The sequence below is a fragment of the Duganella sp. CY15W genome (assembly GCF_009857555.1).
In the GTDB taxonomy this organism is placed as follows: domain Bacteria; phylum Pseudomonadota; class Gammaproteobacteria; order Burkholderiales; family Burkholderiaceae_D; genus Rugamonas; species Rugamonas sacchari.
The window spans coordinates 1,209,654-1,251,660 of sequence record NZ_WWCQ01000002.1; the positions used below are offsets into that span (position 1 = coordinate 1,209,654).

Consider the following 42,007-nt stretch of genomic DNA (forward strand, 5'->3'; position numbering starts at 1 on the left):
GAGCAGGTCGAATACAGCGAACCGCGCCGCTTTCTGGAACAGGAAGGCGCGCGCGTGACGCTGGTCTCGCCCAAGACCCGCGGCGAGCACGTGCAAGGATTCCAGCATCTGCAGACCAGCACCCGCTTCATCGTGGAAATGGACGTGCGCGACGCCCGCCCGGCCGACTTCGACGCGCTGGTCTTGCCGGGCGGCGTGGCCAATCCCGACCAGCTGCGGCTGCACCCGGAAGCCATCACCTTCATCCGCGAATTCGGCCGCGAGAACAAGCCGATCGCCGCCATCTGCCACGGCCCGTGGACGCTCATCGACGCCGGCCTTGTCAAAGGCAAGCAGATCACCAGCTGGCCCAGCCTGCAGGTGGACCTGCGCAACGCCGGCGCCGAATGGCGCGACGAGGAAGTGGTGGTGGACGGCAAGCTCATCACCAGCCGCAAGCCGGACGACATCCCGGCCTTCAATCAGGCGCTGAAACAGGCGCTGGTCGACGCGTGAATTTCCAGTCGGCAAACGGGCGCTAGTCTGCACGCGTAAACCGTAGACTGAAACCGATACTCGAACCCATCTGTCGTCAACCAGGAGACCATCATGACCCACACTCTGGCAGCTGTTTTTGAAACCCGGGCCGAGGCCAATCTGGCACGGGACGAACTGGTGCACAACGGCTATGACGCCGACAGCATCGCCATCCACGATTCCGGCAGCGTGGCCGGCACCGCGCGCATCAACGACGACGAATCGATCCTCGGCAACGTGCGCCGTATGTTCAGCGACCTGGTGGGCCGCGAGCATGCCGACCGCCACGTCTACGCCGAAGCGCTGAACCGCGGCCACACCGTGCTGGCGCTGGACACCCATACGCTGGAAGCAGCCGAACGCGCGGCCGACATCATCGAAGACTTCAGCCCGATCGACATTGACGAGCACGAAACCATGTGGCGTGCCAGCGGCTGGGGCGCGGAAGTGCTGCACAGCGGCGCCGGCACGCTGCAAACTGGCATCGGTGCGCAGCAGAGCGCGCCCGAGCAGCACGGCATCCGCCCGCGCGAAGACGCGGTGGTGTTTGCGCGCGCCGAACAGGTGGCCACGCCAGGTTCGCTGCAGCGCGGCGAACTGCAGGCCGTGCCGCCGGCCGCCAAGGAAGCCGTGTCCGACATCCAGAACACTGTGCAGCGCAGCGGCATGCGTATCTATCCACGCGACGACCGCGCCGCGCAAGCCAGCCTGGATATCCTGAAGGGCAACGAAGAGGCCGAGGACGGCCACTTCCGTTCACACTGGGAGAAAACCTACACCGGCGGCACCTATCAGGAATACGACCCGGCCTACCGTTATGGCGAGTCGATGGCCGGCAATCCAGGCTACAAGGACAAGGAGTGGAACGACGTCGAGCCCGAGCTGCGCGCCACGTGGGAAAGCAAGCAGCCGCAGTCGAGCTGGGAGAAGTTCAAGGAGGCGGTCAAAGAGGGCTGGGACCGCATCACGCGCTAGTTGCGTTCCGTCAATAACTGAGCAAACCATCGTGACATCATCGGAAACTTGCGCAGCTTGCCTAGCTGCACAGTTTTCCGGGATGCTACGATGGAAAGATTGCTTCCATATTACGAACGCGAGTTAAGCCTGCTGCGGCGCGCTGGCGCCGAGTTTGCGGGCCGCTATCCCAAGCTTGCCGGGAGTCTGCAACTCCGCAGCGAAACCTGTCCCGATCCGCATGTGGAGCGCTTGATACAGGCATCAGCCTTCCTTAACGCCCGCGTGGCCAAGCTGCTGGACGATGGCTACTCGCGCTTCACCGACGCCTTGCTCGGCATGTTATATCCGCATTACCTGCGGCCCATGCCTTCCTGTTCAATTGCCCGTGTGGACTACAGCAGTGCCCGGACCAACCAGGTTACTACGACCAGTGTGCTGCCGCGTGGCGCAGCGTTGAAGGCACTGGGGCAAGGGGCAGTAATCTGCCGCTTTCGTACGGTTTATGACGTCGTGGTGGCGCCGATACAGATTAGTGCCGTACATTTTGAGCCCTATCCGCAAACCCCTCCTGCGCTTGCACTACCGCCAGATGCAGGTGCTGCAATCCACATCAGGATTGCCGGCACTGCGTCGATGCGTGATCTGTCAATGCTGGGGTTGACGACGCTGCGAGCTTATATCGATGGCGATGCCACGCTGAGTGCAGCCTTGCGCGATGCTTTCTTTATGCATACGGCTTGCGCTTGTGTGGAAGCGGATGGGCAATGGTCCATGCTGGAGAGAGTGCCTTTGTCCCCTGTCGGCTTTGCCGCTGACGAAACATTGTTGCCAGCCGCCCCTTCCGAGCATGCCGCCTACCGGCTGCTGAGCGAGTACTTCGCTTTTTCTGAGAAATTTGATTTTGTCGATATCAACTTAGCTGCCTTGCTGGCGGTATGCCCTGGTGGCTGCACGCAATTGAATTTGCGTCTTATTCTGCGCGATATACGGCCCGATATGCCAGTCGCACACATTCTGCGGCATCTCTCTTCAGACAACCTGCTCCTGGGCTGCACGCCCGTCGTAAATCTGTTTCCACAACCGGCAACCCCCATCCGTATTACCCGAGTACATAGTAGCTATCCTTTAATGGCAGATGAAATGCCAGGCAAGGCATGCGAAATCTACAGCGTCGATTCAGTGCACACGGTGCGCAAATCCGAGAAGGGAAGCTCGGTGACGGAATTCTTTCCTTACTATTCTCTGCGTCACGGTGAGGCGGACAGCCGTAAAGGCCACTATTGGCTGCTGCATCGGGAAGAATTGATGGCCGCTGGCCATGAATACACGCTCACGCTGGTAGACCGCGACCTTTCGCCGACGCAGGAAGAAATTGGCACGGCATCCGTACGTCTGACGTGTACAAACCGGAATCTGCCACATGGCCTGGAATACGGCCGCGCGAACGGCGACTTGAGTACCGATAGTGCCATTGGCAGCTTCCCCATCCGCATGTTGCGCCGTCCGTCCCTTTCATACCGCCTGGCTGATGACGGGCATCGCCAATGGGGACTGGTGGCGCATCTGGCATTGAATCACCGTTCGTTGACTCAGGAAGGCTTACCGGCGTTGACATCCACGCTACGGCTCTATGCGCAACAGGACAACCTGGTATCGCAGCGCATGATCGACGGTGTGACGGCGCTGTCTCATCGTCCCGTGTCGGCGTGGATACGGCAGGGGCAGGGCAACGCCTATCTGCGCGGGATTGAAGTGCATATTTCGTTGGACGAAGAGGCTTATGCAGGCGTGGGTATCTATGGATTTGCACAGATGCTGGATCACTTTTTTGCACTCCATGTCCACTTGAATAGTTTTACGCGGCTGGTGCTGTTCTCTCATGTCAGCGGAAAGGAGTTGCTGCGATGCCCACCTCGCAACGGCGCGCTGACGCTGGCGTAATTGGCGAGCTTCTGGCTGCGCCGCAGCGGTTCGAATTCTTTCAGGCAGTAAGTCTGCTCGATCAATGGCGGCCGGAAAGTGTTCGGTTCCGTAACCGGTTGGCGATGAGTTTTCCGCCCAATCAGATCGAGAACGTAAGTAGCGATGAGCGCGGCATACGTGTTACGCCAGCGTTCATTGGCATGCTGGGAAGCCAGGGCGTACTGCCGCTGCATTATTCAGAGCGCATAGGCCGGCATGAGCGCGATGGACATGACGGCGGCCCACGCGCCTTTCTTGATGTGCTGTCGCATCGGCCGGTGGAAATGTTTTATCGGGCCTGGGCACGAGAGCGTATGGATTGCGCCGAGGGGGAATTTCTCGCCATGCTCACTGCGCTGGCCGGTACGCATGGCGACGGCGATCGCATCGACCGCGAGACGCTGGCATGTTACGCAATGCAGATACGTAGCAGATGCGTCTGTGCACCACAAATAGCAGGGATGTATTCAGAATATTTTGGCGTGCCGTTTCTAGTGGAGCCGTTGATTGGAGAGTGGTACGAGTTTCCGCAGGCCGATCAGGCGCAGTTAGGACGAGCACATGTGAACCTGGACGATGGCGTCATGCTGGGAGCGCGAACGTATGGCTGCGATGCGCGTGTGCGTCTGCGTATCGGTCCGTTGGACAAACAGCGCTACGAACGTTTTTTACCGGGCCGCACGAGTGCATACCATCTGGCGGCGATGTTGAAACTACATTGCGGCGCAAGCTTGACGTGGGAAGTGCATTTGATACAGCAGGCGCAGGACATGCAAGGCGTGTATTTAGATGCAACTAGCAGGCTAGGCGTGAATGCACTTTTGCTGGGTCGGCAAGCGACAGAGGATCATGATGAGTTGATGTATCTGCTGCATAGCTAAGGAGCGACGATGGAAAGCGATAGCGATTTTTTCGGTTTCATGTCGATGGCCAAAGAACTGGTCACCAGCAACCGCCCATTGCGGTTGCGCCTGGAACTGGCGGGTGGATCGAACGAGGACATGCTGCTGCCACAGCGTGTATTCGGCTCGGAAGCGGTGTGCGGTGGTATTGAATATCGCGTGCTGTGCGTATCTTCCAGCGTTCACCTTCCATTGAAGCAAATGATCGCAGTGCCGGCGACGCTGGAATTTGTGACGGACCGCGGTGACCTGCGTAGCGTATGCGGCATCGTTACCGAAGCCAGTTCCGGCGACAGCGATGGCGGCTTGGCCAGCTATCAACTGGTGCTGCGCGACGCGCTGGCCATATTGGAAAAACGCATCAACACGCGCGTGTTCCGCAATATGAACGAGGTGGAAATTGTTCAGCGCATTCTGAACGAATGGCGGCAGAAAAGCGCGGTTCTCGGCACCTGCTTCAATCACGAAGTGGACGAGATCTTCAGCCAGCGCATTTATCCCCAGCGGGAATTCACCATGCAGCACAATGAATCCGATGCGGCATTCATTCGCCGTCTGCTGAAGCGGCGTGGCATTGCCTGGTACATACGCGCAGATGGGGCTGGACATACACTGGTGCTATTCAATAGCGCCGACAGTCTGCGCCAGAACGCGGCCGGAACCATACGCTACCATCGCGACAGCGCCACCGAAGAGCGCGACACGATCACCTCCTGGAGTGCCGCGCGTCGCTTACAACCAGGCATGGTGACGCAGCACAGCTGGGACTACCTCAATCCGCAAGGCCGTGATTTCATGATGACAGCGGCCAGCAGCAGTGTCGACCAAGGCGGCAGCGGCAATGAACTAGCCGCCAGTCTGGATGACTATCAAGTCTTGCCGCCCCATGTCGGCGATGATAACGAAGACCTGTGCCGCCTGGGCCAGTTGCGTATGAATCGACACGACTACGAGTCGAAGTGCTTTCACGGAGAAGGCAGCGTACGCGACTTGTGTGCAGGAGAGTATTTCACGCTGGCCGAGCATCCCGAAATAGATCTGCATGCGCTTGAAGACCGCGACTTCGTCGTCACGTCTTTGCAGGTGACCGCACAGAATAACCTCCCCCAAGCGTTGGCTTCTCGCGTAGAACAGCTATTCGACCGCAACCGCTGGATGCAAGGAGCGCCGGGTTTGCAAGCACTGTGTGGCATACACCATAAAGCCGCGACTGGCCCCATGCGCATGCACCTCCAGTTCACAGCAGTACGCCGCAGCGTAACCATCGTCCCGGCGTACAACGCACGTATCGATGTGCCCCAAGCCCAAATGCAAAGCGCCATCGTTGTCGGTCCAGAAGGAGAGGAAGTCCATTGCGACCAACTCGGCCGCGTAAAAATTCGCTTCCCCGGTACCCGCCCTACAGATCACGAAGAAGCCGCCGGCGCTGGCGCTTCAGACACTGACGCGGATTCCGCCTGGGTACGCGTCGCCTCCAACTGGGCAGGCAATGGTCCAGGCGCATTTCAGCAATGCGGAACGATCGGCTTGCCGCGAGTTGGTACAGAAGTCCTTATCAACTTCCTCGACGGCGATCCTGATAAGCCAGTGATCGTTGGGCAGCTCTACAACCAAAATGCTCAACCACCTGCACTAGGAAAGGGAGAATTGCCTGCAAACCGATACCTTTCAGGTATAAAAAGCCGTGAAATTAACGGCGAGCGTGCGAATCAACTGAGATTGGATGACACAGAAGGGCAGATTAGTGTCCAACTGGCAAGCGATCATGACGACTCGCAACTTAACTTGGGGTTTGTTACCCGGGCGAGATCAGACGGCGTGGGCCAGTCTCGCGGCGAAGGCTGGGAGTTGGCAACCAATGGGTGGGGGGTGGCGCGAGCTAACAAGGGAATGCTTATTACGACGGAGAGTCGTCATCCGGGCGTGTCTCCCATAAAGGATATGGGCGAAACTTTGCAAAGACTGAATGCCGCTCAAGGGAACCATGACATGCTGGCGAAACTCGCACAAGGTGCGAAGGTACAGGACGCGGCAGAGCAGGCAAAGGTAGCCGAGATTCTAAAAAAACAGAATCAAGAGATTCAAGGAAGCGCAAAAGGAAAATCTTCACAACTGGGCAAACCACACCTGGTACTTGCTAGTCCGCATGGGATTGAGACATCAACCGGTGGTAGTACCCATATCTCCAGTGATCAGCATACCGCAGTCACGACGGGGCAGGACCTCTCAGTTGTCAGCGCTGGCAGCTTGTTCGCCAGTGTTCGACAAGCATGCAAGATATTTGTACACAAAGCAGGAATGCGACTTGTTGCCGCAGGTGGTGACATCGATGTGCGTGCTCTGTCCGACAGCGTCAACATTCTAGCGAAACTCCAGATTACTCATACAGCTAACACCATCAACATCAGCGCAAAAGAAGAAGTTGTCATCAACGGTGGAGGAAGCTATGTCAAATTCAGCGGGGGCAGTATTGAGCTTGGTACCAGTGGAAACTTCGTCTCGAACGCAGCAATGCATCGGTTCACTGGTCCTAAGACCATGGGGATGGCGAGTATTCAGCCGTCTGAGCAGGTTCTCGATGGCGCCGGCACGTTCCATTTGAACAGTCATCCCGCAGCCGGTGGCCGCGCCAATGGCGGATTACCCTACAAGCTGTATAAGGACGGAGCTCTGGCTGAGGAGGGAAAGTTCGATGAAAACGGCAACATGACCTTCAAGCATGATGTAGACAAAGAATCTGATTATCAGCTTGAACTTCCCAACGGTAGTCGCTTTGCGATTGCCTCAAACCCTCATAAGGAACAGCATGAGATCAGTTCTGGTATTGGCTATCACGGCTATGTAAATGAGGGAGGTTCCTTGAATGAAGAATACGCCTCACTAGAACAAAGCCGGCAGTTGTCCAACCCTGCCGTAGGCGACGATGACGAAGCGTCCGATGAATAATTTCCATCTCGCTTAAGAGGACAATGCCATGGCTAGCATGAACACCAACGCGAACCTTTACACACAAACCTTATCCTATCGGAAGAACGCTACTCCGAATCAATGCCTTGCGCAGTTGTGGTTTGTCCGCGTTCCAAAGCAGGTCTATTACCCACGCTATCGCTGCTCGATTGAACCATTAATCTGTGGAGAGGAAGTCTTTGGACGCATCGCGAAGGATTTGTTAACCGCGCGTCACAGCGTGGACATCATTACATGGGGCTTCGATCCTGGCATGGTGCTTGTTCGCGGCTCCTCGGCAGAAGATGGATTACGTTACGGTGACTTGTTAAAAAGGATCGCGACGCGGAAAAAAAATCCGGTCAAAGTGCGCCTGGTGGTCTGGCATGACGATGCCGCATCCCATGCACAGATGAATAACAATCCTGGCTACTACGGGATCAGATTTCCTTTGATTAATCTTGCTTTTAAGGATTTCTATAGTGAGCATCATCAAGCCTACAACGACGACTGGTATAGGCAAGTATGTGCGAATGAAATACCGAACATCCACTTTCACGTCAGGGATGTTCCTGTGAGCTTCGTCGATCAGGCGCTATCAGACGAATCCGCTCCATCGAACATTAAAGCCATGATTGCCAAGAAATATCCTACGCATCATCAGAAAATGGTGTTAGTCGACTATGAGCTTCCCACGTTAGCCAAGGGCTACGTAATGGGACATAACTCCGTGACCGATTTTTGGGATACGAGGGAGCACAAATTCAGAGACATACGTCGCGAGCGCTTCTACGCGATGGATCATATACGACTGCAGAAGAAAGCTTGGAAAATGGGAGAGCAGTTTGACAGTGTTGGTTCCGGTATGACCGAGTCTCAACAACTAGCAAAGGAGCGCGCGGTGCAATCTTATATCGACGCGAACAGCCATGTCTCAAAGCCGTTCCAAGACGTTTCCTGCCGGGTGCGAGGTCCAATTCTCTATGACCTCAATCATAACTTTTCCCAAGCCTGGGAGGAATCCAAGCGTCCAAGCTCCTTCTTCAGAGAGCTTTGTCGGCTTGCTTGGCTCCCAAGGGGAAAGAAAATTGATGGCCAGTTGCCTGAAGAAATGGATGTGGACTTCATTGCACGGCGCCGTGCGTTGACTCTAGAAGCATTTGATCTGCCAGATGGCCGTCATAATCTACAACTGTTACGCACTCAGCCGCTGCATGGGGAAAAGTCGATAAAGGAGTGCTATGCAAACCTTACCAGACAGATGCTTCACTACATCTTCATCCAGAACCAGTACATCCAATATCAGCCTTGGGTGGAGCACTTAATCGAATGCTCAGCGCGTTTGAGAGCAGCGGGCTATCTTAACCCTATTTACGTTTTCATCTTAACGTCGACACCGGAAAGCGACGGCATGGATCGGCCAACTTACGATGTAGCCGGGAGCGTCGGATTGAGCACCCAGATGCGTGTTGAACATGAGGAAGCTGTAGCAAGTGCAATCAAGAATGGAACACAACAACCTTTGGCTGCTGAGGATCTAGCCGCTCACGGCCTGCGCGTCTTCATGGGGTCGCTTTGGACGTGTGCAGATCAAGAAGGACAATTACGCTCAACGGACTATGAGGAAATCTATATTCACGCCAAAGTGGCCATCGTAGATGATGCGGCATTCACGATCGGCTCCGCAAATCTGAACTTGCGAAGCATGGCGCTAGATAGTGAGCTCAACGTGATAAGTGACGCATTTGATGTGGCGTATAAGTTGCGTGCTGACTTGTTCACGCAATGCGTTCAAGACCCCGGAGCACAGCAGTTTGGTGACATGGCGCATACATTTAAATTATGGCGAGAGCTGGCGTTGAAAAACTTCAGAACAAAGCAATCGGGAGGCAAGCTAACGGGGCAGCTACTTCCCTTTTATGTCGATAGAAAGCCAGGGCTGCCGGTGGTCTAGTTATGATCATCTCGCGAAAACGTTGGGTAATCATTCTTCTGCTATGTGTCGGATTGGCGTCCGGAGCAGTGTTCATTCGTGGCTATTTACAGGAGAACGCCTTGCATGCTTTGCCTTATGGATTTAAGAGATTCAGCTTGTCTGATCCTCTTCCCTTATGCGGCCGATGGAAGGAGCATATGCCGTCGAAGCGTGATCCAGCTGCTTACCATCTCTATATTGAAGCGAGGAAGGTCTGGCGAAGCAAGATTGGATGGCAACTTACCCTTACGGAGACTACTCAAATACTAACTGACGTTAGAAAAGCGTCGGAGCTTGGAGATTGGGGTGCCCGCGCTTTGTTGGCGCATTTTTATCTCTATGGATTAGGAGTTCTTGAATCAAACCACGTGCTTGACGCTGCACCGGACAAGGCTGTCGAAATTGCACGAATGGCGTCTGCCGCAGGTCAGCCCTGGGGAATATTCGATCTCGGTGTCGCTTATGAACATGGCTATGGTGGAGCGGTACAAGATCGGGATCTTGCATGGGCTTACTTTTTGCGGGCAGCGGAGCTTGGTAGTCCTGATGCACAAATGACACTGGCAAGCGTTTATGGCAGCGCAGGGCGATTTGCCGACGAAGAAACCATGTTGAAATGTGCTTACCTTCAAGGACATGGCCCTGCTGCATATGATTTGGGCATTAAGGCAGAGGTTGAGAAGCGCTATATGGATGCAATCAAGCTACACCAAGAAGGGGTGAAATTTGGGAGCAAGGAAAGTGCCGCATCGCTTGAACTGCTTTTTACGGATGGACACGGTCCTGGCGCGACAGCCGAAGAAAAAGCAGAGCTGGAGCTGCTTGGTATTCGATCCGACTCCGAGAGGAAAAATCGATATGACAAGATTTATGATGCTTTGGAAATTAATCCGGACCTAAGACTCAAGCGTCTGGACAAAGTTCTTCCGCTTCCCCCGGATGCCTTGCCAAGCTGGGTTGACGTAAATGACGCTATTGAGCCTGAGACCGGTGGAACGCCATCCTATTGAAACGTGGGGATTAACTGTCGTCACGTTGCCTGTGACGAGTACAAGACTGGTTACTCCGTCAAGCTACTGACTTCGAATGGCCAGCCCTGTATCAAACATGAATGCTGAAAAGCCAGTAAAGGAGATAACACGATATAGTAAAATTGCAATAATTCCCCGAAGGTGGGCTAGGCGCATAAAGGAATTCGATGGCGAAAAGTAAGAAAAATGAGTCTCCACTGGCCTCGTTGCTGTCGGAGTTGCGTACTCTTACGGAACGAATATCCGTAGCAGAAACCGGTGACGATGCGCGCGCCATTAAGAGGATCCGAGTCGGGTTCGAGCAGGTTACTTCCCAACTGCGGAAGGTGACCACGAAGCTGGACCCAATATTGCGCCCCGAATCCATCTTTGACCCTACTGACCCGAATACCTCGGGACGGGTCGTGGCGCTCACCCTGGTGGCTCAGACCAAGCACCCGTTGGCCAAAATTCCAGAATTCTACGGTGCTGGGGTGTACGCCATCTACTACAAAGGTGACTTTACGCCTTACGCGCAGTTGAAGAACCGAGACCATCCAATTTATATAGGCAAGGCCGATCCAGACAATCAGGCGGCGAAGGACGCTGTCAGTCAAGGCACCAAGCTTTCTGCTCGCCTGAACGAACATGCGCGCAGCATCCGGAAAGCTTTTACAACGCTGGATATCAGTGACTTTGAATGCCGCTTCCTGATCGTCCAAACCGGCTTTCAAAAATCAGCCGAAGACTATTTGATCAACTTCTTCAATCCGATCTGGAATTCTGAAACGAAAATATGCTTCGGTTTGGGTAAGCATGGTGACAGTTCTGAAACCCGTGTCAACAAGCGCTCTCCATGGGATACGATGCATCCTGGTCGGGAGTGGGCGGATGCGACTGCGGAAAACCAGAAAACGTTGGAAACGATTGTCGAGCAGATTGGCGACCATTTGTCAACGCATCGGCCCTACGCCGACATTCACGAAATCTTCGAACGTTTTACCGAAGACATGCATCAGTTGACATCGGATCGTTTCTATACGCCTGCATACGGCGCTGTTGAGCTAGAGGCCGTTGATGCTGTCCCTGTTTCTAATGCTATTTCCTGAGAAGATCGCATACGCTCTTAGCGATAACAGACGCCAAATGTGCCGGCACGGCATTGCCGAGCTGACGCATGATTTCCGACCAGGTGCCTTCAAACAGGAAGGTATCAGGGAAGGTCTGAATGCGGGCGGATTCGCGTACGGTGAAATAGCGAACTGACCCATCCACTCGTCTCAGCATATTTTCGCCGCCAGGAACGCCGTGGTCGCCGGCCTTTAATGCTTTTGCCGGCTCGTCCATGGGGCTACCGGTATGACCAGGATAGGTGCGGGCGCCCGGTTGAAAACGATGCGCCTGCACTTTGCCAGGGAACCGCTCAGGGTCTGGTAGATCACAAATAGCATCTCGAACTGTTCGCCAAGCGAGCAAGTTGCTTCCATAATCTGTGTCGATAAGCGCACTAATTTTCTTCTCAACGCCGACAGGCTTAGCAGGGCGGTGTCGAGTCGCCACCTTATGCCTATCCCAATACTCGCTGGATCCCCATTGCGAGAGTAACAGCGCATCGCTACTATGCGTTTCAGCTGGGGCTTGCCACAACTTCTCCTCGTCGGCCCGGAAGCCAACGAAGAAAACGCGCATGCGCTTTTGAGGAACGCCGTAGTTCGCCGCGTTCACCAGTTTGAATGTGACGCGGTACTCGCTCGTGGTACTGGACTTCTGCTTCCATTTCCGCAAGCGAGTCAGATGATCGCCCCATTGCTCTTTTGGCTTTGCGATCAACGAAGGAAATTCCAGCTGCAACAGGATATAGTCGAAGTAGTCGGCGAAGGCTAAGCGAGTCAGACCTTGCACATTTTCGAAGACGAACGCGCGCGGACGTGCCTCGCGCACAGCACGTATCGCCTGTGGAAACATGTCGCGTTCGTCCAGAAAACCGCCATGTTTCCCCCCCATAGAGAAAGGCTGGCAAGGCGGTCCGCCCGTTATCAGATCGACTCCTTGGAACCCGTCGTACTTGAAATTTTTGACATCCTCTTCGGTCACGTCCGGCCAATGACTTATCGGATCAACCTTGTGTAGCTTATTGTGACGAATAGTGTTGCATGCATGTGAGTTCCATTCGACAACCGCGCGATGACGCACATGATTTTCGGAGAATCCTAGTGCCAAACCTCCCGCGCCAGCGAAAAGCTCGATCGACTTCAGAGCACGCGGCGTTAGCGCGATGGTTTCGGCGGTGGAGAAGATAATAGGCTGCTTATACATGATGTGTTTATCGATCAGACTTAATCTGTGAGGCTCCAACCAGACCTCATAATCTGTTAGCGCATGTTATTCGGCCAGCTGTTCGCTGATCAGAACGGCAGAAGTATAAAGCAACTACTGCCACAACCAGAAAAATCTGGCTTATCGATTTTACTGTGTTTTTATACAGTTCACAATTGAAAATGTTTGACCGTTATCAAAATGCTCCTAAGCTAGTGCTAGCTCCGATCGGATTTCGGCACCGTGTGTTTGCGTGCCGAGTTACCCTCACTGCCATTGTCTGGCGAAAGACGCCGGGCGATCGTAAGAACCTTTGAATTCCAATTCAAAAAGGGTCTTCGTGAAATCGTTTCAGGTCGCGTCGCTGTTTGCCGTAAACAAAAAAAGCCAACCGTATGGTTGGCTTTTGGATGAAGCTTGGGAATGACTGCTTAAACGTCGATGTTCCCCGCACGCAGCGCATTGTTCTCGATGAATGCACGACGTGGCTCAACGTCATCGCCCATCAGCGTGGTGAAGATCTGGTCGGCGGCGATCGCGTCTTCGATCTGCACTTTGAGCAGGCGGCGCACGGTTGGGTCCATGGTGGTTTCCCACAGCTGTTCCGGGTTCATCTCGCCCAGTCCTTTGTAGCGCTGCTTGGAGACCACGCGTTCCGATTCGTCACGTAGCCACTGCATGGCCTGGTGGAAGTCGATCACGGCGGATTCCTTGGTGCGCTCGCCTTCGCCGCGGCGCACGAAGGCGCCTGGGCCGATCAGGCCGGTGAAGGTGGCGGCCGCTTCGGCCAGCACGCGGTAGTCGGCGCTTTCGACGAAGTCGGCGTCGATCGAGCTGACTTTGACGTTACCGTGGTGCATGCGTTCGATCCACAGCTGGTGCTTTTCGTTGAGCTCGTCCGAACGTACGGTCACTTTGACGGCGATGTCGTTGATGTTCTCTTCCAGCGCGCGGGCCGAGGCTTCCGAGGCTTCCAGCGTGCTCATGTCCAGCGTGACGCCGGTCATGATGGCGGTCAGCGCGGCGCGGTCGATCACGCGGGTCAGGCGCGTCATGATGACGTTGGACAGGTTGAACTGGCGTACCAGTTCGCTCAGCGCTTCGCCCATGATCGGGTCGGCGCCTTCGCGCGGGGTCAGCACGGCGGTGTTGAGCGCTACATTCATCATGTAGGTGGCTTCTTCCGCATCGTCTTTCAGGTAGCGCTCGTCGCGGCCGGCCTTGACCTTGTACAGCGGCGGCTGGGCGATGTAGATGTGGCCGCGTTCCACCAGTTCCGGCATCTGGCGGTAGAACAGGGTCAGCAGCAGGGTGCGGATGTGGGCGCCGTCGACGTCCGCATCGGTCATGATGATGATGCGGTGGTAGCGCAGCTTTTCAACGTTGAATTCGTCCGGGCCGATCGAGGTGCCCAGCGTGGCGATCAGCGTGGTGATCTGTTCCGACGACAGCATTTTTTCAAAGCGCGCCTTTTCCACGTTCAGCACTTTACCGCGCAGCGGCAGGATGGCCTGGAATTTACGGTCGCGGCCCTGCTTGGCCGAGCCGCCTGCGGAGTCACCCTCGACGATGTACAGTTCGCACAGCGCCGGATCGCGTTCCTGGCAGTCGGCCAGTTTGGAGGACAGGCCCAGGCCGTCCATCACGCCTTTGCGGCGGGTCAGGTCGCGCGCCTTGCGGGCCGCTTCGCGCGCGCGCGCTGCTTCAACGATCTTGCCGCAGATGATTTTGGCGTCGTTGGGTTTTTCCTGCAGGTAGTCGGACAGCGTCTTGGCGACGATCTCTTCGACCGGGCCGCGCACTTCGGACGACACCAGCTTGTCCTTGGTCTGCGAGGAGAACTTCGGTTCCGGCACTTTGACGGACAGCACGCAGGTCAGGCCTTCGCGCATGTCGTCGCCGGAGATTTCGACCTTGGCTTTCTTGGCGAAGTCGTTCTCGTCGATGTATTTGTTGATCACGCGCGTCATTGCCGCGCGCAGGCCGGTCAGGTGGGTGCCGCCGTCGCGCTGCGGGATGTTGTTGGTGAAGCACAGCACCTGTTCGTTGTAGGCGTCGTTCCACTGCATGGAGACGTCCACGGTAATCGTGGTGTTCTGGTCGGACTGGCGCTCGCCGGTGGCCTGGAACACGGTCGGGTGCAGCACGGTCTTGGCCTTGTTGATGTATTCGACGAAGCCGCGGGTGCCGCCTTCAAACGCGAACAGCTCTTCCTTGCCGGTGCGCTGGTCGGTCAGCTTGATGTTGACGCCGTTATTCAGGAACGACAGTTCGCGGATGCGCTTGGCCAGGATTTCGTAGTGGAACTCGACGTGGGTGAAGATGTCTTCGTCGGCCCAGAAGTGGACGTCGGTGCCGCGCTTGTCGGTTTCGCCGATAACCTTGATGGGCGAGACGGCCACGCCGTCGCGCATTTCAATTTCACGGTTCTGGGCGACGCCGCGCACGAATTCCATCTGGTGCACCTTGCCGTCGCGGCGGATGGTCACGCGCAGCAGCTTGGACAGTGCATTCACGCAGGACACGCCGACGCCGTGCAGGCCGCCCGAGACCTTGTAGGCGTTCTGGTCGAACTTGCCGCCGGCGTGCAGCTCGGTCAGCACGATTTCGGCCGCCGAGCGTTTCGGCTCGTGCTTGTCGTCCATTTTCAGGCCGACCGGAATGCCGCGGCCGTTGTCGGTAATCGAGATCGAGTTGTCCGAGTGGATGGTGACGTGGATTTCCGAGCAGTGGCCAGCCAGTGCTTCGTCAATCGAGTTGTCCAGCACTTCAAACACCAGGTGGTGCAGGCCGGTGCCGTCCGAGGTGTCGCCGATGTACATGCCGGGACGTTTGCGGACGGCTTCCAGGCCTTCAAGAATTTGAATCGAGGAGGCGCCGTATTCTTCGTTTTTTACCACGGGTGCTGCGTTCTCTTCTGGGATGGCGGACATGTGCTGCTTTCTCTAATATCGATTACTAAGGTACTGGTACCGCTGATTAAATACGCATCGGCATGACGACGTACTTGAAGTCGGCATTGTCCGGAATGGAGATCAGGGCCGACGAGTTGGAGTCGCCCAGCGCCACGTTGACCTGGTCGCACTTGAGGTTGTTCAGCACGTCCAGCAGGTAGGTGACGTTGAAGCCGATGTCGACGCTGTCGCCGCCGTAGTCGATTTCCAGTTCTTCCACCGCCTCTTCCTGGTCGGCATTGGTGGAGCTGATCTTCATGCTGCCGGGGGTGATGATGCAGCGCACGCCCTTGAATTTATCGCTGGTCATGATGGCTGCGCGTTGCAGCGAACGCAGCAGCTCGTCGCGGCCGATCGTGAATTCGTTCTTGTAGCCCTTCGGGATCACGCGCGTGTAGTCGGGGAACTTGCCTTCCACCAGTTTCGAGATCAGCTCGATGTCGGCAAAGGTCAGCTTGACCTGGTTGGCGGCGATGTCCAGCTGCACGGTCTCGTCGTTTTCTTCCAGCAGGCGCTGCAGTTCGATGATGGTCTTGCGCGGGATGATGACTTCCTGGCGCGCGAACGACTGTTCGGTCTCGACCTGGCAGAACGCCAGACGGTGGCCGTCGGTGGCCACGGCAATCACGTTGTTACCGTCCAGCACCAGCAGCAGGCCGTTCAGGTAGTAGCGGATGTCTTGCTGGGCCATCGAGAAGTGCACCATGTTGAACAGGTGCTTCAGGGTTTTCTGTGGCAGCGTGACGGAGGCGCTGTAGCTGTCGGCCTGCTGCACGGTCGGGAATTCTTCCGCGGCCAGGGTCTGCAGCGCAAAGCGCGATTTGCCCGACTGTACGGCCAGGCGCTTGTTCTGCAGCGTGATCGTGACGTCGCCGGTTTCCGGCAGTGCGCGCAGGATGTCCAGCAGCTTGCGCGCGGCCACGGTGGTGCCGGTCACTTCCGGGCCAGAGCCGATCTCGGCCTTGGTGGTGATCTGCACTTCGGTGTCGGTCGACAGGAAGGATACGCCTTCGCCCTCTTTGCGGATGAGGATATTGGCCAGAATCGGCATAGTGTGCCGACGCTCGACAATACCGCTCACGATCTGCAGTGGCCGGAGTAGCGTATCTCGGGTGGTTTTGACCAATTGCATAGATTATCCTCAGTAAAAATTAACGATGTTTTTGATGCGTGTTGAATGCTGGTTGCCGTGGCAGGTTTGCCTGAATCATAAGGTAAACCATGCCCTCCGGCTAGCCCTTCAGGGTCTGTTCCAGGACGTGCAATTCGTGGTTGCATTCCGGGTTTTTGGTGCGGTCCAGCGCGATCTTGCGGACCGCGTGCAGCACGGTCGTGTGGTCGCGGCCGCCGAACAGCTCGCCGATTTCCGGCAGCGACTTCTGCGTCAGTTCCTTGGCCAGGTACATGGCGATCTGGCGCGGGCGGGCGATATTGGCCGGCCGGCGCTTGGAATACATGTCGGCCACCTTGATGTTGAAGAAGTCGGCCACGGTTTTCTGGATGTTTTCCACCGAAATCTGGCGGTTCTGCACCGACAGCAGGTCTTTCAGCGCTTCCTTGACGATGTCGATGGTGATGTCTTTGCCGTGGAAACGCGAGTACGCCAGGATCTTGCGCAGCGCGCCTTCCAGCTCGCGCACGTTGGAGCGCAGGTGCTTGGCCACGAAGAAGGCGACGTCGTCGGAGAAGGTCACGCCTTCCTGCTTGGCTTTCTTGAGCAGGATCGCTACGCGCATTTCCAGCTCGGGCGGCTCGATCGCCACCGTCAGGCCGGAGTCAAAGCGCGAGATCAGGCGGTCATCCATGCCGGTGATCTCTTTCGGATAGGTGTCCGAGGTAATGATGATCTGCTTCTTGGCAGCGATCAGCGCTTCAAACGCATAGAAGAATTCTTCCTGCGTGCGGCTTTTGCCACCGAAGAATTGAATATCATCGATGAGCAGCATGTCCAGCGAGTGGTAGTAATGCTTGAAGTCGTCGAAGCCCTTGCGCTGGTAGGCGGTCACCACGTCGCGCACATACTGCTCGGCGTGGATGTAGCGGATGCGTGCGCCTGGCTGGTCGGCCATCACCTGGTTGCCGATCGCGTGGATCAAGTGGGTCTTACCCAGGCCCACGCCGCCGTAGAAGAACAGCGGGTTGTACGACACGCCCGGGTTGTTGGCGACCTGGATCGCAGCGGCGCGCGCCAGCTGGTTGGCCTTACCAGTCACGAAGCTGTCAAACGTCAGGTCCGTGTTGATGCGGCTCTGCTCGCGGCGTGGCGCGGCCGAGGCCGGCATTTCCGGCACCGACGGCACGGAATCGGCCATGCGCGCATTGTTGCTCGGCGCGCCGCCGTTCGGATCGGGCACGGGCGCGGTGGTGGTGGCTGGTTTTTTCGGCGCGGACAGGCGTGGGTCGAGCACAAACTGCACTTCGGTCGGCTGCTCCCAGTACTGGCAGGCCAGTGCGGTGATGCGGCTGGCGAACTGGGTCTTGACCCAATCCAGCTTGAAGCGGTTGGGCGCGGCCATGCGCAGCTTGCCCGCCTCGTAATCGAGGGGGATAAGCGGCTTAATCCAGGCGCTGAATTGTTGCGGCGTCAGCTCCAGCTCCAGCTGGGCGGAGCAGGTCTGCCAGAAATTTTCCATGAATCTTTTGTGTATTCTTACTGTATAAGGGTGTGGGCAACTTTGAAGTTTTTCACACGTAACGCGCTATTCTACTCTCGCTCGGCTTAGTTATCCACAGGCACGGCAGGATTTTTTCGCAGTTTGGCTGCCGCCGGGGTGGCTGGAGGCGGCAGCCAGTTGTTGACAAGCGGGGCCGAAATGCTGATAATTCAGGGTTCCCCGCCCGTATTCCTTGTTTCTTCACATGGATATCAATATGGAGTAGCGAGGATTTAGCGGGCGATGAGATGGACCCAGCTTGTGCCGGATAGCGTTGGCATGGGTGCGCGAAGTGTCATTGGCACCAAAAACTGACGGGCCGTCTGACCCGATTTTGCATTTTTTTCTGCTTTAAGCGAGACCAACATGAAACGTACTTACCAACCTTCCGTTGTACGCCGTAAGCGTACCCACGGCTTCCGTGCACGTATGGCTACCCGTGGTGGCCGTCAAGTGCTGAACGCACGCCGCGCCAAAGGCCGCAAGCGTCTGGCTGTATAAGCTAGTCACTTGTTAGCTGATCGCGTGGACAGCTGCGTAAACAGCGGCTCGACAGGCGAAGGTTCACACGACTTCGCGCGCGCTCGGCGTATCGTTAAAACGGATGAATTTTCATCCGTTTTTCGTTTGCGCCCTAGCCAAAAAAGCGCGCACTTCGTGCTGTACACCCGTCTGAACCAACTGCCGCATGCGCGGCTGGGCGTCGTGGTAGCCAAGCGCTTTGCGCCGCGCGCTGTCACCCGCAATACGATCAAACGCGTCACGCGCGAACTGTTCCGCGTCAGCGGCCTGCCCGCCATCGATTGCGTGGTGCGCCTGGCCAGACCGGTCAACAGCAAAGATGGCCCTGCCACCACTGCAAAGCTGAAAGCGGCCTTGCGGGTGGAATTAGCACGTCTGTTTGCCGCGCAGGCAAAACAGTCGGCGCGGCCGGCCTTGCCTTCGGCGTCGCCGCCGCCACATAGGTCGCCATGAAAACCGTGCTCCGCTTCCTGCTGCGCTTTTATCAACTGGCGATCAGCCCGATGATGACGCCGAGCTGCCGGTTTTATCCGAGCTGTTCGAACTATGCGCTGGAAGCGCTGGACGTCCACGGCGCCGCGCGCGGCAGCTGGCTGGCGTTGCGCCGCGTGTGCCGCTGCCATCCGTGGCATCCGGGCGGGCATGATCCGGTGCCGGGCACCTCCCATTCCTCTACGACCGCTTGCGGTTGCAACCACTCCTGATTGAAATAATGGATATCAATAAACGTACCATCCTGTGGATCGTGTTTGCGGTGTCGCTGTTTGTTCTGTGGAACAACTGGCAAGTCTCGAACGGCCGTCCATCGATGTTTGCACCACCGCCAGCGCAGACGGCCAAGGCGCCTGAGGCGAAGAAATCCGACCTGCCGGCCGCTGCTGCCGTGCCGGGAGCGGCTGCCACCGCCGCCGCACCAGGCGCTGCGGAAGCCGCGCCGTTCAAGGCCGAGCGCATCACCATCACCACCGACGTGGTGCGGGCCGATATCGACACCCAGGGCGGCACCATCAAGCGCCTGGAACTGCTCAAGTACAAGGAAAACGGCCACCCTGGCTGGTTCAACGGCTGCTTCGGCCTGTTCAAATGGTGCGAACCGGGCGACAACAGCAAGAACGTGGTGCTGTTTGACGTCGATGCCGGCACCGGCAAGACCTATCTGGCCCGTACCGGCCTGATCGGCGCTGGCGTGCCCAACCATAACAGCGGCTTTGTTGCCAAACCTGGCCCGCGCATGCTCAACGACGCCAACCAGGTGCAACTGGTGCTGGAATCGGAAGAGGGCGGCGTCAAGCTGACCAAGACCTTCACCTTCAAGCGCGGCGACTACGTGATCGGCGTGCGTCATGACGTCACCAACACCGGCGCCGCGCCGGTATCGCCGCAGCTGTACCTGCAGCTGGCGCACGACGGCAACAAGCCGGCCGGCGATTCCTTCTTCAACAGCAGCTACACCGGTCCGACCCTGTACACCGATGAAAAGCACTACGAGAAGCTGAAGTTCGAAACCCTGGAAAAAGAAGCGCAGGAAGCCGCCAAGACCGGCAAGCCGATGCTGCAGGACCACGCGACCAAGGCCGACAACGGCTGGATCGCGATTTCGCAGCACTTCTTCGTCTCGGCCTTCATTCCTCAGCCTAAGCTGATGCACGATATCGAGACCACCAAGATCGACACCAACGTCTACGGCATCAGCGTCAAGCAGCCGCTGGGCACGCTGGCGCCGGGCGCGACCGTGTCGAACGACGCCAAGCTGTTCTCGGGTCCGCAGGAAAACGCGTTGCTGGAACCGGTGACGCCAGGCTTGGTGCTGGTGCGCGACTACGGTTGGCTGGCCGTGATCGCCAAGCCGATGTTCTGGGTCATCGAGCACATCCACGGCGTGCTGGGCAACTGGGGCTGGACCATTATTGCGTTCACCATCCTGATCAAGCTGCTGTTCTTCCCGCTGTCGGCCGCCGGCTACCGCAGCATGGCCAAGGTCAAGCTCGTGACGCCGAAGATGCAAGCCATCCGCGAGCGCTACAAAGGCGACCCGGCCAAGATGAACCAGGCCACCATGGAACTGTACAAGCAGGAGAAGATCAACCCGCTGGGCGGCTGCCTGCCGATCCTGGTGCAGATGCCAGTGTTCATCGCGCTGTACTACGTGCTGCAATCGGCCGTGGAAATCCGCGGTGCACCATGGGTGGGCTGGATTACCGACCTGGCGCAGCATGATCCGTACGCCATCCTGCCGGTGCTGTATGCGATTTCGATGTTCATCACCACCAAGCTCAACCCTGCACCGGCGGATCCGATGCAAGCCAAGATGATGCTGTTCATGCCGCTGGCGTTCTCGGTCATGTTCTTCTTCTTCCCGTCCGGCCTGGTGCTGTACTGGGTAGTGAACAACGTCCTGTCGATTGCCCAGCAATACGTGATCTCGAAGAAGTTCGGCGCGGTAGAACCGGCTAAAGCCTGACCAGACTGTTGCTAAAAAGCTCCATGTGCGCTTGCCGCGGCCCAGGCCGCCGCAAAGCCACATGGAGCTTTTTTTTATCTAATACAATGCCTGTATGAATATCGATTCCTCCCCCATCGCCGCTATCGCCACCGCACCGGGGCGTGGCGGCATCGGCGTCGTGCGCGCCTCCGGCAAACAGCTGCAGCCGCTGATTGCCGCGCTGTTTGGCGATAGCAGCCTCAAGCCGCGCCACGCGACCTACATCCCGTTCACGCAGGCGGACGGCAGCGTGATCGACCAGGGCATCGCCATCTGGTTCAAGGGCCCCCACTCGTACACCGGCGAAGACGTGCTGGAACTGCAAGGCCACGGCGGCCCCATCGTGCTGCAAATGCTGCTGGCGCGCGTGCTGGAAGCGGGCGAAGCACTGGGCTTGCGCCTCGCCGAGCCTGGCGAATTCACACGCCGGGCTTATCTGAACGACAAGCTGGACCTGGCGCAGGCCGAGGCAGTGGCCGATCTGATCGACGCCTCGACCGAAGCGGCGGCCAAATCGGCCTCGCAATCGCTGTCGGGCGCGTTCTCGAAAACCGTGAACAAGCTGGTGGCCAGCGTCACCAACCTGCGCATGCTGGTGGAAGCGACCCTGGACTTTCCGGAAGAAGAGATCGACTTCCTGGAAAAATCCGACGCGCGCGGCCAGCTCAAAGGCATTGTTGACGCTTTAGAGCAAGTCTTCAAACAGGCGGCGCAGGGCGCCTTGCTGCGCGAAGGCCTGAACGTGGTGCTGGTCGGCCAGCCGAATGTGGGCAAATCCTCGCTGCTGAACGCGCTGGCGGGCAACGACGTTGCCATCGTCACGCCGATCGCCGGCACCACGCGCGACAAGGTCACCGAAACCATCCAGATCGAAGGCATCCCGCTCAACATCATCGACACTGCCGGCATCCGCGCGGCGGAAGAGGCGGTGGACGTGGTGGAGCGCATCGGCATCGAACGCACCTGGGGCGAAGTGGGCAAGGCCGACGTCATCCTGCACCTGCTGGATGCCGACCACGGCCCGTCGCGCGCCGACGAAAGCATCGTAGCCGCCTTCCCGGACGGCGTACCGGTGCTGCGCATCTGGAACAAGATCGACCTGTCCGGCCACAAGCCGGCGGTGGACGTGATGGGCGACGCCACCCACATCTACCTGTCCGCGCACGAACACATCGGGATCGACCTGCTGCGCAAGGAGTTGCTGCGCATCGCCGGCTGGCAACAGACGGGCGAATCGCTGTACCTGGCGCGCGAACGCCATCTGATCGCACTGAAAAACGCCGGCGCCCACCTGGCGCGTGCGGGTGAACATGCGGCGCAGAACGACCAGTCGCTGGACCTGTTTGCCGAAGAACTGCGGCTGGCGCAAGTTCAGCTGTCCAGCATCACTGGCGCCTTCTCCTCCGACGACCTGCTGGGTGTCATCTTCAGCCGCTTCTGCATCGGCAAATAAACTCCGGGGTCAGGTCCGTCATTTCTACACGAGCTGAGCCGTAGCGCAAGCTACGGCTCAGCTCGTGTAGAAATGACGGACCTGACCCCGGATTGTTAGTAGGGCGAGCCGGTGACGTTGAGCTTGACTTGCCAGAGGGCGCCGGCGCCTGTGATATAGAGGGTCTTGCCATCGCTGCCGCCAAACGCGGCGTTGGTGACGTTGGCGTCAACCTTGATGGTGGCGATTTCTTTGCCGGCAGGCGTGAAGACGCGCAGGCGCCGGTCTTCGTGTTCGGTCACGTAGATGTTGCCGTGGCAGTCGACCGCCATGCCGTCCGGCACGCCCAGCTTGCCGACCAGCTCTTTGCCCCGCTGCGGCACGCCATTGACGATGGCGTAGGAACGCAGCACGCCGTGATCACCGACCATGCCGTTCACATACAGCACATCGCCGCGCGGCGACAGCGAAACGCCGTTCGGATTGCGCAGCGTGTCGTCTACTACGGTGACCTTGCCATCGGTGGCGACGCGGTACACGCGCGTCTTGTCCTGGCCGCCCGGCGCAGCGGTGCGCTGGAAGTCGGGATCGCTGAAGTACAAGGTGCCGTCCGCAGCCAGCGCCATGTCGTTCGGTGAGTTGAAGACCTGGCCCGCATATTCTTTGACGATGTCGCTGCGCTGGCCGTCCAGCGTGTAGCGCGACACGGATTTGTATTTGTGGGTGGCGGCGATCAGGTTGCCTTTGCCGTCGGTCGCCAGGCCGTTGCTGCCGCTGTCGTCGATGACGACGCTGACTTTGCCGTCCGCATCCAGTTTCATGATGCGCGACGGGAAGCCGGGGCCGAACGTGAAGTCGGAGAAGTACAGCGCGTCCTTGATCCACACGGGACCTTCGTACAAGCCCGGCTCGCTGCGCGTGGTGTTGGCGGCGGCGATGCGGGTGGCGCGCAGTTCGCCCGCGGGCGCGGTGCCGGTGCACGTTGCGGGCGCTGCCATGGCGGTGGCGGTGGACAGGGCGGCGGTCAGACTCAGTACGATGTGGCGTAGTTTCATGGGGTGGCGTTGTCGCGGACGTTGAATGAAATCAGGAACTCCCGCGGTATCGCCGCAGGGAAGGGCGCGCACGCGCGGATGGCGCTGATCGCCGCACTATCATAGCTGACCCTGCCTGAAGTCTGGTACACCATGATCTGGTAGATGTTGCCTTTGTCGTCCAGCACCACGTTGATGTCGGCCCGGTGCTGACCCGGTCCCAGATCCATGGCCCCGGTCGGCATGTGCGCCTTGATTTTCTGCAGCATCTCCGGCGGCAGTTGCTGGACCACGGGTGGCGCGGTTTGCGGCAGCTGCGGAAAGCGCGGCGCAGGTGTGGTGTCGGCGTGCTCGCTGTTGTAGTTATAGGCCACGCGCACCAGCTGAAGCAGCACCAGGAATAAGACCCAGCCCGCACGCGACGACAGGTTGATGTTGAATCTGGGCCACCAGGATTTCTTCGGCGGCGGCAGGGCGTCAAAGCGTGCGCGCCACTGCGCCACCATGCCGATGTTGCTGACCACTGACATCCACACGGGGAAGTAGGCGGCCATGCGTTCGGCATACGGCAGGTCGTTGCGCAGCTGGTAGTCGGATGGGGTGTCGTCCTTGCGCAGCAGGTCCAGCACGGCGCGGTTGATCATCAAATCGGCTTCGGGCAGGTGCGCGAAGATGGTGTGTTCTTCGATGGCCTTGTCGATCAGCGCGCCTGCGCGGCCCAGCTGCAGCAGGCGGCGCCGGTCGTCGCTCCACTGGAATATCTTGCAGGCGACGGTGAACAGCAGGTCGTGCCCCGGCCGCCAGCCGCTGGCCAGCTGTTGTGCAATATGGGCTTCGAAGTAGATGCGTGCGCTGATGTTGAGCAGGCGGTCGTCGTCCAGGCTGTGCTGCAACGCCTGCTGCCACGGGACAGGATTGCGCACGTGGTGGTCTTGCAGCAGCTGCTGCATGGCGGCGCGGAAGTCTTCCAGGACGGCGGCGGCCAGCCGTTGGGGATCTTCGTGCGCGATCTGCTGCGGTTCGGATGCGGCCTCGGGCTGGATGCCCAGGCTGACGGGTGTGCGCGGCATGCCGTAGTCTGGGGCGACCGGTTCTGGCCTCAGCGGCGCTGGCGCGGCGGCGGAGTCGGTGGCCTGCTGGTCGCGCCAGGCGAGCCAGCTCAGTGCGGTCTCATAGGCCTCGCGCAATTCCTGGAATGCGGCGCCATCCTGCTCCTGGTCGATGAGCTTGAGCTCGCGTGCATAGGCGCGGCGGATGGCGCGGGCGTCGGTTTCGGTATCCAGGCCCAGGCGTGCCAGGAATGGCATGGTGTCGCGCATGGTGTTCAGTTCGGGTAGTCGGGCAGGAAGCTCTGGCTCTCCAGTGCATCCAGCAGTTCGCCGAAGGCCTTGGCGGCCGGGCCAAACTGTTTCTTGTCCTGGGTTTCCAGCGCCTGCTCAAAGCGCGTGATCTGTACACCCAGGTGTTCACGCACGTTGCCGCGCAGCTGCTGGTACAGGCGTTCGCCGCGCGCCAGCAGGGTGCGGTTTTCCATCTGGTCGCGCGGGTGGATTTTCAGCGCAGACAGGGCGGCAAAGCGTTGCGCGATTTCCTGCTCGCTCAGCATGCCGGGATTCCCTTCGATCAGCAGCGTGTTCTGTTGCTGGGTCTTGACGATGGTGGCTTCCACTTGCAGCAGGCCGTTGACGTCGTAGGTGAAGCGCACATCGACGCCAGCGTCTTCCTGCGGGCCGCCCGGCAAATTCAGTTGCAGCGAGCCGAGCTTGATGTTGTCGCTGGCCATGCGCGCCTCGCCCTGGAATACATTGAGCACCAGCTGCTGCTGGTTTTCCTTGAGCGGGTAGTAGCGTTTGACGCGGCTCACCGGCACCACGCTGTTGCGCTCGATAATCGGGTCGAAGTGGCCGTGTGAATACACGTCCTGGCCCAGGCGCATGGAGGTGTCCACGCCCAGCGAGTAGGGCGCGACGTCGGTCATCACCACTTCATCAAGTGCGGCGTCGCGCGCTTTCAGGCCGGCCTGCACGGCGGCGCCGAGCGCCACCACTTCGTCCGGGTTGATGTCGCATGACGGGAAGCGGCCGAACATGCGCGCCACCAGGCGCCGCACCATGGGCATGCGCGAGGCGCCGCCGGCCAGTACGATGTTGTCCAGTTCGCTGCTGGGCAGCTGGGCGTCGCGCAGCGCGCGGTCGACCGGATCGCGCAGGCGCGACAGCAGTGGTGCGCAGATTTTTTCAAATGCGGCCTCGTCCAGTTCCATCGCGTACTCGGCGTCGTTGTCGCGGATGCGGATGGTGGTGCTGGCCGTGTCGCTGAGCGCGCGCTTGGCCAGCTCGACCTGCGCATGCAGGCGCTGCATGAAGCCGGCGTCGTTCTTGTAGCTGGTGGACAGCTTGTTGTGCTCGAAGAAGCGCTCGACCACGCAGGCGACAAAGTCTTCGCCGCCCAGGAAGTTGTCGCCGGCCGAGGCGCGCACTTCCATCACGTTGTCGAACAGGTCCAGCACCGAGACGTCAAAGGTGCCGCCGCCCAGGTCGAATACGAGGAATTTGGTTTCGCTGTCGCGCAGGTGGATGCCGTAGGCCAGCGCCGCTGCGGTCGGTTCGTTGAGCAGGCGCTCGACTTTGAGCCCGGCCAGTTGGCCAGCCGCGCGCGTGGCTTTACGCTGGGCGTCGGAAAAGTAGGCCGGTACGGTGATGATGGCTTCCGTCACCGGCTGGCCCAGTGCCGCTTCGGCATCTTCCTTCAGCGAGCGCAGGATCAGCGCCGACAGTTCTTCGGGCCGGAAGCTGCGCGTGCCGAGCTGGATCTGGCGGTCGCTGCCCATGTGGCGCTTGAATGCGGCCGTGCTCAGCAGGGGATGGGTTTGCAGCCGTTCGCGCGCGGCGCGGCCGACCAGGATGCTGCCGTCCTCATCGATGCTGACGCAGGACGGCGTCAACACGTCGCCCAGGCTGTTGGGGAGGAGACGGGCGGCGCCGTTTTCCCACACGGCGATCAGGCTGTTGGTGGTGCCCAGGTCGATGCCAACTATCATGCGCTATCCTCTGCTGAATGTTTCACTCCAGCATCTTACCTCAGATACGCAAGATAGTTGGTAAATTGATAGCCTTTGTTGCTTGCCAAGTCAGGCGGCGCTGGCTTGCTCGCCACGGTAGACGATCACGCAGTCGCGGCCTGCATGCTTGGCCGCATACAGGCAGCTGTCGGCGGCGGCCAGCAGGGCAGCGGCGTCGTTGAGCGTGTCCTTGTCAAAGGTGGCCACGCCGATGCTCATGGTGACGTGCGGCTTGGTGGCCTTGGGCGAATGGGCCAGGTTCAGCGAGGCGATCTTGGCGCGGATGGTTTCCGCGTGCAGCGCGGCCTGCTCGGCGCTGGTGTCGGGCAGCACGGCGGCAAACTCTTCGCCGCCGTAGCGCGCTGCCAGGTCGGCCGGCCGCTGCAGCATGGAGGCAAACGCTTCCGCCACCATGCTCAGGCAGGCGTCGCCCTGCTGGTGGCCGAAGTGGTCGTTATAGGCCTTGAAGGAGTCGATGTCCATTAACAGCAGCGACAGCTGGCCATCGTTGCGCATGGCGCGGCGCAGTTCGCGGTCCAGTGCGACGTCGAAGTGGCGGCGGTTGGCGATGCCGGTCAGGCCGTCCACATAGGATTGCGCGCGCAGTTGCTCGGCCTGGCTGCGCAGCTGGCGCTCGCGGCCGACGATGGTGCTGATGTCGCTCACTTCAATCAGGCAGTAGCGTTCCTTGCCTTCGTTGAACGGCGTCACCGACACCGCTTGCTCGACGCGTTCGCCGCCCCAGCTGCCGGCCGGATACAGCGGAAACGGCGACGGGTTCAGCGCCGGCGACAGGGTCTGCGGCAGATTGCTCTGCATCGCGCTCAACACCGCCTGCTCGAGGCGCTGGCCGCGCAGTTCGCCGTACAGGTCGAACAGATCCTGGCCCAGTACGCGGTGCGCCGATTTGCCGGAACGGCTGGCCATCCACTGGTTCCACATCACGATGTGCTGATTGATGTCGAGGACGATGAGTCCCAGCTGGGCCAGTCCGAGCACGCGCGCGGACAGGTGTTGCGGGGCAGGGGCGAGTTCTGACATGCGTGCTTTCCGGATGGGAATAATGTGCCGATTATAAGGGGTGCGTTGCGGCTTGCTGCACTATCGTTTCCGGCTTTTTCATTGAAAAATATTTCCTCATTCTGTAGCGGACCAAAAGTGTCGTTTGACGGCGATTTTTTGCCGATGCGGTGGATGTAGCGCTTGCGAGTAACCTGCTATTATTGATTGTCGCAAACGGTTATGCCGCTTCATGCAACCGTTGAGAATTCTCATGTTTGCGTCAATTCCGCTGAAGTAACCTTGCACAACTGACCTGCGCTTGGCCTGGAAAGGAGGGGATCGTGGAACCGATACAAGAGAGCGTCCCGGACGACGGGGCGGGCATGCCGCCACCGGCATCCGCCAGGCCCGTGCCACCAGTGCAGACGCGCCAGATGCTGCCGCCCAAAGGCACCTGCTGGTATTGCGAAAAGCCGCTGGATAATGTGCGCCGCTTTTGCGACAAGGAATGCGCTGACGCGTTTGATGAAGAGAAGGAATACACCCGCTAGATCGCAGGTCCGCCACCGTCAGGCCATCGCTGCCTGCAAGGTCGCCAGCGCCGTTTCAAAATCGAACTGGTGCGCCGCTTCCGTCACTTCCTGAAAAACTTCCACGCCAAGACTGGCCGCCAGCACGGTTGCCGATTGCTCCAGCACGTCAATTGCCGTGCCATCGCCCTCGTCCAGCAAGCGCGCCAGGTGCAGCAACAGCATGCGGGTTTCCGGCAGGTGCGAGGGCTGGGCGGCGGCTGTGTGCTCCACCAGCATGCCGTGCGGATCGCCGTCAAGCACACCATCGATAATCGTGACCAGGCTGCGCAGCGCCTGTTCCAGCTGCACCAGCAGCGATGACCAGCTGGAGGCCGGTCCCGCGCACACCGGTTCCAGCTGCGCCGCCAGCAGATACACCTGCTGCGCGCCGATCATGCCGGCCGCGCCCTTGAGCGTGTGGACGATGCGCTGGGCGTGGCCCGGTTCGCCTTCGACCAGCGCCTTGCGCGCCTCGTTGCCGCTGTTCGGGTAGCGCTGGCGGAAGCGGCGCAGGATTTGCATGTACAGCTCGCGGTCGCCCATCAGCTGCTGCAAGCCGGTTTCCACTTGCAGGATGTGGCCCCCTTCGGGCGCCGGCGGCAGGAGCTGGCTGGTAGATGTCATCGTGCTCAGTGTGATGGTTGTTACCGCTACGATAGCAGACCCCGTTCCATGGCATCGTTGAAATCGTGCAACACCCGGCGCTTTATTTGGTGGTGAACGACCAGCTGCGTGTGACTGCGGTGCCGCCCACTGTGCCGCTGAACGTGACATCGTAGGTGGTGGCGCTGCGCAGCGGCGCCAGCGGAATGATGGCCGCGGCGCTGGACACGGTGCTGGTGCCCGCGCCCTGGCTCAGCAGCCGGGTGGTCAGCGCCGTGCCGCCGCGCGGCGCCACGGTGAAGCTTTGCACCACCACAGGATTGTTGATGTCCGCATGCACGCTGATCGGGTAGCCCACTTCGTTCTGGTTGGGCACCGGGTCGGGTGACTCGTTGTCGCTGAAGAAGTTGGTCTGCACATTGACCTGGTTGTTGATCGGGTAGGTGACGATCTTGCCTGCGCCGAGGCCGTTGTAGCCATTCACCACCGCAAAGTCGGCCGTGAAGTAGGTATAGTTGCCGGTGGCTGCACCGGTGCCGATTTCTTTGAACACCGGCTCAAAAATAACGAAGCGGTGGTAAATGGCTGTAATCAGTTCTTCCGCCATGTAGAAGCCGGAATTGTTGGTGTTGGCCGCGATGACTTCGCCGGCCGCATAGGACCCGCTCAGGGTGTAGCCTGCGGCTTTCAGGCGGTCGGCCACGTCCACGCCGGTAAACCCGGCTTTGCCTTGGGTTTGCTCGTGCGTGATGGTGCTGTTGAGCCGCTGGTAGTCCGAATGCCCCTGGGCGGCCGTATCGATGCGGCTGTTGCGCGTGAGGACAGACAGCCCCAGCTGCGCGCGCCGGTAGTTGAACCAGTTGAAGCCGTCGGTCGCGGTATTGTTGACGGAGGCGGGCGCGCCCGGTTCCGGTGTCAACGGCGGTGTGGTGGTCGAGCCGCCGCCAATCGAGGTTGAACCACCGCCGCCGCAAGCGGTCAGCAGTGCCGTCGTGCATAGCGCCGCCAAGGGTAGTCGCCATTTGTTCATGATGAGCTCCTGTGCCATGTCCCGATTCTATGTCGGATTTCAAAATCAGTGCACGCATTAGACGCACCTTGGCAGCGGACCAAAGATGGTAAGCTTGCCGTTTCTTTGAAATTGCCCCTGCTTTGAAGCCATTACACCATCCGCGCATGCAGCGCGCCAAGTTTGCCTTGCCCAGCATGGTCACGCTGATGTCGATTGCCTGCGGCTTCGGCAGCATCGTCATCTCGGTCGATAATGCGCTGGTCGGTTCGGCCCATGACTACCGTCTGGCAGCCGTGCTGCTGGTGCTGGCCGGCGTGTTTGACGCGCTGGACGGCATGGTGGCGCGCGCCACCAATACCCAGTCCGACTTTGGCATGCAGCTCGATTCGATCGCCGACGTCATGAACTTCGGCTGCGCGCCGGGGCTGCTGCTGTACTGCTGGGGGTTCCAGCAACTGGGCCTGGATCATCCCACGCTGCTGCGTCTGGGCGGCATGGCGAGTTTCTTCTTTGTCGCCTGCGGCGCGTTGCGCCTGGCGCGTTTCAATGTCAACGTTGGCCGTACCGATCCGCGCTATTTTGTCGGCATGCCGATCACGGCGGGCGCCGCATGCGTGGCGTCGGTGGTGGTGGCCTGGCCGGACCCGGCCGCATCGGTGCTGCATGGCAGCCTGATCGTGCTGCTGCTGTTTGGCGTGGGCAGCCTGATGGTCTCCACCATCCGCTTCCCGAGTTCCAAGCAGAAAAAGAGCGTGGCCGCGCTGGTGCTGCTGGCGATCAATGTGGGCCTGCTGGTCTGGCTGCAGGCGCTGTACTTCGTGCTGTTCTTTGCGCTCTACATCAGCGCCACGCTGGCGCTCAACGCGGCATGGAAAACCGGCTGGACGGGCATCGCCCCGCCGGTCGTCTACACGGACGATTAAGCCACTTCGTGGCCGCGCGCGGCGCGCAGAATCTCAAACCACTGGCTGCGGCTCAGGCTGAACTGGGTCGCTTCCACCGCTTCCTTGACGGCCTGGATACGGCCCGAACCGGTCAACGGCACCGGGCGGCTCGGCAGTTGCATGATCCACGCAAACACCACGCTGCCAAACGGACGTTGCAGCTCGTCCGCCACTTTCTGGATCGCGGCACGCACGCGCACGCCGGTGGCGTCGTCGCTGCTGAACAGGCGGCCCCCGCCCAGCGGCGACCAGATCATCGGCGCCACGCCCAGGTCTTGCAGGCCGTCGAAGGTTTCGTCAAACATCGGCGCCACGTGCAGCGGCGAGAATTCGACCTGGTTGGTGGCCAGCGCGATGCGGCGGTTCAGGCTTTCGAACTGGTGACGCGTGAAGTTGGACACGCCAAAGTGCTTGACCTTGCCATCCTGGCGCAGGCGTTGGAAAGCGCTGGCGATGGCGTCAAAATTCATGAGCGGATCGGGACGGTGGATCAGCAGCAGGTCCAGATGGTCGGTGCGCAGCTGGCGCAGCGAATTCTCGGCGGAAGCAATGATGTGGCTGGCGCTGGTGTCATAGTGCTGGATGGTGTGTTCCGGGCGCGCATCGGAGATCAGCTTGATGCCGCATTTGCTGACGATCTGCATATGGTCGCGCAGCGAGGGCTGCAACGCCAGCGCCTCGCCAAACGTGGCTTCCACCCCATAGCCGCCGTAGATATCGGCGTGGTCGAAGCTGGTAACGCCCATGGCCAGCGCCTGCTCTATCCATTCAACCCGCTGCTGCGGCGTGAGCTGCCATTCATTCATGCGCCACATGCCGGCCACGATACGCGACAGCGTCAGGCCGCCTGGATAAGTGATGAGGGATGGGCAGTTCAGGTCGGACATGAGCATGCTTTCAAGGTGAGGAGGTGGACAGGAATTATAGCCACAAGTGTGTAATTTAGTTACTTCCGTTGTTGTCGATTTTCATTGTATTATCGAAACGTGCGACCGACTGAACGGAGGGGTAACGTGGGCTTTCTATCGTTTCTGAGATCTAAACCGGAGCCACAAAAGCACGCCGCCAGTGCGCCTGCCGCGCCGCCCGCTGCTGCGCCAGCGCCGCGTCCGGTGGAAGATGCCGGCGCCATGGTGACGCGCGCGGAAATTGTCGACGAACGCCACCGCCTGTGCGGCTATCGTTTCAACGCACCGCAGCTGGAACCCGCATTGATCGATACCCTGGTGGCCGCCCATGTGCCGCAGTTTGCGCAAAACCGCATGGCGCTGGTGCAACTGAGCATGGACGCCGTGGTGTTCAATCGTCACCTGCCCCTGATCGCTCCGCACACGGTTTTCCTGCTGGACCGCAAGGCTGCCAACCTGCCGGCCGACCAGATTGCCGGCCGCATGGCGGCGCTGCGCGAATCCGGCTGCAAGGTGGCGTTGCGCGGTGTCACGCTGGATGTGGAAGATGCGCCGCTGCTGACCGCCTGCGACATCGTGGTGCTGTACTTGAATGAACATACGTTGGCCGAGTTTCAGACCCTGACCAAGCAGCTGCGCCTGCGCTACCAGGAGCTCAAGCTGATTGTGGATGGCGTCGAATCCTGGGACGAGCAGCGCATGTGCGCCTCCTGGGGCTGCAATTATTTCATGGGCCATTTCCTCACCACCAGCGACAAGGTGGACCCGGACGCCAAGATCGACCAGAGCCGCATGACCTCGATCGAGCTGCTGAACCTGCTGCGCACGGATGCCGAGCTGCCGGCCATGATCGAGGTGGCCAAGCGCGATCCCGGCATGACTTACCAGGTGCTGCAATGGGCGAACGCGCCAAGCAATGGCCAGGCCACCAAGGTGACCAGCCTGCAGCAGGCATTCATGGTGCTGGGCCGGAACCAGCTCTACCGCGGCCTGACCGTGTCCATGTTCCGCCTTGGCGGCGGCGCCACCAAGGAACGCGATGAATCGCTGCTGGAAGTGGCGTTGACGCGGGCGCGCTTCCTGGAAACCTGCAGCCGGCTGCCGCAGACCAAGCGCGATGAGTTGTTCCTGGTGGGGCTGCTGTCGCTGTTCGATGTGCTGCTGGGCGTGCCAATGGCCAATCTGGTCAGCAAGATGCACCTGTCGGACGATATCCGCGACGTGCTGCTGCACAGCGAGGGCGCTTACGGCCCGTATCTGATGATGGTGCTGCTGCTGGAGCGCGACAAGGTTGACCGCGCGCTGGAGATTGCGGCCAAGTTGGAGGTGGAGATGGAGGCGCTGCCGTCCGTGGGGCAGGCGGCGTTCCAGTGGGCGCAGGAGTCCATGCACCACACCAGCGCCGACGACTGATAAAAAAAGCCCGCCGAAGCGGGCTGGTCAGATTATTTCAGCCAGAGGCGGATCGAATCCCAGGCGCGGCCGAAGATCGAGGCTTGCTCGACGGTTTCCAGCGCCACCACCGGCAGTTCCAGCATTGGCTTGCCGTCCACCATCATCTTCAGGGTGCCGACGCGGCTGTTTTCAGCCAGCGGCGCGACCAGCGGGTCTTTGCGTTCCAGCGCCGGCTTCATCTTGCCTGCCACGCCTTTCGGCACGGTGACCATGACGTCGTTGGCAAAGCCGATCTTGACCTGGCCCTTGGCGCCTTTCCAGACTTCCGGCGTGGCGATCGGCTGGCCTTTGGAGTACAGCTTCACGGTGTCGAAGTTCTGGAAGCCCCAGTTCAGCAGCTTCTGGCTTTCCTGGGTACGTACCTGGTCGGACGAGGTGCCCAGCACCACCGAGATCAGGCGGCGCTCGCCGGCGCCGTTGGGACGGTGGGCCGAGGCGATCATGCAGTAGCCGGCCGCTTCGGTGTGGCCAGTCTTCATGCCGTCCACGGTCGGGTCCAGCCACAGCAGGCGGTTACGGTTCGGCTGGGTGATCTTGTTGTAGGTGAAGGTTTTCACCGAATCAATCTTGTAGAACTCCGGGAAGTCCAGGATCACGCGCTTGGCCAGCACCGACAGGTCCTGCGCGGTGGAATAGTTTTCCGGCGACGGCAGGCCGTGCGGATTGGCAAAGTGGGTCGAGGTCAGGCCCATGCGCTGGGCTTCCTTGTTCATCATCACGACGAAAGCGGATTCATCGCCAGCCACCGCTTCGGCCAGCGCCACGGCGGCGTCGTTACCCGACTGCACCATCAGGCCGTACAGCAGGTCGTTGATGCTGACCGGGGTGGCCGGATCAATGAACATCTTGGAGCTGCTGGTGTCGACCTTCCACGCCTTGGTGGAGACATTGACCATTTGCTTGAGGTCGATCTTCTTGTCGCGCAGCGCGGTGAAGGCGACGTAGGCGGTCATGATCTTGGTCAGCGAGGCCGGCTCGATGCGGGCGTTGGGATCTTGCGAGGCGATAATCTGGCCGCTGGTCGCGTCCAGCAGCAGCCAGGACTTGGCGGCGATGGTCGGGGCCGGCAGCGTCTGCGCCACGGCCGAGGTCATCAACATCACACTGGTGGCTAGTGCCGTGATAATTTTCTTCATAAGATCTGGTGTAAAAGTTAAAAGCCCGGTGATTATAGTGGCTTAGTCGGCGCTTGAGGTGTCCTCTTCAGCCTCGGTTAAGCGTGGACGGTGCCACAGCTGCGTGACCCAGCTCTTGATGTGACCCAGTTTGCGGTGGAAGAAATGGTCGGCGCCAGGGATGACGATGACGGGAATGTCCTGCGGGCGCAGCCAGTCCAGCACGTCGATGAGGGGAATGATGTCGTCGTTTTCGCCGTGGATCAGGATGGTGTCGGCAGGCACTTCGGCCAGCTCCCATTTTTTGGCGGCGGTGCCGACCAGCACCAGACGCTCCGCCGGCGTACCGGCCGCCGCCAAACGCTGGGCCAGGTGCGACTGCACATAGGTGCCGAAGGAGAAGCCCGACAGTGCCACCGGCAGGCCGGGGAATTTTTCCACCATCCACGCATGCAGCAGGCCCATGTCGTCGGTCTCGCCCTTGCCGTGGTCGTGCACGCCTTCGGAGGCGCCGACGCCGCGGAAGTTGATGCGCGCCACCACATAGCCCAGGTTGACGAAGGTACGCATCAGCGTGACGGCCACCTTATTGTCCATGGTGCCGCCGTACAGCGGGTGCGGGTGGGCCACCAGCGCGACGCCGCGCGGTGCGATGCCCGGGTAGTCAATCACGCCTTCCATCTGGCCGGCGCCGCCAGCCAGGGTAAATTTTTCGCTTTTGTTCATAGACCTTAGATTTTGAGACGTTCCACAACCTTGCCGTTGACCAGGTGGCTGTCGATGATTTCATCGACGTCGCTGGTGTCGACGTAGGTGTACCAGGTGCCTTCCGGATAGACCACCAGCACCGGACCATCTTCGCAGCGGTCCAGGCAGCCGGCCTGGTTGATGCGGACCTTGCCGTGGCCGTTGAGGCCGAGTTCCTTGCAGCGTTTTTTCGCATGCTTTTGCGCGGTTTCGGCGCCATGGGCGCCGCAGCTGTCGCGGCCGTCGTCACGCTTGTTCATGCAGAAGAAAACGTGGTGTTTGAAGTAGGGAGTGTCGCTCATGGCTATACCTCGGTGAGTTGGTAGCCGCTATGATACCTTGGCCGCGTTCAGCTTGTGGGACGGCAGCCACAGGAACCAGACCGCAAAGAACGGCCACAGCAGCGACAGGAACTGCGCCGCCCCATTGAAATTCAGGAATTTACCCTGCACCCATGTTTGCAAAGTTGCCACGAAATACGGATTGGCCGGCGTGGTGTTGATGATGACCAGACCCAGCAGCAGCGTGGTCACGGCCAGCCGCCGCTGCGCCACGTGCGGCGCATAGGTCAGGCCGGCCAGCATGATGGCGCCGATCAGGAACCCGGCCTGGGCGCCCGGCGTGACCCAGACAAACGCATTTTCAGGCGAGAACAGCAGCGCGGTCGCCAGCGCCTTGACCACCACCGAGGCCGCCACCATGGCGCTCAGCAGCAGGCCGCGCGGCGATGGCTTGCGCAGCAGGCACAGCAGCGTCAGGCCGGCGCCCACCATGCCGCATGCGGTGATGATGGTTTCGGACAGCCAGTATTGCTCGACCGTGAGCTCGACGTCGGGGCGGATCATATTGCCAAGGTCGATTTCCATGTCCAGCAGCTGCGACAGCCATTCGGACAGGATCGGCAGCAGCTGGCCCAGGCCGTACAGGAAGTTCTGCGGATAGATCTGCGCCAGCGGCCACAGCGCCAGCAGCACCAGGCCCTGGCTGGCGTGCGGCGCGAACCAGGCGCGGCGCAGGCGCTGCAGCTGGCTCTGGTCCAGCAGGCGGCGCACGGTGAGTACGCCGATCAGCGCGCCTATGGCGCAGCCGACGGCGTTGGTGTAGAAGTCCAGGTTGGATGAGACGCGGCTGGGCAGGTAGGTCTGCACCGCCTCCATGGTGCCGGACACCAGCAGGCCGCAGGCGCCGGCCAGCAGCAATGCCCAGATGCCTTTGACGCGCGGGTAGAGCGCGTACACGATCAGTATGCCGAACGGGATGTAGCCGATGACGTTGATGATGGCGTCAAATTTGGTCCAGTAGCGCGGCATGCTGGTCGTCTCGAGGAAGATCAGCGGCGACAAGCCCTGGTTATGCCAGCCGGAGAAAGGAAACCAGCTGGCGTAAATAATCAGCAGCAGATAGGCCAGCAGCGCCGCGCGCGTGATCGGCGAGGTGCGGCTGACCGGCGCCAGGGGCGGCGTGGCCTCTGCGGGCGGCGGTGTGGCCGCAGTTGGCGAGGGAGCCGGTGCTGGCGCCGCCGGCTCCGCTGGCGTGTTTTCCGTCATTCCTTGGACGGCGGCAGCGCCGCCAGCCAGGTGATGAGATCCGCCGCCACGGCGTCGCTGGCCGCCGACAGTGCGCGCGCGCCGCCTGCCGCATCCGCGCTGGTCGCTGCGACGCTGCTGCTGAAGGTCTTCTGATCCACCAGCTTATGGCTGCGGAACACCGAGGCGCGCAAGGTCAGGGTGCCATTGCTGCTGGTGGCCGTATCGAAGTTTTGCGCAAAGTCCTCCACCTCCATGCGCAGCACGGTGGTGCTGGCGGCAGCGTCGGTGGTCGCCAGCACTTTCACGCCAGCCTGCGCGATGCGCGCCTTGATGCGCTGCGTGAGCAATTGCGCCGGCGTGGCAGTCCACTGGTTATATGCGTACGGGCGCGGCTGGTTGGCGTCGGAATACAGCAGGCGATAGTGCATGCGCTCCGTCTCCAGCGCGGCCGGACCGGCAACGTCGGCGATGATGAGCGGCGCGATCTTGCTGGCGCTGGTGGGCGTGGCAGCCGTTAGCGGGCCGAAGTCGTATTGCGCGGTGGGCTGGCCTTTGCTGGCGCAGGCGCCCAGCAGCGCAGCGGTAGCGGCAATCGCGATGGCGTTACGGATGGTGGCGGTGGTCGTCATCTCGTGGTCCTTATTTGCTTGGCGCGGTAAAGCCTTCTTCGCCGGGGCCGGGCGGAGTGCCAGGTGAGCCGAAGATCAGGCTTTGCGGACGGTCGTTAATCTTGTTCATGGTCTTGCGCAGTGCGCGCATCGAGGCCTTGGTGTCGTCGGACAGCGAATTCACCTGCGGCAGCGTGTCCAGTTCCAGGCCGCCGGCGACTGCATCCACCGAGCCGCCGATGCGCTCCACCGTGGTGGTGACGCGGTCGATCGGACCGCCTGGCGCCTGCAGGCCGGTGGTCAGCTTGTTGACGTCCGTGGCCAGTGCGGTGACGGAGTTGAGCGTCTTCTGCGTCTGGTCGGCCAGTGCCGGCAGCTTGTCGATGGTCGGCTGCAGCTTCTCCGGCAGCTCACGGTACTTCTGCGCCGTTTCACTGACGTCGGAGAACGCGCCCAGGATGGTCTTCTGGTTGTCGGGGCTCAGCAAGGTGTTCAGGCGGCGTGTAACTTCCTCGGTTTGCGTCAGGATTTCCTTGCCGCGCTTTTCCAGCTGATCGAAGAAGCCCTGGCGCAGCGGGATGCGTGCCGGATGGTCGCTACTGGATGGCATGAGCGGCGAGCCGGCCTTGTCGTCATCGAGCGCGATGAAGGCGATGCCGGTCACACCCTGATAACCCAGCGAAGCAAAGGTGGTGGTGGTGATGGGCGCATCGGTGTTGATGTTGAGCGTGACCAGGATCTGGCCGGCCACCTTGGTGTCAAACGCGATGCCGCCGACGCGGCCCACTTCCAGGCCCCGGTAGCGTATCGGCGCCTGCGGATTCAGGCCGGGGATGGACTGCGCGGTGGCGATCACGTAGGGCACGCGCTCGACGCGGTCGCGGTTGAACCAGAGGCCATACAGGATCGCCGCTATCAGCAGCGTGATCGTGAAGAAGCCGGTAGTGAGGGCATGGGATCGGTTTTCCATCAGTGCTCCGTGGGTGTTTTTTCTTCCAGCGCTTCCAGTGCGCGGCGGCCGCGGTCGCCGAGGAAGAACTCCTTGATGAACGGGTGATCGACTTTCAGCAGATCGCGCAGCGGGCCAAGCGCGATCACGTGTTTTTCCGCCAGCACGGCAATGCGGGTGGACAGGGCAAACAGCGTATCCAGGTCGTGGGTGACCATCACCACCGTCAGACCCAGCTCGCGGTGCAGCGATTTAATCAGTGCCACAAAAGCTTCCGACAGGTCGGGATCAAGGCCGGCGGTGGGCTCGTCGAGGAACAGCAGCTTGGGTTCCAGTGCCAGCGCACGCGCCAGCGCCACGCGCTTGACCATGCCGCCGGACAGGTCGGAGGGCATCTTGTTGGCGTGCTCGGGGCCCATGCCGACCATATTCATTTTCAGCAGCACGGCGTCGTGGATCAGGTCTTCCGGCAACACGTGCAGTTCGCGCATCGGCTGGGCGATGTTCTCAAATACCGTCAGCGCCGAATACAGCGCGCCCTGCTGGAACAGCATGCCCCAGTGATTGCGCAACTGCTGCAGCTGGGCAGAATCGATCTCGCTGATGTCTTCGCCGAACACGCGCACGCAGCCGCGCGCGGGGCGCTCAAGGCCCAGCATCTGGCGTACCAGCGTGGTCTTGCCGGTGCCGGAGCCGCCGACGATGGAGAGGATTTCGCCTTGCTCGATTTCGAGGTTCAAGTCCTGGTGCACCACGGTGCGGCCGTACTTGGTCCACAGGCCGGTGATCTCGACCACGGGCACGCTGCCATCGAGTGTCAGTTCGCCGGTGCCGGGGCCGCAGGTGCTTTCGTGTTCGCTCATCAGAACCCCACACCGCTGAAGACAATCGCAAACACCGCGTCGGCCAGGATCACGGCGGTAATCGCGGTGACCACCGACGTGGTGGTGCCGCGACCCAGGCTCTCGGTATTCGGCTTGATGCGCAGGCCGAAATGGCAGGACACCAGCGCAATCAGCATGCCGAACACCACGCCTTTGCCGATACCGATCATGTAGTTCGCCAGCGGCACGGCCTCCGGTAGCTTCAGCAGGAAGTATTGCGGCGACAGATTCAGCTCCATTTTGGCGGACACCATGCCGCCCAGCAGCGCGATGGTATCGGTCCAGATCACCAGCAGTGGCATGGCGATGGCCAGTGCCAGCACTTTGGGCAGGATCAGGCGGAAGCCGTGCGAGATGCCCATTACCAGCATGGCGTCCAGCTCTTCGGTCACGCGCATCACGCCCAGTTGCGCGGTGATGGAGGAGCCGGAGCGGCCCGCCACCAGAATCGCCGCCAGCAGCGGCCCCAGTTCGCGGATGATGCTCATGCCCAGCAGGTTGACCAGGAAGATGTCGCCGCCAAAGTTACGCAGCTGCTGCGCCGACAGATAAGAGAACACCACGCCAATCAGAAAGCCGACCAGCGCCGTGATGCCCAATGCCTGGAAGCCGGCGTGGTAAATATTGGCGGAGATTTCCTTCCATGGTCCGCGCAGGGGATTGCGGATAAACCGCCAGCTGTCCAGGACCACCTGGCCAATCAGGCGTATCAGCCCGGCCATGTGCTCGAAGAACAGCAGCATGGCAAAACCCAGCTTCATCACCAGCGTGAGACGGTGCTGGCGCGAGCGTGGCAGCTCCAGTGTGCCGGTGGTTTCGAGGCGCTTAAAGAATTCTTCCTGTTCCGGCGCCAGTTGCAGGCTGGCGGGCCGGGTCTTGCCCCAGGCGTTCCAGAACAGCTGGGCGCCGATGTGGTCCATGCTGTCGACCGCTGTCAGGTCCCATTTCAGGTGGTCGCCCTTGAATGATTTGAGGGCAGCGGTGATGGTGGCCATCGCCTTGCCCTGCGCCAGAGCGTGAACTTGCCAGGTGCCGCTTGCAGCGACAGCGCCAGCATTGAGGGTCAGGGTAGGCTCTTGGGCAGTAGGCATAAGCTCAAGTTTAAGGGAGTTTCGCCCCGGCCGCTACTTGTGTTCACGGCCGGGGTGCGGCCTCGCTCATAAGACATACCCGAAGGGCCGTGGGGTCTGCGGGGTACAAGCCTCAGGCGGCCAGCCTTCGGGCCTGGCGCTTGGGCGCTGGCGTCTCGGCAGCCTTAGGCTTCGCCCCCGCATAATCGCTGGCCAGCAGCGCTTCGGCATCGCCCTTGTCCATGCCCTGGGTTTGCAGATAGCGCGCCACCATGGCCACCAGCCGCTCCAGCGCAATGCGGTGGGTAGCGTCAGTATTCGCATACAGCCAGTCAGAGAAGGCCATAAAGCTCTGGAACGGCTGCTCGCCCAGCAGCACCGGCAGCGTGTGGCCGAAACGGCCGGAATTGGCCACCAGGTCCCAGTAGCGGGCAAAGCGCACCAGCCGTTGCATCGTGCTGAAGTCGATATCCTTGTTCGCCAGGATGGTATACGGCGGGTACGGATCGTAGACCATGCCGTATTCCTGCGTGTGGCGGATGATCGGCGTGCCGCGCAAACGCTTCAGGATGCCGAACTGGATCTCGTGCGGTTCCAGCGCCCACAGCTTGTTGAAGCCTTCGGCAAAGCTCTCCATCGTCTCGCCGGGCAGGCCGGCAATCAGGTCAACGTGCATGTGGGCGTGCGATTGCGTGGTTAGCCAGCGGATATTGTCGGCGGCCTTCTGGTTGTCCTGCTTGCGGCTGACCAGCGTCTGCACCGCAGGATTGAAGCTCTGGATGCCGATTTCAAACTGCAGCGCGCCGGGCGGGAACTTGGCGATGCCTTCTTTTAGTGCATCCGGCAGATGGTCGGGGACCAGCTCGAAGTGGGCGTAGACCGGATCGTCTGGATGGGCTTCCAGCTTATCCAGGAAGAACTGCATGATCTTCAGGCTGGTCTTGATATTCAGATTGAAGGTGCGGTCGACAAACTTGAACAGGCGCGCGCCGCGCTGATATAGCGACTCCATCTCGGCCAGGAAGCTGTCCAGCGCGAACGGCCAGGCCGTCTTGTCCAGCGCGGACAGGCAGAACTCGCACTTGAACGGACAGCCGCGCGAGGCTTCTACATATAAGGTACGGTTTTTGATGTCGTCATCGGTGTAGAGCGAGTAGGGCAGCTTGATCTCGGCCATGGGCGGCTGCACGCCGGCGTGCACCTTCATGAGCGGCTTGGGACCGTTGAGGATCTCGCCGCACAGCTTGGGGAAGGTGACGTCGCCCCAGCCGGTAACCACGTAGTCGGCCAGCTTCACAATCTCCTGCTCATTGGTTTCATGGGAAACCTCCGGGCCGCCCAGCACCACGGTCACCTGCGGCGCCACGCGCTTGAGCATGGCGACCACTCTGGCTGTCTCTTCGACGTTCCATATATAGATGCCGAAGCCGACGATGCGCGGCGCATGCGCCAGGATGCGTTCGACGATCTCGGTAGTCTTGGCGCCGATGACGAATTCCTGCAGACGCGTTTGCGATTGCAGCTCGCCCATATTGGCTAATAGATAGCGCAGACCCAGCGATGCGTGGGTATAGCGGGCGTTGAGGGTGGTGAGCAAAATAGACATACCGTATTTTACTTTACGAGAGGGGTTGACGACTCACATAGGCTGCGGCATAATCTCATCTCTCTGCTGCAGAACAAAACGATTCGCAGCGTTACAGAGACAAGATCTTTAAAAATTCAGAATCGATAAGTGTGGGCGTTTGATGCTGCAACAAAAAGCATTAAATGCTCCACAAGAAATAAGCAGTAGTAATACTGTCAGTATTTTGAGTGAGCGAACCATGGTCAGCAATGATCATAAAACAGAGATTAAACTAAAGAGTTTGATCCTGGCTCAGATT

36 protein-coding genes (1 of these 36 running past the window's edge) are annotated in these 42,007 nt (G+C 60.0%); 16 read left to right on the top strand and 20 right to left on the bottom strand.

Annotation, left to right across the window (positions count from 1 at the left end; all coding sequences use genetic code 11):
- The 8 genes from GTP58_RS14775 to GTP58_RS14810 form a co-directional block, all read left to right on the top strand.
- Positions 1-495, top strand: the 3' portion of a protein-coding gene (locus tag GTP58_RS14775; RefSeq protein WP_161078077.1) for a type 1 glutamine amidotransferase domain-containing protein. Its footprint begins 54 nt before the window's first position; the window shows 495 of its 549 coding nt (coding positions 55-549); the start codon falls outside the window, past its left edge; its stop codon occupies positions 493-495.
- A 93-nt stretch (positions 496-588) separates the two neighbouring features.
- Positions 589-1,491 (top strand): hypothetical protein, encoded by a 903-nt coding sequence (locus tag GTP58_RS14780; protein WP_161078078.1) that lies wholly within the window; start codon positions 589-591, stop codon positions 1,489-1,491.
- Positions 1,492-1,581: 90 nt separating this feature from the next.
- Complete coding sequence (tssF, locus tag GTP58_RS14785; protein ID WP_161078079.1) at positions 1,582-3,414, top strand: type VI secretion system baseplate subunit TssF; 1,833 nt, start codon at positions 1,582-1,584, stop codon at positions 3,412-3,414.
- Positions 3,378-4,316: a type VI secretion system baseplate subunit TssG gene (tssG, locus tag GTP58_RS14790; RefSeq protein ID WP_161078080.1), complete on the top strand. Its 939-nt coding sequence runs from the start codon at positions 3,378-3,380 to the stop codon at positions 4,314-4,316. Before tssF ends, tssG begins: the two co-directional genes overlap by 37 nt.
- A gap of 9 nt (positions 4,317-4,325) precedes the next feature.
- Positions 4,326-7,283, top strand: coding sequence for a type VI secretion system Vgr family protein (locus GTP58_RS14795; protein ID WP_229215570.1), 2,958 nt, complete (start codon positions 4,326-4,328; stop codon positions 7,281-7,283).
- 28 nt (positions 7,284-7,311) lie between these two features.
- Positions 7,312-9,237: a phospholipase D-like domain-containing protein gene (locus GTP58_RS14800; RefSeq protein ID WP_229215571.1), complete on the top strand. Its 1,926-nt coding sequence runs from the start codon at positions 7,312-7,314 to the stop codon at positions 9,235-9,237.
- 179 nt (positions 9,238-9,416) lie between these two features.
- Positions 9,417-10,268: a tetratricopeptide repeat protein gene (locus tag GTP58_RS14805; RefSeq protein WP_229215572.1), complete on the top strand. Its 852-nt coding sequence runs from the start codon at positions 9,417-9,419 to the stop codon at positions 10,266-10,268.
- A gap of 188 nt (positions 10,269-10,456) precedes the next feature.
- Entirely contained in the window at positions 10,457-11,377 is a 921-nt protein-coding gene (locus GTP58_RS14810; RefSeq protein ID WP_161078082.1) for an Eco29kI family restriction endonuclease, read from the top strand.
- On the opposite strand, the gene GTP58_RS14815 is transcribed toward GTP58_RS14810, so the two are convergent.
- From GTP58_RS14815 to dnaA, 4 genes are all read right to left on the bottom strand, one after another.
- The gene (locus GTP58_RS14815) at positions 11,367-12,584 is read right to left on the bottom strand and encodes a DNA cytosine methyltransferase (protein ID WP_229215573.1); all 1,218 of its coding nucleotides are present in this window, start codon (positions 12,582-12,584) and stop codon (positions 11,367-11,369) included. The genes GTP58_RS14810 and GTP58_RS14815 overlap by 11 nt on opposite strands.
- Before the next feature lie 431 nt (positions 12,585-13,015).
- A complete protein-coding gene (gene gyrB / locus GTP58_RS14820; RefSeq protein ID WP_072783571.1) occupies positions 13,016-15,517 on the bottom strand; it encodes a DNA topoisomerase (ATP-hydrolyzing) subunit B in 2,502 nt (833 codons plus the stop codon).
- Between the two features lie 46 nt (positions 15,518-15,563).
- Complete coding sequence (dnaN, locus tag GTP58_RS14825; protein WP_161078083.1) at positions 15,564-16,670, bottom strand: DNA polymerase III subunit beta; 1,107 nt, start codon at positions 16,668-16,670, stop codon at positions 15,564-15,566.
- A 100-nt stretch (positions 16,671-16,770) separates the two neighbouring features.
- The gene (dnaA, locus tag GTP58_RS14830; RefSeq protein ID WP_072783575.1) at positions 16,771-18,171 is read right to left on the bottom strand and encodes a chromosomal replication initiator protein DnaA; all 1,401 of its coding nucleotides are present in this window, start codon (positions 18,169-18,171) and stop codon (positions 16,771-16,773) included.
- Between the two features lie 387 nt (positions 18,172-18,558).
- Here dnaA and rpmH point away from each other — a divergent pair, with 387 nt between their 5' ends.
- The 5 genes from rpmH to mnmE all read left to right on the top strand — a co-directional run bounded on the left by rpmH (position 18,559) and on the right by mnmE (position 22,649).
- A complete protein-coding gene (gene rpmH / locus GTP58_RS14835) occupies positions 18,559-18,693 on the top strand; it encodes a 50S ribosomal protein L34 (RefSeq protein WP_040378179.1) in 135 nt (44 codons plus the stop codon).
- A 24-nt stretch (positions 18,694-18,717) separates the two neighbouring features.
- The gene (rnpA, locus tag GTP58_RS14840) at positions 18,718-19,167 is read left to right on the top strand and encodes a ribonuclease P protein component (protein WP_072783577.1); all 450 of its coding nucleotides are present in this window, start codon (positions 18,718-18,720) and stop codon (positions 19,165-19,167) included.
- Entirely contained in the window at positions 19,164-19,418 is a 255-nt protein-coding gene (gene yidD / locus GTP58_RS14845; protein ID WP_072783579.1) for a membrane protein insertion efficiency factor YidD, read from the top strand. Before rnpA ends, yidD begins: the two co-directional genes overlap by 4 nt.
- An 8-nt stretch (positions 19,419-19,426) precedes the next feature.
- Positions 19,427-21,175, top strand: coding sequence for a membrane protein insertase YidC (gene yidC, locus GTP58_RS14850; RefSeq protein WP_161078084.1), 1,749 nt, complete (start codon positions 19,427-19,429; stop codon positions 21,173-21,175).
- Positions 21,176-21,269: 94 nt separating this feature from the next.
- Entirely contained in the window at positions 21,270-22,649 is a 1,380-nt protein-coding gene (gene mnmE / locus GTP58_RS14855; RefSeq protein WP_072783584.1) for a tRNA uridine-5-carboxymethylaminomethyl(34) synthesis GTPase MnmE, read from the top strand.
- Positions 22,650-22,744: 95 nt separating this feature from the next.
- On the opposite strand, the gene GTP58_RS14860 is transcribed toward mnmE, so the two are convergent.
- The 4 genes from GTP58_RS14860 to GTP58_RS14875 all read right to left on the bottom strand — a co-directional run bounded on the left by GTP58_RS14860 (position 22,745) and on the right by GTP58_RS14875 (position 27,764).
- On the bottom strand, positions 22,745-23,683 hold the full coding sequence (locus tag GTP58_RS14860; RefSeq protein WP_161078085.1) for an SMP-30/gluconolactonase/LRE family protein: 939 nt from the start codon (positions 23,681-23,683) through the stop codon (positions 22,745-22,747).
- Complete coding sequence (locus tag GTP58_RS14865; RefSeq protein ID WP_161078086.1) at positions 23,680-24,981, bottom strand: energy transducer TonB; 1,302 nt, start codon at positions 24,979-24,981, stop codon at positions 23,680-23,682. Before GTP58_RS14865 ends, GTP58_RS14860 begins: the two co-directional genes overlap by 4 nt.
- Before the next feature lie 5 nt (positions 24,982-24,986).
- The gene (locus GTP58_RS14870; protein ID WP_161078087.1) at positions 24,987-26,702 is read right to left on the bottom strand and encodes an Hsp70 family protein; all 1,716 of its coding nucleotides are present in this window, start codon (positions 26,700-26,702) and stop codon (positions 24,987-24,989) included.
- A 90-nt stretch (positions 26,703-26,792) separates the two neighbouring features.
- Entirely contained in the window at positions 26,793-27,764 is a 972-nt protein-coding gene (locus tag GTP58_RS14875; protein WP_072783593.1) for a sensor domain-containing diguanylate cyclase, read from the bottom strand.
- Between the two features lie 302 nt (positions 27,765-28,066).
- Between GTP58_RS14875 and GTP58_RS14880 the strand changes: the two genes are divergently transcribed.
- Complete coding sequence (locus GTP58_RS14880; protein ID WP_161078088.1) at positions 28,067-28,276, top strand: hypothetical protein; 210 nt, start codon at positions 28,067-28,069, stop codon at positions 28,274-28,276.
- 18 nt (positions 28,277-28,294) lie between these two features.
- Here GTP58_RS14880 and GTP58_RS14885 read toward each other — a convergent pair whose 3' ends face one another.
- Positions 28,295-28,921 carry an Hpt domain-containing protein gene (locus tag GTP58_RS14885; RefSeq protein ID WP_161078089.1) on the bottom strand — a complete coding sequence of 209 codons (627 nt, stop codon included), beginning with the start codon at positions 28,919-28,921 and terminating at the stop codon, positions 28,295-28,297.
- 82 nt (positions 28,922-29,003) lie between these two features.
- Positions 29,004-29,930 (bottom strand): CAP domain-containing protein, encoded by a 927-nt coding sequence (locus GTP58_RS14890; RefSeq protein WP_229215575.1) that lies wholly within the window; start codon positions 29,928-29,930, stop codon positions 29,004-29,006.
- 146 nt (positions 29,931-30,076) lie between these two features.
- Here GTP58_RS14890 and pssA point away from each other — a divergent pair, with 146 nt between their 5' ends.
- Positions 30,077-30,835, top strand: coding sequence for a CDP-diacylglycerol--serine O-phosphatidyltransferase (gene pssA / locus GTP58_RS14895; protein WP_161078165.1), 759 nt, complete (start codon positions 30,077-30,079; stop codon positions 30,833-30,835).
- Here the strand turns inward: pssA and GTP58_RS14900 are convergent.
- Positions 30,832-31,743, bottom strand: coding sequence for an aldo/keto reductase family oxidoreductase (locus tag GTP58_RS14900; RefSeq protein WP_229215576.1), 912 nt, complete (start codon positions 31,741-31,743; stop codon positions 30,832-30,834). The two genes, pssA and GTP58_RS14900, sit on opposite strands and share 4 nt — an antisense overlap.
- Before the next feature lie 126 nt (positions 31,744-31,869).
- Between GTP58_RS14900 and GTP58_RS14905 the strand changes: the two genes are divergently transcribed.
- Positions 31,870-33,177, top strand: coding sequence for an EAL and HDOD domain-containing protein (locus GTP58_RS14905; RefSeq protein WP_373924739.1), 1,308 nt, complete (start codon positions 31,870-31,872; stop codon positions 33,175-33,177).
- A gap of 32 nt (positions 33,178-33,209) precedes the next feature.
- On the opposite strand, the gene GTP58_RS14910 is transcribed toward GTP58_RS14905, so the two are convergent.
- The 9 genes from GTP58_RS14910 to GTP58_RS14950 form a co-directional block, all read right to left on the bottom strand.
- Positions 33,210-34,355, bottom strand: a complete 1,146-nt coding sequence (locus tag GTP58_RS14910) for a D-alanyl-D-alanine carboxypeptidase family protein (RefSeq protein WP_161078093.1) — start codon at positions 34,353-34,355, stop codon at positions 33,210-33,212.
- 42 nt (positions 34,356-34,397) lie between these two features.
- Positions 34,398-35,060 carry an alpha/beta hydrolase gene (locus tag GTP58_RS14915; protein WP_161078094.1) on the bottom strand — a complete coding sequence of 221 codons (663 nt, stop codon included), beginning with the start codon at positions 35,058-35,060 and terminating at the stop codon, positions 34,398-34,400.
- 5 nt (positions 35,061-35,065) lie between these two features.
- The gene (locus tag GTP58_RS14920; RefSeq protein ID WP_161078095.1) at positions 35,066-35,383 is read right to left on the bottom strand and encodes a ferredoxin; all 318 of its coding nucleotides are present in this window, start codon (positions 35,381-35,383) and stop codon (positions 35,066-35,068) included.
- A 27-nt stretch (positions 35,384-35,410) separates the two neighbouring features.
- Positions 35,411-36,628: a VanZ family protein gene (locus GTP58_RS14925; protein ID WP_161078096.1), complete on the bottom strand. Its 1,218-nt coding sequence runs from the start codon at positions 36,626-36,628 to the stop codon at positions 35,411-35,413.
- On the bottom strand, positions 36,625-37,239 hold the full coding sequence (locus tag GTP58_RS14930; protein ID WP_161078097.1) for an ABC-type transport auxiliary lipoprotein family protein: 615 nt from the start codon (positions 37,237-37,239) through the stop codon (positions 36,625-36,627). The genes GTP58_RS14925 and GTP58_RS14930 overlap by 4 nt, the downstream gene beginning before the upstream one ends.
- A gap of 10 nt (positions 37,240-37,249) precedes the next feature.
- Positions 37,250-38,188: an MlaD family protein gene (locus GTP58_RS14935; RefSeq protein ID WP_161078098.1), complete on the bottom strand. Its 939-nt coding sequence runs from the start codon at positions 38,186-38,188 to the stop codon at positions 37,250-37,252.
- Positions 38,188-39,030, bottom strand: coding sequence for an ABC transporter ATP-binding protein (locus GTP58_RS14940; RefSeq protein WP_072783616.1), 843 nt, complete (start codon positions 39,028-39,030; stop codon positions 38,188-38,190). Before GTP58_RS14940 ends, GTP58_RS14935 begins: the two co-directional genes overlap by 1 nt.
- Positions 39,030-40,142 carry an ABC transporter permease gene (locus tag GTP58_RS14945; RefSeq protein ID WP_072783619.1) on the bottom strand — a complete coding sequence of 371 codons (1,113 nt, stop codon included), beginning with the start codon at positions 40,140-40,142 and terminating at the stop codon, positions 39,030-39,032. Before GTP58_RS14945 ends, GTP58_RS14940 begins: the two co-directional genes overlap by 1 nt.
- 112 nt (positions 40,143-40,254) lie before the next feature.
- On the bottom strand, positions 40,255-41,727 hold the full coding sequence (locus GTP58_RS14950; protein ID WP_161078099.1) for a B12-binding domain-containing radical SAM protein: 1,473 nt from the start codon (positions 41,725-41,727) through the stop codon (positions 40,255-40,257).
- Positions 41,728-42,007: the final 280 nt, after the last annotated feature.

Excerpts from the sequence above, each read along its gene's own strand:
- GTP58_RS14780 (WP_161078078.1), top strand. The coding sequence starts at position 589 with ATGACCCACACTCTGGCAGCTGTTTTTGAAACCCGGGCCGAGGCCAAT.
- tssF (WP_161078079.1), top strand. The coding sequence starts at position 1,582 with ATGGAAAGATTGCTTCCATATTACGAACGCGAGTTAAGCCTGCTGCGG.
- tssG (WP_161078080.1), top strand. The coding sequence starts at position 3,378 with ATGCCCACCTCGCAACGGCGCGCTGACGCTGGCGTAATTGGCGAGCTT.
- GTP58_RS14795 (WP_229215570.1), top strand. The coding sequence starts at position 4,326 with ATGGAAAGCGATAGCGATTTTTTCGGTTTCATGTCGATGGCCAAAGAA.
- GTP58_RS14800 (WP_229215571.1), top strand. The coding sequence starts at position 7,312 with ATGGCTAGCATGAACACCAACGCGAACCTTTACACACAAACCTTATCC.
- GTP58_RS14805 (WP_229215572.1), top strand. The coding sequence starts at position 9,417 with ATGCCGTCGAAGCGTGATCCAGCTGCTTACCATCTCTATATTGAAGCG.
- GTP58_RS14810 (WP_161078082.1), top strand. The coding sequence starts at position 10,457 with ATGGCGAAAAGTAAGAAAAATGAGTCTCCACTGGCCTCGTTGCTGTCG.
- GTP58_RS14815 (WP_229215573.1), bottom strand. The coding sequence starts at position 12,584 with ATGTATAAGCAGCCTATTATCTTCTCCACCGCCGAAACCATCGCGCTA.
- gyrB (WP_072783571.1), bottom strand. The coding sequence starts at position 15,517 with ATGTCCGCCATCCCAGAAGAGAACGCAGCACCCGTGGTAAAAAACGAA.
- dnaN (WP_161078083.1), bottom strand. The coding sequence starts at position 16,670 with ATGCAATTGGTCAAAACCACCCGAGATACGCTACTCCGGCCACTGCAG.
- dnaA (WP_072783575.1), bottom strand. The coding sequence starts at position 18,171 with ATGGAAAATTTCTGGCAGACCTGCTCCGCCCAGCTGGAGCTGGAGCTG.
- rpmH (WP_040378179.1), top strand. The coding sequence starts at position 18,559 with ATGAAACGTACTTACCAACCTTCCGTTGTACGCCGTAAGCGTACCCAC.
- yidD (WP_072783579.1), top strand. The coding sequence starts at position 19,164 with ATGAAAACCGTGCTCCGCTTCCTGCTGCGCTTTTATCAACTGGCGATC.
- yidC (WP_161078084.1), top strand. The coding sequence starts at position 19,427 with ATGGATATCAATAAACGTACCATCCTGTGGATCGTGTTTGCGGTGTCG.
- mnmE (WP_072783584.1), top strand. The coding sequence starts at position 21,270 with ATGAATATCGATTCCTCCCCCATCGCCGCTATCGCCACCGCACCGGGG.
- GTP58_RS14860 (WP_161078085.1), bottom strand. The coding sequence starts at position 23,683 with ATGAAACTACGCCACATCGTACTGAGTCTGACCGCCGCCCTGTCCACC.
- GTP58_RS14865 (WP_161078086.1), bottom strand. The coding sequence starts at position 24,981 with ATGCGCGACACCATGCCATTCCTGGCACGCCTGGGCCTGGATACCGAA.
- GTP58_RS14870 (WP_161078087.1), bottom strand. The coding sequence starts at position 26,702 with ATGATAGTTGGCATCGACCTGGGCACCACCAACAGCCTGATCGCCGTG.
- GTP58_RS14875 (WP_072783593.1), bottom strand. The coding sequence starts at position 27,764 with ATGTCAGAACTCGCCCCTGCCCCGCAACACCTGTCCGCGCGCGTGCTC.
- GTP58_RS14885 (WP_161078089.1), bottom strand. The coding sequence starts at position 28,921 with ATGACATCTACCAGCCAGCTCCTGCCGCCGGCGCCCGAAGGGGGCCAC.
- GTP58_RS14890 (WP_229215575.1), bottom strand. The coding sequence starts at position 29,930 with ATGAACAAATGGCGACTACCCTTGGCGGCGCTATGCACGACGGCACTG.
- pssA (WP_161078165.1), top strand. The coding sequence starts at position 30,077 with ATGCAGCGCGCCAAGTTTGCCTTGCCCAGCATGGTCACGCTGATGTCG.
- GTP58_RS14900 (WP_229215576.1), bottom strand. The coding sequence starts at position 31,743 with ATGTCCGACCTGAACTGCCCATCCCTCATCACTTATCCAGGCGGCCTG.
- GTP58_RS14910 (WP_161078093.1), bottom strand. The coding sequence starts at position 34,355 with ATGAAGAAAATTATCACGGCACTAGCCACCAGTGTGATGTTGATGACC.
- GTP58_RS14915 (WP_161078094.1), bottom strand. The coding sequence starts at position 35,060 with ATGAACAAAAGCGAAAAATTTACCCTGGCTGGCGGCGCCGGCCAGATG.
- GTP58_RS14920 (WP_161078095.1), bottom strand. The coding sequence starts at position 35,383 with ATGAGCGACACTCCCTACTTCAAACACCACGTTTTCTTCTGCATGAAC.
- GTP58_RS14925 (WP_161078096.1), bottom strand. The coding sequence starts at position 36,628 with ATGACGGAAAACACGCCAGCGGAGCCGGCGGCGCCAGCACCGGCTCCC.
- GTP58_RS14930 (WP_161078097.1), bottom strand. The coding sequence starts at position 37,239 with ATGACGACCACCGCCACCATCCGTAACGCCATCGCGATTGCCGCTACC.
- GTP58_RS14935 (WP_161078098.1), bottom strand. The coding sequence starts at position 38,188 with ATGGAAAACCGATCCCATGCCCTCACTACCGGCTTCTTCACGATCACG.
- GTP58_RS14940 (WP_072783616.1), bottom strand. The coding sequence starts at position 39,030 with ATGAGCGAACACGAAAGCACCTGCGGCCCCGGCACCGGCGAACTGACA.
- GTP58_RS14945 (WP_072783619.1), bottom strand. The coding sequence starts at position 40,142 with ATGCCTACTGCCCAAGAGCCTACCCTGACCCTCAATGCTGGCGCTGTC.
- GTP58_RS14950 (WP_161078099.1), bottom strand. The coding sequence starts at position 41,727 with ATGTCTATTTTGCTCACCACCCTCAACGCCCGCTATACCCACGCATCG.